Source organism: Roseovarius halotolerans, from assembly GCF_900172255.1.
Taxonomy (GTDB): Bacteria; Pseudomonadota; Alphaproteobacteria; order Rhodobacterales; family Rhodobacteraceae; genus Roseovarius; species Roseovarius halotolerans.
Genome location: NZ_FWFU01000001.1, coordinates 1 through 55134, shown reverse-complemented (window position 1 = coordinate 55134; position 55134 = coordinate 1). Strand labels below are relative to the sequence as shown.

The following is a 55134-nucleotide window of genomic DNA, read 5'->3' as shown; positions in this document are numbered from 1 at the left end:
CAGAAAGATCGCGCGCACGACCGACAAGAAGATCTCGCGCTGGTTCTCCTTCGAAGAACCTGACACGATACCCCAAGCGGTATAAGCAACGCGCCGCTTCTTTCACGACTGGTCCCGAGAACCGCACCTTGTCGCAATAATCCACCATGAGCGTCGCGAGATATGCGTCTGATAGTCTGTGAGGCTGGGCGTTCGTCATAACAACAACCGGCGCAGCATACTCAAATCGAACGTCGAGATATGCCGCGACCAACGCAAGGTTGCGCGATACTGCTGTCTGTATGTCTTTCATCTGACCTTGCTCCCTTTCCTGTTCAGGAGGGAGATTGGCCTTTTCAGTGGATCAGAAGCGAAATCCAAGACGATCCATTACGATCGGGAAAATCGTCATACGCCGGAAGTCCCTGGAAAATCGGCAACTTTTCGCAATCAGCTATGACGATATGACGATCCGGTGTTTTTCCAGAGACCTTCCCATGAAGCATAGCAAGAATTAAGTTTTAGTATGATATGCCTTTATTTCCCCCGCGTACGCGGGAGGAATTACGATAATATCATATACCCCGAAAAGTTAATTACACACACACCTCATGGAGACCTCTCTGGGAAAACCGTCAATCGTCATATCGTCATAGACGCCCTGTTTTTATGTCTGTTTTTCAAATGCTTGTAAGAAAGTTAGTTTTCTCGCTTGGTTCAGATCGTCATAGGAACAATTTCCAATCCAGATGAGAACGGAGCATGAACATGACCAAGACGATGAAGAAGCCAAGCTACCTCGGAACAACGACCCAGATCGCTTACAAGTCCGCCCTGGCTGATGCAGAAGGAACTTATGCCAAGCGCCATTCGATTGCTCGACGCTCAGTCGGTAAGACCCTCGAGGGCCAGCGCATCGCCCTCGTGCGCGTTTCTGGAGTGACACATGTCGTGGCCGGGACCGATATCCCAAGTCTTCCGTCGTTCGTAAAGCCGCATGCATTCTGCATTCTTGAGCACTGCGACGGAAACGGCGCGATTTTCGTCCGATCCGTTTGAACGGGCCCCATCTTCGTCACTACCTGCTTCGAGCAGCAATCAAAAACACTATCACAACAGGTATTCAAAATGCGTAAGCACATCAAAATCCTCCGCACCCGTGTCGCCCGCTATGAAGAAGTGGCGCAGAATATCCGCGAGCAGGCCGTCGGCGGTGGCGCCGAGGCTCCTGCGCCCGACGGCAATGAAGAGCAGTGCGCAGACGATCCAGAAGATGAAGACGACCTGACCGCCCTCAAGGGTATCGGACCAGCCCTCGACGATAAGCTCAAGGCTGCAGGCATTCGCACCTTCCATGACCTGTCCGAGGCAACCGACGATGCGCTGGACGGCGTGAAGAAAGGGCTGTCGAAGCGTGCTAAGACAGGCGGCTGGCGCAAGGCTGCCGTAGATGCGGCTGCGGCTATGGCGCCGGAAGAGGTGGATCCGGGTGAGCCGGAAGAAGATCAGGACAACGACAAGCTGACCGACATCGGCGGCATCACGGGCGCGGTCGAGAAGACCCTGCGCAATGCCGGGATTACCTCTTTTGAGCAAGTGGCGCTTATGTCCGATCGTGAGTTTGAAGAACTGACGGAAGGTCTCGGAGAGAAGTCTGTGAAACATCGGTGGGTGGATCAGGCCGATGTTCTCGCATCGAAGAAGGCGCAGGCAAGCCATGAGGTCGTGAGCGATATCGAGGAAGACCGCGCCGCGCACGATGACCGCGTTTTCGCGGGTCTGGCTTCTGCTGCCGAGGGCATCACCGCCGCCGACATCTGGTGCCTGCTCGACGCAGAGCGCACCGACCTTGGCAATGCTGAGCGGATGCTTGTGAAGTATGGCGACAAGGTTCTCGATGTGGATGGTGTGGGCGTGATGGCATGGACTGGCGTCCGCTGGCTCGCCGACCCGCAGGGCGGATCACTCGATCGCGTCGCACAGGAAACGGCCCGTTCTGTCGCCCGCGACCTCACGACCGCCCGCGTTCTGCATCAGTATGCTCCAGATCTCGTCAAGTATCTGCCCATGAGCAAGAAAGAGGCTCAGGTCATGCGCGAGGGTGACAAGCGCGGCGATGGCCGTGTCGAGGATCCAGAGGCCGTGCGCTTTTCTGTCGAAGAGCTGGCGGGGTGGGCGAAAACGAGCCAGAGCCAGAAGAGTATCGCGGCGATCTCGAAGCTCGCCCGGTCACATATGCAAGCCTCCGCAAATGATCTCGACGCCGATAATGCGATGCTCGGGGTCCGCAACGGCGCCGTCAATCTCCGCACCGGTGAATTGGTAGCACCGTCGCAGGAGCTGATGATATCGAAGACCTGCAAGACGCATTACGACCAGAAAGCCGAATGCCCGGAATGGCTGTCCTTCCTCAACGACATTTTCAACGGCGACGCCGACACGATCCGCTACATCCAGCGATGGATGGGCTACATCCTGACCGGCGAGACAGATGAGCAGAAGTTCCTTTTTCTCGACGGCACCGGGTCGAACGGTAAGGGCGTCCTGACGCTGACATTTGAAGAGATCCTTGGCGACTATGTGACCACGATCTCGAAGGACTATCTCATGAAGCAGCGCGGATCATTCAACAACGGCGGCACCGATGAAGTTCTTGCAAATCTTCGCGGCGCCCGTCTCATTCACGCATCCGAGGGCGACCCGAGCGACGTCCTTGATGAAGCCCGGCTTAAGCATTTCAGCGGCCAGGGCACCGTGACCGCCGCAAAGAAATATCAGAGCATGATTTCCTTCCTCCCCGTCGGTAAGATCGTAATGGACACCAATGACCTGCCGAACATTCATAGCCAAGGCGACGCGATCTGGCGCCGGGTGAAAGTCATCAACTTTCCCAACAGCTACGCCAATCCCGGCGACAAGAACTATGTCGCGGGCGTCTCCAAGCCGAAAGACATCGGCGTCAAGAACAGGCTGCGGTCTGAACGTGCCGGCATCCTTGCGTGGGCCGTTCGCGGCGCCGTAGAGTGGTATGCCGAGCAGAGCCTCGGAGAGGAACCTGCGGCGGTCTCCGATCGCATCAATCGCTACCAGGTCGAGACAGACCCCACCGGCGATTTCTTCGAGCAGTGCTGCGAGATCAACTCAAAGACATTCTGCGCTCACGGCAATCTCTACAAAGCCTACTGCGCGTATCTCGACCACAACGCCGCCGGCAATCCTGTCAGCACAAAAGCATTCGGTGCGATCCTCGATGAGAAAAAGCTCAAGCGCGAGAAACCAGGAGGAACGGTAATCCGCCGCGGGATCGCTCTGAATGCACACGGAAAAGCATATCTGGACGGCAAGCGACCGAACGCTCACGACCTCGACCACCCTATGAACCTGATTTCAGGAGGAAAGTCCTGAACAAATCCCGGCCAGGCGGGTAACCCTGGCGAACCTGTTGAACTTGCCCCGGCCCAGCGCCGGGGTCTTTTTTTTGTGCGAGATCCTGACCCGGGCGCGACCTCCCATGTATGTCAAAGCATCGAGTCATAGAGCGCTGGATCGGGTCGGATGGATACCCGCAACTGAAACTCTCCGACGGCCGGATTGTGGGCGAGCACAGGCATGTCTGGCAGTGCGCGAATGGGCCCATCCCAGACGGCTTCCAGATCCATCACCGCGACGAAAACAGACAGAACAACAAGCTATGGAACCTGGCGGCACTGCTCCCCGGAGACCACAAACGCGAACACTGCGGCCACTGGAAAGACCCGTCCGGCGCATGGTGGAAACGCTGCACGACCTGCGGTGTCGCATCTCCAGAATCGGATTTCCCGACGAAACGGTATCGAGACGGCGTCCGACTGACCCGCGGCAACTGCAAGCAGTGCGAGAGAGACAGACAGCGGCGGAAAAACGGCTACAAGGGCTGCTTCGAGAAAAAACTGGGCCGTCATTTCGGTCCGAATGCAACCGGAACTACCTCCCAAGTGAACAAGAACAATTCATGAACTTGGGGAGGTAGAAGTGTCAAAGACGAATCTAAAAGAGCGACAGCTCGCGCTGTGGAAAAAGTGGCGTGAGACTGGATGTCGGCGGTCTCATGCAGAGCTTGCGGAGTCCCTTGAGGGTCTTGTCGTGAAGATCGCCTCGAAATACAGAAACGGTCCTTTTTCAATGAGTGATTTGAAGTCTGAGGGTCGGGTTGGAATGCTTGAGGGACTCGAGCGTTTCGATCCGGACGTCGAGTGCGGCTCTATACCCGCGATTTGCTCATATCGTATTGTGCGTCGACTCGACGAGTACATGCACAGCGCGAATTCAATTCTGTATGTGCCGAAAAGCCGAAAAGAGAAGCAGATGCGATTTCATCTGTCTTCAAAAAAGCAGAAATATGAGTCCGAGGGATGGAGTCCGTCTATGGCTCTGGATCTTGCGGCGCGCGATATCGGCGTCACTCCCTCCCATGCTGCAGAGGCTCTCTCTATTCGAAATTGCGTTCCTTTCGATGTCCAGGATTCCGAAGATGATGAGAATTTCCGGCAGTTCGAAGACAAGACGGTCGGATCGATCGAGCAAGAAGTCGACAAGCCGCGTGTATTGTCTGCACTGAAGTCTGCAATGAGCGGGCTTGATGCTCGCGAGCGTCATGTAATTTCGACTCGACTTACAGACCCGCCCCGATCTTTCGATGAGCTCGCAGAGGAATTCAATGTTTCTCGGACCCGAGTCACTCAAATTCACAGAGAGGCGATGCGACATATTCGGTTTGAACTTGAGCAGAAGGGCCTTGAGCTCGGAGATCTGATATGACGATTTCAGCACACGAACGAATGAAATGGATCGCAAAATTCAAAGCCGGACCGGATCGCATTCGTCTCCATGCAGGCGGGCGGATTGTCATGATGTTTTACGGCGATGAGATGATAAGTTATGATCGCGTGACGAAAAATTTGGCGTCCGGGTGCGATGTTGTCGAAGAGATTGCGCTGGCGTCTGGGGTTGTCGATCAGGCGGAAGAAGCCGCCAGTCTGTCGTGAGCGCTGGGGTAGACCTGCGAGATCGCATCCTCCGGCGACCGCGCAATGATGTAAATCCCACCGGCCTTTTCAACCGCGACCTGGAATGATTTCTGCGCCTTTCGCTGCTTGCCGGTCGCGGTCTTCACTTCGACGAATACTGATCTCCCGTCGAGAACTCCGACAATATCGGATATGCCGGTCGGCCCCAGGCTGACCCATGCTCCGCGGTCGCTGCGGATTTTCCCGGCGTTCTGTCGCCAAAAGATGCCCCTGGGATGGAACTCGCGGGAAAGTGCAACCAGGATGCGATTGTGGATGTCGGTTTCGGTGTTGCTCATATCTGCACGCCATTCGACTGGAGATCGGACGCAAGAAAGGCGGCGACTTCTGTGTCGCCGGCCTGGATCGCTTCATCCCTTCTCTTCGACACCACCCGGATCGCCTCGGCCCTGGCCTCGGGCCAGCGCCATTTCTTGGAGCCCGCGAGAAACCCGGTGCGCTGCTTGATGCCCATGCCCGCCCTGGAACGGACTGCCTTTGCGCGCTCCCGTTGCTTGCGGATTTCCTCTTCCTCAAGCTCTCTCAGGCGCACCGCCTCGGCCTTCGGGATCCTGGTGTCCTTGCCCAGGACTGCATCGCACATTGGACATTTTGACGGGCCAGACGGAAAGACCGACATGCATTCATCGCACTGTCGGATCGACAGCGCCTGACCATCTTCCGTTTTCTCCTGGGATTTCCGCTCTTCAGGATTTCTCCAGTCCCGCGTCTCGGTCAGCGTGCCCAGGCGTAGCGTGTTTCCGACATGATCGACGACCAGACCGGCGCCGCCGTCAGCCTTAGCCCTGGCGACGCGACCGAGTTGTTGGACCCAGAGCTGCTCGGAGGCGGTTGGGCGCAGCGATAGCAGAACTCGGAGATCGGGAAGGTCGAAACCGGCGCTCACTTTGTCGACTGAAAAAACGAGTCCGCCGTCCGCCAGGATTCCGATTTTGCGCTCGACCTCATCGTCGCTATCCTTACCCGTCAGAACTTCGCAAGGGTGTCCGGTGGCGCGGAACTCGGTCGCGGTATCTTCGGCGTGCTGGACATTTACACAGAACCCGAGTGTCGGCCCCAGGTGCCCGTATTTTTCGTATGACTTGATCGCATCGGAATATATTTTTCGGTCTTGAAGAGCCTGCATGACCTGCGCTTCGTCATATTCGCCGCGCTTCACGCGGACGCCGGACAAGTCAAGCGGGTCTGGGCACACATATCGCAGCGGCGCCAGAAAACCTTTCTCTGTCAGCCAGGCCGCGCCGCGGCCCTGGACATGCGCATTGAAGACCTCGAAAGTCTCCGGCCTGGGTGTGCCCGTGAAGCCGATTGCAACCGCATCGGGGGCGCAATCAAGCACGCGTCGATACTGCGCCGCCGCGCCACCCATATGCACTTCATCGACAAGAATTAGCGCGGCAGGATCGGCCGCCAGACGTTCCCGGCGGCGATCCGCCGCTTGCACTGTCATGACCTCGACGACAGGTAAATCACCCGCCCGATCGCGCAACTGACTCACAACCGCCGACCTGTTCGACAGAACCCAAACTTTCCGCCCAGCCGCAGAATACGCGGCGGCCAGGTGCTCGATGACAACCGACTTTCCATATCCGACAGAGGCTTCGAAAAGCACTTTTTTGGCGCCGCCGCGAAGTGTTTCGCGCAGCGTGTCGACGTCTTCGGACTGATATTTTCTGAGCGACGGCATACCGATTATATCGGTCTTTTGCCGCGTCAACGGTTGAGAGATAGACATACCCAGGAAATGACGCCCGGGCTGTCACCGCGTCCGCTGATGCCCGCCGATCCGTCCGATCATGTCGCGCATTTTCTCGACGGCATCGAGGCCGGACTGCACAAGTGGATGTCCTGTCAGTCCCACTTTTCGCGCGGCCTCCCGGATCTGTTCCGCGAGCGGAATGAACGCTTTCAGCGTCTCGACCAAACCGCGCTCGCGTCGGTCGAGATCCTGGGCGCGGGCGGCCTGGGCGCGCTCTTTTTCGGCCGCCAGGGCTTCTCGTTTTTCGACTGCTGCGACGCGTGCCTGGTGTTTTTTCTCGCGCCTGGCCTCGGCCGCCCGGTTCTGTTCTGAAATGGCCTTCGCCCTGGCCTCCGCCTCCCTCGCTGCCTTCTCTTTTTTCTTCGCTGCGGCCCATGCTTTCGCAGCTTTCTTCCGCTTCTCGTGGAGACGGACAGCCTCTTCTGCCCTCCAGTCGTGGCAAGAAGTATTCTCCGCCGGCAGTTCAGATTTGCCCTCGGCCTCGAATGCTTCCCGGCGCCTTTCGGCTCTCTTCTCACCGCGAACGAGGCCTGCCGGCCCGAAATATTCTGCAAAGATATCGTGCCCGGCTTCGTAGTTCTTTACGACCGGAATTGAAGACGGCTCGATGCGTCGCTGTTTCCCGGCTTGCTTGCTTTTTGACACAACCCACGGCGCCAAAACGCCGTGGATATGATAGCCCTCTTCGTCATGGTCTTCCCACGCTGCAACGCACGCATCTCCGAATTGATCTCTCGCAGCACGCATGAAGCAACGGCGAAAAACATCCTCTCGTTCTACGTCCGAGAAGCCCGGAGTGTCGCCCTCAAAATGCTTCTTGTTGGCGGTGAAAATGAACTCCCGCAACGGCCCTTCTGCACGATCTCTTTTCCACGGATCCTGCGGCCCGTTGCGCCGAATCTCGGCGGCCTCTTTTTTGCGCTTTCGGGTCCAGCGGCGCGCCGAATATGCGTGCCTGAAATTGAGTTCTGATGCGCGCCGGATGTCTTCCTCGAGCTGCTCGCGCCAATCAGGACCACCGATCAAAAATTGATTGAGGTGCGTCCTGCCTGGGCGAATATGTGACAGGTCTCCGCCTGTTCGAGTCTGGTGCATTTCCACGCGCGAGAGCTGGCCTGGCCAAATCGCGCGCATACCGAATACGAGGGGGTGCTTCTGTGTCATCGTTGGGGCTCCTTTTCAGGGAGGTGGGGCCCCAATCCATTCGCCGCTCCCATGCGGTGCGGTGTGGATACTCACTAAGCAACCTGCACTGCGCCCCTTCGGGCTGCGTTCAGGATGCCCCGTTCGCCAGGGTTTCACCCTGGACCCACCGGTGGAGACTTCGATCTCCCCCTGGACCCCCATGACCGGTGAAAGAGCGCGCCGCCCCTTTCCCCTGGACCCCATTCCCAGACCGGGTGTGCGTCGTTCTGCACTCCACCCCCAGACCCCCTGACTGCTCCCGGAGAAGGGCGTCACCTGCCCCTCTCCAAACCTCTCCCTGTGCGCCTGCCGCGGGCTTTCCCAGTGCAGAAAAGAGTCATGCATACTCATGCACTTACGAGAAATCTTCCGAACCCGGCTTCCTGATAAAAAACAAGATAACAACCTCGAAAATGTCAAACAAAACACGAGGTTTCAAAATGAAATACACACGACATTATCGCAGCGAAAAAGACGGTACCAAGAGATCTCGCGCACATGTTTCCGCCTCAATTCGTCGGTCGCGACGAGCATCAGCAGCATCTCAAAGACGCGATCTGAAAAAAATTGCCCGGCCGTTTTGAGCGGCCGGGTGCGGGGCGTATCTGAATATCAGACGCAACAAATGAGACCGACAATGAGACTCCGAGACCTTTTTTTCCTGCACGAAATTATGCCGCTCGATGAATGGCGGGATCTCGGCATTGCGGTTGTCGATTACGAGCTTGCGATACTTGAGCGCGAAGAAGCGGTCGAGAAATTGACGCGGGCGAACACAGAACTTGAGATCGCGGAGAGCGCGGTTTCGATCAAGAAAACACAGTACGGAGTAGGTCCATGAATACAGGCACCCAAGACCACCCGCTCGGCATTTTCGCCGGCAAATCGAACGCAGACTACCACGGCGGGCCGGGCAAATCGAAGTCCACGCTGGACCTCGTTCGCCGGTCTCTGGCTCATTTCAAGCACGCTCAGGATAGCACCGATGAGCGCGAGGAAACCGCGGCCATGTTGCTCGGCAGTGCGACCCACTGCGCGGCGCTCGAACCTGACGAATTTGAAAAGGAATACGCGCTGCCGTTTGACGCCTCGGAATGGCCGGATGCGCTTGCAACGACGGACGAGATAAAAGCGCGCTTGAAAGATCACGGCCTGAAAATTTCAGGGCGGAAAGATGAACTCATCGAACGCCTCCGCGAAGCCGATCCGGGCGTGCAAATCCTCGATGACCTCAAGGCAATGCACGCCGAAGAGGCCGACGGAAAGACCATCCTGACCCCGGCCCAGTGGCGCGATGTCGTCGGGATGCGTGATGCCGTGAGAGAGCATCCGCGGATACGAAAGCTGCTGACCAACCCCCGTGGCAAGGCCGAGCTGTCGGCATACTGGATCGATGAAGAGACGGGCCTTCTGTGCCGATGCCGTCCGGACTGGTGGGTTGGTGATGTGGTCTTCGATCTCAAGACAACAGACGATGCGCGGGAGCATTCCTTCGAGCGTTCAATCGAGAAGTTTCGGTACTATGTCCAGGCGCCATTCTATCTCGACGGCCTGCGGAAGGCGATCGAACAGGGCGATGAACCGCTGCCCGAAGGTCTCGAAGTGCCGCGTCACTTCGTCTTCGGCGCGATCGAAAAAAAGGCCCCGTATCTCACGGCCGTTTACGTTCTTGAGCCCGAAAGCATGGAGATCGGCCGCCGCGAAATCCGCGAGGATCTGAGCGCGCTGGCAGATGCCATCGGTCGCGATGACTGGCCCGGGTATTCGCGGGACATCAAGCCGATCGGGCTACCCGCTTGGCGCCTCCGCCAGGAAGAAATGGAAGACGAACAAGGAGTATTCGTGCAATGACCAAAGCAATCGACATCACACAAGCGATCCGGCCGAAGAGCGACCAGCTCAACGCGGACGATCTTCTCACCGGACCGCGCACGATCCGGATCCGCGACGTGAAGAACACCGGCGGAGAGCAGCCCGTGAGCGTGTATTTTTACGGCGACGACGGCAAGCCCTGGAAGCCCGCCAAGAGCGCACTGCGCGTCCTGGCGGCGGTCTGGGGGCCGAATGCCGCGAAGTGGATTGGCCTGCACTGCACAATCTACAACGATGAGACGGTGACCTGGGCTGGCGTCGCGGTCGGCGGTATCCGCGTGAGTCACATGGAAGGGCTGTCGAAGTCCAGAACGCTCATGCTTACGAAGACGCGCGGGAAGAAAGTCGGCGTCACGATCGAGCCTCTGAACTTGAAAACGGAGACCCGCGCAGACAAGATCCGCGCCCGTCTTTTTGAAGTCGCTGAGGGCCAGGAGATGTCTGTCGCGGACGCCTGGGCGAAGCTGTCGGACGATGACAAGGCAGACCTCGGCGACGATCTTTTGACGCAGCTGCAGCAAGTCGAACAAGCCGCCCAGGAACACCGAGAGAACGACCCGAACGCCGCGGCGGATGACTTGAACGAAGCACTCGGGGGTGACGATTAATGCTTCGCCGCATCAAAATCGCAAGGGCATGGCGCACGGTGCATGATACCGGCGTCAACGCCTATCAAGAGAATGAGATCACGGGCGAGAGGCGGGTTATTGCAAGCGGCTCAGGCTATCAACCAGTCAATATCGGCTGGCTCCGAGGCGACGTGGATGACCCGACCGTTTCAGCAATGCCAGCGTTGCCCAGCGGCGGGTCCGTGATCTCGAAATAATATTGAAACAAACCGTGAACAAAAAAATGGGCGGAGCGTTTTGAATGCGCTTCGCCGGGAGTATTTCCTTTTCAGTAGCAACACACAACCGCCGGACGCTGCCCGGCAAACTGGAGAAAAGACTATGACAAATATTCAAGACATCATCGCCCGCTCGCTCACCGCCGCCGATATCGACTTCATTGCAGGGGTGCTCGCAGAAGAAGACGGCGAGGCTATCACCGCTGTCTATGACGCGGATGAGGATATCGTTGATATCGAAGCGGGTCACGGAGACGGGACATTTCATGATTTCGGTCACGTTCCGACCGCTGAGGAGATCCGCGGAGTTCTCGAAAACTTGATCGAAGCCGAAGCAGAGGCCGAGGCCGCCTGACCACCACGCCGGGCGCCGACCCCGCCCGGCTGCTTCTCCTGCCGCTTCATTGTGAGCGGCGCGACAAGCAGCCATCAAATGAAAAGGAATATCCCATGGCAGGATCAGTGAACAAAGTCATCCTCATCGGCAACCTGGTCCGCGACCCCGAGGTGAAGTCCTTCGATAACGGCGGTGAAGTCGTGAACATGTCGGTCGCGACCTCCGAAACCTGGAAGGACAAGCAGTCCGGCGAGCGCCGCGAGCGCACCGAGTGGCACCGCGTCGCCATCTTCAACCCGAGCCTGGTGACCGTCGCGAAGAATTACCTCAAGAAGGGCTCGAAGGTCTACCTGGAAGGCCAGCTGGAGACCCGCAAGTGGACCGACAAGGACTCCACGGGCCAGGAGCGCTATGTCGCCGAGGTCGTGCTGCGGCCGTTCAACGGCGAGTTGACACTCCTGGGAGGGAAGAGCGAAGGCGGCGGTCAGACGACCAGCCCGGCGCCGGCCGCCGCGACCGCCGGCAAGGACCACGACGACGAAATCCCGTTCTGAACGGGTTGCGCAACGGCTGTGTGTGGGCTGTCCCGGCCTAAGTTTATCGTGAGCCGTGCCGCTTTCCGGCGGCGAGTGTAGCGATTGACAGGGATAGAGCCCCGGCGGAGACGCCGGGGTTTTTCTTTAGAAATACGCTTTGGCGATCTGCGAGGCCAGCGTCGCTGCAAGGACAGGTGGAACCGCATTGCCGACCTGGGTAAACTGTCGGGCATTCGGGCCGATGAATTTGTAGTTGTCTGGGAAAGTCTGAAGTCTCGCACACTCACGAACACTCAGTGTCCGCGGAATCTCCGGGTGCAAATGCGATCTGCCTCCGCCGTTGGTTCCGCCAGCAATCACAGTCTTGGATGGTCTCGTTGGTGTTAGTCGATCGACGCGCCCGAGCTGATCTCGCTTTCCGTAGTCCAGGACCCGATACCGTTTGATAGACTGCACATAGTGATTGCGCGTCTCATGGTTCAAAGCATCCTCGCCTGGGAGGTCATTCAACACACTACCGCAGCCGACGTGTTCACGCTTTGAAGGCATTTCGAACAGGCCTTCCTTTCTGCCCCCAACAACGAACATGCGTTGCCGATACTGCGGGATGCCGTAATCTGCTGCATCCCAAACCTCAGGTTCCTCAACATTGTACCCTTCCGCTTGAAGCGTACGAATAGCCTCTCCGAGCTGCTTTCCACCGTCGAGATCACGAAGACCAGGAACGTTTTCGATGACGAAAACAGCAGGTCTAAAATGCACAACAAGGTCTACGAAGTCGAAGAGTAGATTGCCGTTCTGGGCATGCTGGAATCCAACGCGTTTGAAATTTTCTCCTGACTTCGAAAACCTTTGGTTCGCGGCGATAGAAAAAGGCTGACATGGTGGGCCGCCCACGAAGACGCCATCAAACGGTTTTGAGATAATTGGAGTGAGTTGCTCCACGATTTCTTTCGTCTTCGAAACATCTCCATTATGCGTTGGCGGACCAAAGATGTTCCACTTCGGGCGGTTCACGCGAAGAGTTTTGCAGAAAATTTCATTGAACTCGAAAGCCGCCTTGTTCTCGAACCCGACTGCTTCAAATCCCAAATCCATTCCACCGCATCCAGTAAAAAAAGAAACAAGAGGAACTCCTTTTCCTCTCTTCTTGAAAGACTTCAATGTGGCAGGCTTTGCGCCTTTCCATGTCAGCGCACGGCTTTTCTCATAGACCAAGTCATCTATGGTCCAACCTTCATTTGCCATTACAGACTCGATGACTTCCTTTTCGCCACTGCTTTGTAGAAGTGTCGACTGAATCGAATAAAGATCTTCAGGGGTGATCGAATTCGGATTTTTCTTCAGCATTTTTACATCGCCCTGTGTTTGTGTCTTGCCTCTTCGTAAACAATCTTGGCTTCTTCGGCATCAACGAAGTCTTTTTTACCAGAGTCTTTAAGCCACTTGTCGTAGTATCGATGGACCGCTCTATGGCAAGTCGGACACAGCGCAACAAGGTCATCGAGCAAAGTGCCGTCCTTGGATGTCCTCGCCCCCGAACAAAGCGGCAACAAATGGTGAACGTCAAGAACTCTGTCTACCCAAGGGTATGCATTTGCTGTGTCCATTGCACACATATCACAAACGGCAGAAGGATTAGCTTTGAAGAACTCCTCTCGGATCTTCCCATTTCGTTCTATGACCAGGTGAGTTTTTCGGATCTTTTTGCCCTCTGAGAAGGCCGTATCCCCGGAGAATCCTGCGTCTTCGACATCGCTAAGGACAGTCGTGTCATATTCCAGCTCAAGCTCATCGATCGACGATTGGAAAAGGTCTGTCAGCCTGAAGACCTCATCTGCCCCGTTGCTAAGAGGCTCCCCGCCTATCGGGGATATTTGCTCGAACAGGTTCAATGCGTCTTCTTGCGATAGAGACACGGTCAGAGTCCGTTTATCCAGAGATAGATAGGAAATCTGGGCTATTACTTGGATGCTCTCGGCGGCTTGTCGCGGCACTTGAGCCATGTTCAAGTTCGAGTTGATTAACTCAATGAACTCCGACTGATCCTCATCGCCGGTGAAACCAGAAGCTTCATAGGACGCGACAACCTGGGATATATCGGTTGTTCCCAGGCCAATGGCAGCGCGCGCCAACATGAACCTGAGCGAGAAGAGGAGCGGATATCGCAACTCGACAGTGTTGTCCCACCCTGTAAGAGCTGGAGACGGGTCCGTGGTTGCTTGCGCGAGGAAATGGAAATACTCATCGGTGGTGATCGCGCCGTCGGATGCCAAAAGCTTTGCAATCTGGGTCGGCTCTGACCCTTTGCCCTTCTGCGCACAGATCAGCGATAGCTTGAACACACGGCTGTAGTTTCGCCATGGTGGGTATCGATCATCGTTTGGAAGGAATGGCAGTCCAGTAGCTGCGACTAAGTCGCTTCTGTCAGTCAATCGAAGGTCTTCGTGGAGAGCGAACTTGGCAATCTTTTTCAGATTGTCGAACTGAAAATAGTCGAGCCTGCCCTGGTCCCAATTCCACATATTGTTGCCTGATATGATGTCGCTACTTTTTGTTGCGACCATACTGCAGCATCCCAATCAATTTTTCCATGCCGAATCGAGACAAAATGAAAGTGTAATATGTGATGGCAAACTGAAACAAACAGTGAACACCTGCGCTTGAGTGTCGGGGGTCTGTGTCTATTTCCCTGTCATCGGCACACACAACACGCCGCCGCCGATCGGCACCAGGAGAAAGACTATGAAACAAGCATCATATGAAGACGCATTCGGCGCCGGCGTTTGCCCGATCCTCGAGGATTCCGATCTCGACGCGATGACGGACGAGCAGATGCAGGAAGAACTGTCGAACTGGCAGCGACAGGCAGGCGGACCGCTTGAGTATGTTGTCGAGGACAACATCCGTCTCGTCGAGCGTCACATCGAGTTGCGCGCCGCGTCGGATGACGATCTTTTTAAGGGCATCTCGGACGCAGAAGCCGCCATTGAACACTGGACACCGAAGCTGGACGGAGAAGACGGCTGGCTTGCGCGCCGCATCATCCGCAGTTGCGAAACTGACTTGAAGGATTTCCGTCGAGAGATGGATCGCCGCGCTAAAATCGTGTCCTGAACAGCAACACACCCCTCTCCGCCTCCCCGCCGGGCGGACTTTCACGGAGAGACAGACATGACAGACGAAATTTTGGACGCAGAATTTGAAGATCTCGGCGCGGTCCGTCCAGTACCCGATCGTCCGGCTTCAACTTTCAAATCGACGTACGGACCCTCAATCTATGACAATGCACGCCGCTCTTTGAGTGATAATTCGGCAAGATACGGCTGGACGCGTCGCGAGAAATCGTCGGCCTGGCCGGGCATATTTCTGACAGCCCTTGCGCGCGCGGCGCGAGAGCCAGGTGCGCATGAGTTCAAAGACTCTCCGAACGCGAGTCTTCTTGAGGTCCAGATCCGGAAGGCACGGGACTTCCAGCGCGCATTCGAAGCCGTCAGCGGCCGCGAACTGCGGCACCCAGCGCGGCAGGTAGGACTGAACGATGCAGGCCGCAAGGAAGCGATAGCGGAAATGGGATCAGTTGAGATGTCTGCGCATCGCCGCGCCGCGCATGCTTCTGATGTGTCGACGGCATTGGTGTCTGAAGCGCGGGAACTGCACGAGTCTGGGGTCTGCGCATATGAAAATGCCATGATGCAGTTTTCTGGAGAATTCGCGAACGGCGAGCGCGATCGAGAAAATTCGCAGCGCGTCCGGGTCGTGCGTCGGTCTCGAGATCGGGGGATGTGTCGGTAGAAGAAAGAGGGCGGCCACCAGGGCCGCCCTTTTCATTTCATCCTGCCGCTACCAGGATCAACCTGTTTTTCCAGCTTACCAGGTGGCCCAGGTCAGGGCGCGGCGCGGACCCACCGGGTCAATTCCCGGCTCCATATTTAACGACCCTGGGGCATAATCAGGGTCGATACGGACCGGAGCGAACCCGGTCATGCCATCCGATTCTGGCATCCTCTTTGCCGTCTTTGACCTGGCACGCACGGTATCGGACCAGGTGACGCAAACGCTCGAGGCGGTATTTCTGCCGGTCTTGACTCAGGCGCCGGCGAGCCTGTCCCGCTCGAGGGCGGATATCAAGGATATAGTTCTCCGCGTTCGATTTCGAAACTCATTGAAAAAAATTTGGCGGGCGTTTGGTTGTGTATATCCCGGGGCGTATCTCCCTTTCAGTTGAGAAGAGGAGATCGACAATGAGCGATAAAGACCAGATCGAAGAAGCAAAGAAGATCCTGCGGGCAGCCGGCATCAAGATGTCGATCGACGGTTGTGGGTGCTGTGGTTCTCCTGCGGTTCGAATGCAGCACAACGGGAAAGAGGTGATCTTCGACGACACATCATATCCGGGAAAGTATCAGATGGCCGATGACGTGATCTTCGACATGTTCGAAGAGGAAGGCGGTGCAGAATGACCACATCCAGGCAAATACGCAGGAATAGGGAGTGCGCTGCAATCAAGGCGGAGCGTAAAGCCATCCGTGAGATGAGCAAAGCGCCTTTGAATCGCGTGACATTCGATGCTTCACCGCTCTTTTCAGTCTCGAACTATGAGCTGGAGCCGATCCGGACTTCAATCCGCCCTGTCAACCATCCTACATTGAATACCAAGGGTGAAAACCGCCTCGCGAAAGAATGGTTGCCCTCGGCTTTACTTGAGGATGATTTCCGGAAGCGCGTTTGTCGGCATAGCGATGTGCCGATCTATGAAGTCAGTACGGAAAACAGAAATGGGCAGCGCGATCTTCTCATCGCACCGGTATGTCCAGGAGAAGATCCAGGCACAATTCGAGTCAGGGTCTTCGTGAAGCGACGCGAAACGATTGGCATGGATGCTGGCCGCTTCACAGTCTCGTTGATCCCCAAGAAGGACTTTGATCCAGGAACGATCGACGAGGTGTGGGCCAAGCTTTCAGCGCATCAGCGCATGTCGATGATGGCCGCAGTTGCGGATCGAACCCCGAAGGGCGGTCCGAGAAAGGAGGCACAATGACCCACGAAGAAGACATCAGGCGCGTCCGCGGATTGCGGCGCCTCGAAGACGAGCTGGTCGAAGACCTTTTCACCATGACAGACGCCGAGATCGAGGAGGAGTTGCGAGAAGATGGCGTCGATATCGAAGAGCTCGACCGCAGGATGAGCGAGTTGGTCGACGCGGCAACGGCGAATGTGAAGGGAGGTGCGTGATGAAGATCACTGACTTGATCCGACGCGCAGTGACTGACGCGCCGAATTTTGATTGGATGAATGTTGTCATCGATGTAAGCTCGGAGGTTTTCGCGGCATATCTCGATGAGTCCGAGGTGCCGTTGCTATCCGATGGAAGCGACGGGCTTTCACGAAAAGCCCTTCTTGCTCTCGGACCGGAAGATTTCACATGTGAAGTATGGGAGCGCGCGGACATCGATGTAGAAAATGCGGCGGTTGCATGTCAGGGCATTGATACCTGGGATGGATCTCTATTCCGATCCGCCCACGAGCGCCTCGCATTTCTTGCAAATGTGGAGCAAAGTGCGTAGCGTTTTGTGTAGCAAAACCAGGCACTTTTTCCGAGCAGCAATCCAAACACCTTATTTTCAAGGCTCTGTCTGTTTTTCGAGGAAAAATAATGGTGCCCGGGGGCGGAATCGAACCACCGACACGAGGATTTTCAATCCACTGCTCTACCCCTGAGCTACCCGGGCACGGGGAACGCGATTGCGTTCGGGTGCGGGTGTCTTAGGCGAGCGCGCGCGGGCTGTCCAGAGGGATCGCGCAAATTTTTCAATGGGGTTTGGCGCGTTCCCTGTCCACTTCTTCCAGGGCCTTTTCGATATCCTCGGGATCGTTCGAGGGCAGCGCGTAATCGCCGTCGAGCCATTTGCCGAGGTCCACATCGGCGCAGCGCTTGGAACAGAACGGGCGAAAGCGTTTGTCGGTCGTCTTGCCGCAGATCGGGCAGCTCATCGCAGTCTCTCTTTCAGTGCAATCCGGTCACGTTTGCGTTGCAGTTCGAAATGGCCGAGCGGCGTCCAGCCGACCAGCGCGGTTTCCACGATATCGGACTTGAAGGCGGCGCGCAGGGTCGTCTCGAACTGCCGGCGGTCCTTCTTGCTCATGGGGGCGAGGTCGATCACGATCTGCCCGCCAAGACCGCGCAGGCGCAATTGGCGCGGCAGGTCCCGTGCGGCGGCGATATTGGCCTTCAGTCCCGCCGCGGGCGAGGTATCGCCACCGGTATTCACATCCACCGCCACCAGCGCGCGGGTGGGCTCGATCGCCATCGAGGCACCGCCCGGCAGGGTCGCTTCGGGGCTGCGCAGCGCGTCGACTTCGTCAAGCACCCCATGATCGCCAAAGCAGCCCGGCGCCGTTTCGAGTGCGCCCTCGCCGATCCATTCACGCCAGGCCAGGACATGCGGGCCATCGCCTTCGGTCAGCTTCTCGGCGCTGTCACCCTGTGCGTCGCCCATCACGGTCACGGCCATGTCATGCATGGCGCGGATGTCCTCAGCGATCTCTGCATCATCGGCGTCGGCACAGGAAGAGCGCAGGATGAGTCCCATGTCGCTTTCACCCATCTCTGCATGGGCGATGGCGAGCAGCGCATCGCGGCGGTCGTCGTCGCGAATGCTGCGCGAGACATTGAGCCCGCGCGCGCCGGGGGTGACGATGGCGTAGCGGCTCTTGAACAGGATCTTGGCCGTCACTGGCAGCGCCTTGCCGGGTTCGGGATGGCCTGTCACCTGCACGAGGATCGGGCGGCCGGGGCTGAGCCCTTTCACCTGGCGCAGAAAGGCCGGGCCGTCGGGCGTGCGCAGGAACATGCCGCCCTGCCCCTTGACCGGGCGGTCGGCGATGGCGCGGTAGATGGCGCCGGGACGCGGCGCATCGCTGTCGATGAACAGATCCTCGAGCCGCCCGTCGACCATCAGCGCCGCCGCTTCGGCCGCCTCGAAGTGATCGAGCGCGATCAACCGCCCCTTCATGCGCACCCCCGGTAAACCGGATAACCCGCCGCCTGCAGCAGCCCCGCCGCTTCGGCGAGTGGCAGGCCCACGACGGCGGTGAACGACCCTTGAATCCACGGGATCAAGGCGCCGGCAGGCCCCTGGATGCCGTAACCGCCCGCCTTGCCCTGCCAGTCGCCGGTGGCGAGATAGGCATTCAGCTCTTCATCTGAGAGGCGTTTCATCTTGACTGTCGTGACCACGTCACGCTCCCATATCCGAGTTCCGCGGCGCACGGCGACGGCCGTGACAACCTTGTGGCGGCGTCCCGACATCGCCAGCATGAACTGCGCGGCCTCGCCTGCATCGCGCGGCTTGCCGAGGATGCGGCGGCCCAGCGCAACGGTGGTATCCGCCGACAGAACCATGTCATCCGCCCCGGCCCGCACCGCCAGCGCCTTTTCACGTGCCATACGGACGCAGTAGGGGCGCGGCAATTCGGTCTTGCGGGGTGTTTCGTCTATTTCGGGCGGGCGGATCTCATCTGCCACGATTCCGATCTGCGCCAGAAGTTCGCGCCGGCGCGGGCTGCCGGAGCCGAGTATCAGGCGCGGCCGGCTCATATGCGCCCGTATCCGGCCGGGGAACCGGCCGTTCTGACGACGCATCCGGACATGGCGCTTACTTGAATCGGTAGTTGATCCGACCCTTGGTCAGATCGTAGGGGGTCATTTCGACCTGCACCTTGTCGCCTGCAAGAACGCGAATGCGGTTCTTGCGCATCTTGCCTGCCGTATGCGCGATGATTTCATGGCCGTTTTCAAGCTCGACCCGAAACGTCGCGTTAGGCAGGAGTTCCTTCACGACACCGGGAAATTCGAGCGTATCTTCCTTGGCCATGGTTTCTCCTTCATTGCGCGATCCACCTATATGTGGAACGCGCATTAAATGGGCCTATTCCGCGTGTTTTTCAAGCGGATAATCAACGCAAGCGCTGGTTTGTGGCTTTGGCGATGCGGGCGGGCTGCTCCTCCCAATGGGTGCGGTTGAGCACCACGCCATCGCTGCGCACATTGGCCACGGCCCGCATGTCGGCCTCGCCATAGGTCCAGCCCGGCTGGTCAAGCCGCCCTTCGGCGATGACGCCGCTTGACGGAAAACCGGTGTCAGGGGGGCCGAAAACGCCGCCCATTCCGGTATTTTCATCGACTGGAGGGCACCAGGCGGCTGCCCCCACAGTCGAAGCCATTGCCGTCACACACTGGTTTTCCAGCGCGCGCGCCATCGCGCCGATGCGCACGCGCGAATACCCTGCATGCGCCTCGGTGCAGGAGGGCACGAGGATCAGCTCGGCATCGGACATGGCCCGCGCCAGCAGCGGAAATTCGCAATCATAGCAGATCAGGATGCCGATACGCCCCAATGCGGTGTCAAACAGGGTCAGAGGCCCGCCGGGCACGACATCCCATTCCTCGCGCTCGAATCGGGTCATGATCTGCTTGTCCTGCACGCCGCAACCGCCCAGCGGCGTGAAGAGACGCGCGCGATTGACCGGGCGTTGCCCCAGGCTGTCGTCAAAGACCGGCGCAGAGGCGGCGCAGATATGCACGCCATGCTTGACCGCGAGGTCACTGTGCAGTTCATCCACCTGTGCCAGCCAGCGCGACACCGCATGGGCCGACCCTTCCAGATCGGCGGCAGCCTCGGGCCCGTCCAGCATGGCGAGTTCCATCGCGCCATATTCGGGGAAAAGCAGCAGTTCGGCCCCCTGCCCCGCGGCCTCAGCGACCCAGGCGTTCAGCTTCTTTTGATAGGCGGCCCAGTCCTGAAGCGGGTCCAGCGGATAGGCGGCGGTGGCAATCTTCATCGGTCAATCTCCCCGGTCCAGCGACCTGAAATACCGATCCTCTGCTAACGCCCGCCGCGGCGCCTGTAAACGCCCGCATGAAAAAGACCCCGCCCGATCCGGGCGAGGCCGCTTTGCGCCGTCGACCCTCCGATGGGATCAGGCCATCGTGCCCTCTTGCGGGATGCGAAGCTGCTGGCCGGGATAGATCTTGTCGGGATGGCTCAGCATCGGACGGTTGGCCTCGAAGATCTTTTCATAGGCCGCGCCGTTGCCCAGAGTCTTTTCGGCGATCTTCCAGAGCGTGTCGCCCTTCTGGACCTCATGGAACACCGGATCATCGCCGCCGGCATTGTCTTCGACCCCGGAGATACCGGAAAGGTTGCCCACCGCCATGATGATCTTTTCCTTGGTCTCCTGCGAGGCGGCCGTGCCCGAGACCTTGACCACATCGCCTTCGACGACGATGTCGAGCCCTTCGGCATCGAGACCAAGATCGGCGATTTCCTTTTGCACCTTGTCGGTGCTCGGCTCATCGCTGCCAAACAGCGACTTGCCTGTATCCTTCATGAAGCTCCAAAGACCCATTCTTACTCTCCGATTACAGAAACGATGCCGTATCATTGCGGCATCGCCCGTCAAAGCAAGGGGAAACTGGCTCAGGCCGCTTCACCATCGGTGAATTGCAACCGCGCAAGGCGCGCATAAAGCCCACCTTCGGCGACCAGCGCGTCATGGGTGCCTTGCGCCACGATCCGGCCCTGATCCATGACGACGATCCGGTCGGCCTTTTTTACCGTCGCCAGGCGATGCGCGACAATGATCGTGGTGCGGCTGCGCGCCATCGTTTCGACAGCGGTCTGCACGGCGCGTTCGCTTTCTGCGTCGAGCGCCGATGTCGCCTCGTCCAGCAATAGAACCGGCGCGTCGCGCAGGATAGCGCGGGCAATAGCGATGCGCTGTTTCTGCCCACCCGAGAGCATCACCCCGCGCTCGCCGACATAGGTGTCATAGCCGTCGGGCAGCGCGGTGATGAAATCATGCGCGGCGGCGGCGCGGGCGGCCTCTTCGACCTCGGCGTCGGTTGCATCAAGGCGGCCGAAGCGGATGTTCTCGCGCGCCGAGGCGGCGAAGATCGCCGGGTCCTGCGGCACCAGCGCCAGTTCCTTGCGGAAGTCCTGCCGCGCCATCTGATCGAGCGCGATACCGTCGAGCGTGATCTGCCCTGACCTGGGATCGTAGAAGCGCAGGATCATCTGGATCACGCTGGTCTTGCCCGCGCCCGAAGGACCGACAAGGGCAATGGTCTCACCCGGTGCGACAGTCAGGTCGAACCCGTCCAGCGCCGGGGTGTCCGGGCGCGAGGGATAGGCGAAACTCACCTCGTGAAAGCCGATCTCGCCGCGCACCGGGCGCGCCAGCGCCACGGGGTTCTCCGGGTCGCGGACATGATCATTGGTGCGCAGCAGTTCAACAAGCCTTTCCGTCGCGCCCGCAGCGCGCTGCAACTCGCCATAGATCTCGGACAGCGCCGCGACCGCCCCGGCGACCATCACCGAGTAGATAACGAACTGCACCAGCATCCCGGCGGTCATGTCGCCGCCGCGCACATCATTGGCACCGATCCACAGCACCCCGACAACCCCGGTGAACACGAGAAAGATCACGATCACGGTCATCGCCGCGCGTGTCCTGATGCGGCGGCGGGCGGCCTCGTAGCTTTCCTCGGTCACATCGGCGAACCGCGCGCGGCTGGCGGTTTCATGGGTGAAGGCCTGAACAGTCTGCACCGATTGCAGCGCCTCGGCGGCATTGCCCGAACTGTTGGCGATCCAGTCCTGATTGACGCGGCTCAGCTTGCGCAGCTTGCGCCCCATCGTCAGGATCGGCACGATCACCAGCGGCACGATCAACAGCACAAGCCCCGTCAGCTTGGCCGAGGTGATCAGCATCAGCACGAGACCGCCGATGAAAATCAGGATATTGCGCAGCGCGATCGACACGGACGAGCCGATCACCGACAGGATCAGCGTGGTATCGGTGGTGATCCGGCTCAGGACTTCGCCGGTCATGATCCCCTCGAAAAAGGCGGGACTCATGCCGATGACGCGGTCGAACACGGCCTTGCGGATATCGGCGACGACGCGTTCGCCCAACCGCGTGACCAGCGCGTAGCGCAGCCCAGTGCCGATCGCCAGCAAGCCGGCAATGGCCAGCGCCGCCATGAAATAGCGATTGAGCAACGCGCCATCCTCGGCGCCGAAATTGTCCACCACCCGGCGCACCGCCATCGGCAGCACCAGCGACACGGTCGCAGTCAGCATCAGCGCCAGAACAGCGGCACCGGCCAGCATCTTGTAGGGTTTCATGAAGGGCCACAACTCGGCCAGCGCGCCGACATCCTTAGACTTGTCGCGCTCGATCATGTCTGCGCCATTCTCTGCCTTGCGCACCATATTCCGCTTTCCTTCGTCCCGTTCGGTCACGGTTCTTGGCCATGCAGGGCGGCAGGGTCAAGGGACAGTTGTGCCGCAGCCCGGATTAACAGGGAAAACCGGCAAAGGGAAACGGCAGGAAAATCGATGGAGCGGGCGGCGGGAATCGAACCCGCATCTCTTGCTTGGAAGGCAAGGGTCTTACCATTACACAACGCCCGCTCAGCGACTCCGACGGATATTTCAAGGCGCGTTGAGGGTCAAGCACAACGTCGCGCTGACCGCGAAGCCGGGATTTCGCGGTGGATTTGGGTTGAATCCGTGGCCATTTACCCCTGTGATAGAGGTAGCCAGCCAAGCCCCACGGGATTCGCCACATGCAGTATCATGCCCCCACCAGCGTCGATGACGCCCTGCGCCTTCTGGCCGCAGGCAACGGAAACTGCCAGATTCTTGCCGGGGGCACCGATCTTCTGGTGCGGCTGCGCTCGGAAATGGGGGACGAACCCGAGAGCATTCTCGACATCAAGCGTATAGAAGAGCTGCGCACGATCACGCCCGAAGCGGGCGGCTGGCGCATCGGGGCCGCCGTGTCGGGCGCGGAAATGGGCGAGCATCCGGCGCTGGTGGCCGACTGGCCGGGTGTGGTCGAGGCGATGAACCTGATCGGCTCGACCCAGATTCAGGGCCGTGCCACGCTGGCGGGAAATCTCTGCAACGCCTCGCCCGCTGCCGACAGCGTGCCCGCGATGGTCGCCGCCGGGGCGATGGCGCGGATCGCGGGGCCGGATGGCGCACGCGACATTCCCGTCTCCGAAGTACCGACCGGACCAGGCCGCACATCGCTGGGCAAGGCCGAGTTCATCACCTCGATTTATCTTCCGCCCCGCCCCGAAGGCGGCGGCGACGCCTATCTGCGCTTTACCCCGCGCAGCGAGATGGACATCGCGGTGGTCGGCTGCGGCGTCGCGCTGACGCTGGACGGCGCGGGCATCTGCATCTCGGCGCGGGTCTCGCTGGGGGCGGTGGGACCGGTGGTCATGCTGGTCGAGGCGGGCGCCGGGGCGCTGGTCGGCACGGAGGTGGACGATGCGGCGCTTGATGCGCTGGCAGCGGCCTGCTCGGATGCGGCCAGCCCGATCGACGACAAGCGCGGCACCGTCGCGTTCCGCACCCATGTGGCCGGCGTGCTGGCGCGCCGAGCTGCCAGCATCGCGAAAACCCGCGCGGGAGGCGCGTCATGAGCAAGATTCACGTCACCACAACGATCAACGGCGATCCGGTCGATTTCCTCTGCGATCCGGGCGAGACCCTGCTTGACGTTCTTCGCGACCGGCTCGGGATGACCGGCTCGAAAGAGGGCTGCGGCACCGGGGATTGCGGCGCCTGTTCCGTCACCGTAGAGGGGCGGCTGGTCTGTTCCTGCCTGATGCTGGGGGCCGAGGCCGAGGGACGCGAGATCGCCACTATCGAAGGCATGGCCGATGGCGAGACGCTGCACCCGCTGCAACGCAAGTTCATCGAACATGCCGCTCTGCAATGCGGCATCTGCACGCCGGGAATCCTCGTGGCGGCGAAATCGCTGCTCGAGCGCAACCCCGACCCGACCGAAGAGGAAACCCGCTATTGGCTGGCGGGGAACCTCTGCCGCTGCACCGGCTATGACAAGATCATCCGCGCCGTTATGGACGCGGCCAAGGACATGCGGGAGGCATCCTGATGGCACTGGACCGCAAGACCGGCACCGCGCCGCGCGAATTCAAGATCATCGGCACGCGTCCAGCGCGCCCCGACGGGATCGACAAGGTGACCGGGCGGGCACGCTTTGGCGCCGACATGTCGGCGCCGGGGATGCTGGTGGGGCGGGTGCTGCGCAGCCCCCATGCCCATGCCCGCATCAAGTCGATCGACAGCTCCGCCGCAGAAGCGCTGAGCGGCGTTCACGCCGTGGTCACGCGCGCCGATTTCCCCGCGCCAGGCGAGGATGTGGCCGATATCCTCGACAATTGCATGGCTGGCGAGAAGGCGCTTTATGACGGCCATGCCGTTGCCGCCGTCGCGGCGTCTTCGGCTGCCGTGGCGCGTCAGGCGCTGAAACTGATCAAGGTCGAATACGAGCCCCTGCCCCATGTCACCGACGTTGACGCGGCGATGGCGGTGGATGCGCCCGCGCTGCACGAGGGGCGGGCCAACGAGACCGTGCCGGACGGCCATTCGCCCAATGTCATGGCGCGCCACGCCTTTGGCCACGGCGATATCGAGGCTGGCCTCGCTCAGGCCGACCGGGTGCTCGAGCGCAGCTATCGCACCGAAGCCACGCATCAGGGCTATATCGAACCCCATGCATGCCTCGCCTCGATGGGGGCGGATGGGCAGGCCGACCTGTGGTGCTGCACGCAGGGCCATTACATGGTTCGCAACACCTGCGCGGCGATCCTGGGGATCACGCAGGGCCAGCTGCGCGTCACCGCTTCCGAAATCGGCGGCGGCTTTGGCGGCAAGACCACCGTGTTCCTTGAACCGGTCGCGCTGATGCTGGCGAAAAAGACCGGTCGCCCGGTCAAGATGGTGATGAGCCGCGCCGAGGTTCTGCGCGCCACCGGCCCGACCTCATCGAGCTCTGTCGACATTCGGCTCGGCATGACCAGCGATGGACGCATCACCGCCGGTTTCGCCGAGCTGCGCTATCAGGGCGGCGCCTATCCCGGCGCGCCAGTCGACATGGGCGCCATGTCGGCCTTTGCGCCCTATGATCTAGAGAACGTCCGCACGATCGGCTGGGACGTGGTCACCAACCGGCCCAAGGCGGCTGCCTATCGCGCGCCCGGCGCACCGATGGCCGCCTTTGCCGTCGAAAGCGCGATCGACGAACTGGCGCGCGATCTGGGCCTCGACCCGCTCGAAGTGCGCCTGAAGAATGCCGCGCGCGAGGGCACGCGGGCCTCCTATGGGCCGACCTATCCCGCCATCGGCCTCGAGGCGACGCTGCGCACCGCCCGGGACCACCCGCATTGGTCCGCACCGCTTGGCCCAAATCAGGGGCGCGGGGTCGCATGTGGTTTCTGGTTCAATTTCGGCGGCGATACCTGCGTGAGCCTCAACATCACGCCGGACGGCACGGTGAACCTGTCCGAAGGCAACCCCGATATCGGCGGGTCGCGCGCGTCGATGTCGATGATGGCTGCCGAGGAACTGGGCATCCCCTATGACAAGGTGCGCACGGTGATCGCAGATACAGGGTCACTCGGGCAGAACGAGGTGACCGACGGCAGCCGCGTGACCTTTGCCGTGGGCCTTGCCACCATCGAGGCCGCCCGCGCCGCCAAACGCGAGATGTGCAAACGCGCGGCTCAGGTCTGGGGCATCGACGAGGAGGCCGTCATCTGGGAAGACGGCGCTGCGCGGCCCTCTGGCCCCAATGCGGGTGAACATCCCCCCATGACCCTGGCAGACATCGCGGCCATCGCCTCCAATACCGGCGGGCCGATTGCCGGTCACTACGAGATCAATGCCGAAGGCGCGGGCGTCAGCTTTGCCACCCATATGGTCGATACCGAAGTCGACCCCGACACCGGTGCTGTCACGATCCTGCGCTACACGGTGTTCCAGGACGCGGGCAAGGCGGTGCATCCCTCCTATGTCGAGGGCCAGTTCCAGGGCGGCGCGGTGCAAGGTATCGGCTGGGCGCTGAACGAGGAATATATCTATGACGACAACGGCATTCTTCAGAACGCGGGTTTCCTCGACTATCGCATCCCGGTGGCCTCGGACCTGCCGATGATCGACGCGGTGATCCTCGAAATTCCCAACCCCGGCCACCCCTATGGCGTGCGCGGGGTGGGGGAAACCTCGATCGTGCCGCCGCTGGCCGCAATTGCCAACGCGGTCTCGGCCGCGACCGGTACGCGCATGAGCGACCTTCCCATGTCGCCGCCCAAGGTTCTGGCGGCGATCCAGGCGCGCTGACGGCGGGGGCGCGGGCAATGGTTCAGGTCACGATCTGGGGTTCGCTCGCGACGGCGACCGGCGATCAGACCGAAGTCGAGATCGACGCCTCCACCCTGCGCGAACTCCTCGACGGGCTGGCCGCCCGTTACCCCGCGCTCAAACCCCAGCTTGAACGCGGCGTTTCGGTCGCCATCGACGGGCGCATCTACAACGACAGCTGGTTCACACCGATCCAGGAGGATAGCGAAGTGGTGCTACTGGCGCGGCTGAAAGGCGGATAGGCATGACCCCCAGATTTGGAGACACCCCGCGCCCCGGCATCGCCTACCGCCCCCGGCCAGGCGTCTATGCGATCCTGCCAGGCGACTCGGGCTTGCTGCTGACCCATCAGGAAGAGCCAAGCCCCGAAATACAGCTTCCCGGCGGCGGTATCGACCCCGGCGAGTCGCCCTTGCAGGCCTTGCACCGCGAGGTGCGCGAGGAAACCGGCTGGCGGATCGCGGACGTGCGGCGGCTGGGGGTCTATCGCCGGTTTGCCTATATGCCCGAATACGATCTCTGGGCCGAGAAGATCTGCACGATCTTCGTCGCCACGCCCGTGCGCGCGCTATCGGCCCCGACCGAAGCAGGCCACAGCGTGATCTGGGCCAGCGCGCAGCAGGCCATCGGCCTTCTCGCCAGCCCCGGCGACAGCGCCTTCGTCGCGCGCTACGCCGCCGCCCGGCGCCTGCCCTGACGGGGTATCAGCCTCCGGCGACCCAAGGCAGCGCTGCGCGGTCCCGATGGTAGGGCAGACGCGCCCTTGCGCGGGCGACGGCGGCATGATTCAGCGTCGCGCTCAGGCTTTGCGGCCCGGCGCCCGCGCGTGCCAGATCGGCGCCATCGGGCGCAACGATGCAACTGCCGCCATGATAGGTCAGGCCGTTCTCGGTGCCGGAGTGATTGCAATAGGCCAGGAAAACGCCGTTCTCGAAGGCGCGGACCGGAACCAGCTTGTCGGCGACCAGCGGCCATTGATCCGAAAGCGCCGTGGGCACGACCACAAGATCGGCGCCCGCCACCGCCACATGGCGCACCGTCTCTGGGAATTCGACATCATAGCAGACCAGCAACGCCACCTTGAACGCGCCAATTGCGAACAAGGCCGACCCCTCACCGGGTGCGAAATGATCGCCCTCGAAACCGGGGGGCAAGAGCAGCTTGCGATGATGACCCAGCATCCGCCCGTCACGGCCAAAGGCCAGCGCCGCATTGTAAAGCACGTCGCCATCACGCTCGGCGCAGCCATAGACGATGGCGGTGTCCTGCCCGCGGGCCAGTTCCGCGACCGCCTTCGCAAATGGACCGTCGCGCGGTTCGCCCGCCGCACCCAGCCGCGCCCCGACGTTGTAACCGCATTGGAAAAGCTCGGGCAGGACCACGAGGTCAGGCGACGCCGGTCCCAGTTCCTCAAGCCGGGCCTCCAGCCATTCCAGCCGCGCCGCCGGCCCGTCCAGATCCGCGGGCGACTGCAACAACGCAAGGTTCAAGGGATCGCTCATCGCGTCATCCTTTGCTCAGCAGGATCGTCCGCGGATAATCGGTGATGTATTCCGCGCCCTGCGGCGTCACCACAATGGAATCCCCGATACGCCCTGCCGTCTCTCCATCGACCGAAATGCCGCCATCCACCGCAAAGGTCATGCCGGGTTGCAGAACGGTCTTGTCGCCGGCCTTGAGCTCGGGTGCCTCCAGATAGGCGACCCCGATCGAGCGTCCGGTGCGGTAACCCGTCTTGAACCCGCGTTCGCGATAGACCTCGTTCGCGGCCTCGGCGACATCTTCGGCCAGAACACCGGGACGGATCGCAGCGATGGCGGCCTGCTGGGCGTCGATGGCAGCCTCCTGGACCTCGCGATCACGCGCATCGACCTCGCCAATATGGAACATCCGGTCGAACCCCAGCTTGTATTGCTTGAACTGGGCCATGTTGCAAAAACAGAAATAGACCGGGTCGCGCCGCCGATAGGCCCGCACACTGGCGCGACGATGCACCATCGCGGTGTCGCGCCCGCTTTGCACGATTTGGAGGTTGTGGATCATGGGCGAAACGAACCTGTCCCAGCCCTTGTCGGTCAGGAAACCGGCCGCCTTGCGCGACCCCGCCTCGATCACCGCCAGCGCGGATTCATACTCCGTCGCACCTTCGCCAAGCGAGTCATGCGCCGCCTGCATCATGGCCCCGGCGATCTGACCGGCCTGTTTCATCACACCGATCTCGAAGGGGCTCTTGATCACTCGCATCTCGCCCAGGACCGGCGAGATATCCCTGAGCGCGACGCCCGGATAGGTATCGTCGAGAAAGTTGCGCACCAGCGCCGGGACAGTATTGCGCTCGATCCAGATCGCTCCGGGCGACTCGCCCAGCACCTCCGACAGCACCCGCCCCCAACCGCGCGGGCCGAAATCCTCCCAGACACGCAGGTCCTCGACCCATGTCATCGCGCCGACCATTTCGGATTCCATCAGCGGCGTGACGATCACCGGGGCATCCTGCGCACCGACGATCAGCATGGTGGGGCGGCCGAACTCGATCCCGAGATAGCCCCAGAACCCGGCCAGATAGGCGATCGAGCTTTCATCGGTGAAGACCGCCCGGTCGATCCCGCGCGCGGCCATCATGGCCTGTAACGCGACGCAGCGCGCTTTTGCCTCGTTCAGCATATCAACACCCTTCATGCCAGCCAGAGGAGCAATTCACACTGGCGATTCCCGACTTGACCAGCTAAGCTGCATACAGATTGACCGTCAAGCGGCATAAACATCGTAAATTTTCGGGAATGATCGCATATGTGTATGCACCTAAGTCAGAATGTCGACCTCACCGAGGCTTTTGGCCGCGGCCGACATTATCGCGCCAAGATCGGTTTCGTGCTGCTTGCCACCGAGCAGACAATCGAGGACGACATGATGCGCCTCTGTCCCGAGGGTGTGGGCATGCATTTCACCCGCGCCTTCATTCCCGATACGATCACCCTTGCCGCGTTTGACGCCCATGCCGGAGATCTTGCGCGCGCCGCCGCCACGCTGCTGCCCGATGGCAGCCTTGATGTGATCTGCTATGCCTGCACGTCCGGCAGCCTGGTGATCGGAGAGTCCCGCGTGATGCGCGAACTGGCCATCGGCGCACCCGATGCGAAGGCCACCAGCCTCATCACCGCGGTGATGCGCGCACTACGTGCCCTCGGGGCGCAAAAGATCGTCGTGGCCACCCCCTATCTGGACGAGATCAATCAGGCGGAGGTTCGTTACATGCAGGCGGCGGGGTTCGAAGTTCTCGACATCCAGGGGCTGAACCTTGAACGTGACAGCGACATGATCCGCCTGCGGCCCGGTTTCATCGCCGAATTCGCCGCCCGCGTGGATCAACCCGACGCCGATGCGCTGTTCATCAGTTGCGGTGCGCTGCGCAGCCTCGAGATCGTCGATGCGCTTGAACAGCGACTCGGCAAACCGGTGATCTGCTCGAACCAGGCGATGATCTGGGACGTCCTGCGCCTTGCGGGTATCGACGACCGGATCGCCGGTCATGGACGCCTGCTGCGCGAACACTGAACCGGCTGGAAAAACGATCATGCAAGACGACAAGAGCATCGTTGAAATCATCCAGGACGAAATCCTGCGCCGCATCTGCTTTCTGGAAACGCCGCCCGGCACGCAACTCAAGGAGGCCGAGCTTGCCGGGGAGTTCAACGTCAGCCGAACGCCGGTGCGCGATGCGATCAGCCGGATCAGCCATCTTGGGCTGGTCGAAACCCGCAATGGTGTGGGCAGCGTGGTCATGGCACTGAGCCCGGAAGCGATCAGGCAGGTCTATGCCATGCGGCTGGAACTGGCGCCGCTGATCGGGACGATGTCGCCTCGCACCATCACCGACGAGCACCGTCGCCTTTGCGACGAACTTCTCGAAGCGGCGCTGGTGCTGCACGGGGCGTTCGATCCGGGCCGTTACATCGAGATCAATCATCGCCTGCACGGGCTCATCGCCGATCTGATCGGCAACCAGTCCCTGCGGGCCTTCTGGTGGCAGACCTATTACCAGGCTGCCAGCACCTGGCACCGTCTCGGGCATGCCTTGGGTGCAGAGGTGGCCGAGGCACTGGTCAGCGAACTGCGCGAGGTGGGCCGCGCGCTCGATTCCGGTGACGTGGCCGCCATCGGCCATATACAGCGGGTCCATATCGGCTATGGCTTTGCGCGTATCGAGCGCCATATCCTGACCGGGCCGTGACGGCCCGGTCAATTCAGGGTCAGGCCAGGCTGGGCAGCCAGAGCACAATGGCCGGGAAGGCGACCAGCAGCGCAATGGTGATCCCGTCAGCGATGAAAAACGGCATCACGCCCTTGAACACGTCCTGCACGCTCAGGTCCGGGCGCACCCCGGCGACAACGAAACAGTTCAGCCCGATAGGCGGCGTGATCAGGCAGAACTCGGCCATCTTGACCACCAGGATCCCGAACCAGATCGCGCACATCGGTCCCGACATGCCAAAGGCTGCATCCTCGGCGCTGACCATCGGCCCGCCATTCAGGGCCATGACCGCCGGATAGACAACGGGCAACGTCAGCAACAGCATACCGATTGCGTCCATGAACATGCCCAGCACGGCATAGGCCAGCAGGATGCAAACCAGGATCACCATCGGCGACATGGTCAACGAAGTGATCCAGTCCGCAAAGGCCCCCGGCAGATCGGCAAAGCCGAGGAAGCGCACATAGATCAGCACGCCCCAGATGATCGTGAAGATCATCACGCTCAGCTTGGCGGTCTCCAGCAGCGCATCCTTCAGTTCGGTCAGGCGCATCCCGCGCCATACCGCCATAAGGAAGACGATGAAGGCGCCGATCGCACCACCCTCGGTCGGGGTGCCCCAGGCATCGCCGCCAAAGGGGTTGTAGACGAAGAAGATGATCGTCACCACGACCAGCAGGATCGGCAGCGCGGGCGGCAGTGCCACCAGCCTTTCGCGCCATGTGAAGCCACTGACCGGCGGGCCGAAACCCTTGATCGTCAGCGCCATGAAGATGATCAGTGCCGCATAGACCAGCGCCGAGAATGCACCCGGGATGAACCCGGCCAGCAGAAGCATCCCGACATCCTGCTCGACGATGATCGCGTAGATCACGAGGATCGTCGAGGGCGGGATCAGGCTGGCCAGCGTGCCGCCCGCCGCCACGACGCCGGCGGCGAATTTCTTGTTATAGCCGATGGCCAGCATCTCGGGGATGGCGATGCGCGCAAAGACCGCCGAGGTCGCCACACTCGCGCCCGAGACCGCCGCGAAACCCGCGGTGGCAAAGACAGTCGACACCGCCAGGCCGCCAGGCACCCAGGCGATCCATCGCTTGGCCGCCTCGAACAGGGCGCGCGTCAGCCCGGCGTAATAGGCGAGATACCCGATCAGGATGAAGGTCGGGATAAGGCTCAGCGCCTGCGAACTGACCTTTGAATGTGGCACCTGCCCGGCGGTCTTGGCGGCCACGGTCAGCGCCCAGCCGAATTCCTCGGGCGCGTAGCCCTTCTTGGACCAGAATATCCAGATCAGCCCGACCAGCCCGGCCAGACCCGCGGCAAAGGCCACGCGCATCCCCAGCACGACAAAGACAAGCAAGCCCGCAGTCACCGCAAGGCCGATATCGATGGGTTCCATCACGCGCCCCTCTCGTCGCTGTCGTTGGTGTCACCAAAGCCGCCGACATGCTCGGCCTCATGGGCCGCCACCGCCGCCGCATCCAGCACCAGCGGCACGCCGATCGGCTGCGACAACCCATAGATAAACGCGCGCGCATAACCCCAGAGCTGCAGCACAAGACGCAGGCACATCACCGCGAAGGCCACCGGCACCAATAGTTTCGCAGGCCAGAGCGGCAGCGCGATATCCATCGAGCTGTCCCGGCTCCAGAGCGGCGCACCCCAGTCGAAACTGCGGCCGAAATGCGCCCAGCTTCCCCAGACCAGCAGCGCCATCAGCACCAATACCGCCAGCGTAGTCAGGAACTCGACCACATAAAGCGTGCGCCCCTTGAGCACACCCACGACGATATCCATGCGGATATGCCCACCATCACGCTGCACATACGAGATCCCCATCACCGCGATCAGCGGCATGGCCTGTTCGATCCAGTCGACATACCCGGGCAGCGGTTGATTGAAGAAATTGCGTCCGCCAACCGAGAAGACTGCCAGGAACATCAGGCCAAAAACGGCCAGCCCACTCAGCAGCGCCAGGATGCGCTCGATACGGTAAAGGCTTCGGTCGATCCGGCTGAGACGGCTGGAATCGGACAGAACAGATGCGGCGCCTGCCATGTCTGCCCCCTTGATTGCTATCGGAATTGATGGGTCCGCCGCACCGCGAGCATGTGCCGGGTGCGGCGGGTCTTTTCGTCAGCTTGCGGGGCTCACTTGCCCTTGAGCTCGGCCAGCTTGCCGGTGGCGAAGTCATAAAGCTCCTGTGCGGGCAAACCGCGCGCGCTCATGTCCTCGACCCAAGCCTCGGCTGCGGGTCCGGCAACTGCATCTTCAAAAGCGGCCAGCGCATCCGCGTCATAGCTGATCCGCTCGATGCCGCGCTCGTCCAACGCCGGACCCCAGGCTTCCATCGTGTTGTTGGTGTAGAAATCCACGTAGTAATCCAGCGCCTCGTCGATCGAGCTCATCAGCGCCTCGCGATGCGCATCGGGCAATGCCTCAAGCGCGTCGGTATTGGCGACCACCGGGCAATTCACCGTGCCGGGATTGAGGTTGGTCGTCCACCACTTGGCATTCTCGATGGTGCCGAAGGCCATGTGCGCATGCGGCGCAAAGGCGGCGGCGGAAATCACGCCGCTATCCAAGGCCTGGCGCACTTCGGTCGCCGACATCGAGGTCGGCACCGCGTCGACGGCCTCCATCGCCTCGCCGATACCGCCGGTCGCGCGCACGCTCAGACCTGCGAAATCATCAAGCGTGCGGGGCGCGTCGCCAAGACCCACGAGGTTGTATTGCGGCATCGGCGAAGGCATCAGCAGCGTGGCATTCCAGCGCGCCAGATCTTCCTTGACGGCAGGATGCTCATAAAGCGCCATCGACAGCTCGCGTTCCTGCTCCAGCGTTTCGACACCCAGGAACGGCAGTTCCAATACGGTGATCGAGGGGTTCTTGTCGCGGTGATATCCGGCACAGAACTGCGCCATCTCGAAAGCGCCGATGCTGATCCCGTCCAGGTTCTCGCGGTTGTTGGACAGGCCGCCATAGCTGATGTTGAGGGTGAATTCACCGTTGGTCTTTTCGGCCACAAGCTCGGCCAGCTTTTCGGTGTTTTCGGTGAACGCGCGGCGCTTGCCCCAAAGCGAAACGTTCCATTCCGTCGCCATCGCCTCGGTGGCGAAAGCAAGGCTGATCGCGGCCACGGCCACACGGCCAAGAATCTTCTGCATGGTCTCTCCTCCCAAAATACATGCGGATATGATGCGGGAAGTATCGGGAAAACCGCTCCATTCGCCAAGGAAGAAAACCGCGTGCCCAACTGTGCTCAGCCTGCGGATTTCCGCAGGCTAAAGCAGCGCCTCCTTGTCGAGCGCCAGTTTCACGATCTTTTCGTTGAGCGTGCGCCGCCCGATACCCAGCGCTTCGGCCACCGCGTCCATGCGCCCCTCATGGGCCTTGATCGCCTTGCCGATCAGTTCGCGCTCAAAGGCTGCGACCGCTTCGCGCAGGGTGTCGGGCACATCATCCTGCAAGGGGTCGGTGCGCAGCGCCTGCGCGACCGAGCCACCGCCACGGCGCGCCGCCAGCACCCGGCGTTCGGCGACATTGCGCAGCTCACGCACATTGCCCGGCCAGTCATGCGCCATCAGCGCGGCAATGTCGTCCTGGCCAAGCGGCGGCGGGGCGGCCTCGTGGACGCGGCCAAGCTCCTCGGTGAAATGGGTCAGCAGCAGGACCAGATCGTCGCGGCGCTGGCGCAGGGTGGGCAAGTTCAGCATCATGGTGTTGATGCGAAACAGCAGATCCTGACGCAGCCGCCCTTCGGCGACAGCCTGTTCCGGGTCCTCGTTGGTGGCCGATACCACCCGGAAAGCCACCGGAACCGGCGCGCTGCCATCGCCGGGCAGAATCTGCTTGTCCTCGATGACGCGCAGCAGCTTGGCCTGCACCTCCAGCGGGCATGAACAGACCTCGTCAAGAAACAGCGTGCCGCCATCCACCGACAAGAGCCGCCCGCCCTGTCCGTCCATGCCGCCAAACATCTCGGCGGCGAAACTCTCGGGCGAAAGCGCCGCGCAATTGAGCGCCAGGAACGGCCCGTCGCTATGCTCGGACAGATCGTGAAGCGCGCGCGCGACCAACTCCTTGCCGGTGCCGGTTTCCCCCGCGATCAGGACCGGGGCGTCGCTCTCGGCAAGGTCCAGGATATCCTCGCGCAGCGCGCGGATCTCGGCGGCCTCGCCCAGGAGCACACGGTCAAGCCCCGACAACCGCAGCAGCCGCGCCTTGAGGCGCTCGTTGCTTTGCCTCATGTGGTGCTGGTCGGCTGCGTGGCGCAGAATCGTCAGCAAGCGGCGCGGCTCATAGGGCTTTTCGACGAAACTGTAGGCGCCATCCTGCATCGCCTTCACCGCCATCGGAATATCGCCATGCGCCGAAATCAGCACCAGGGGCGGCGATATGCCCGGCACAAGGCCCGCCAGCAGATCGAGCCCCGACATCCCGGGCATCCGCACATCCGACAAGATCACGTCAGGCTGGAACGCGCCCAGGCGGTCAGCCACCCGTTCGGCGCGCGCCACCGCCTCGACCCGCCAGCCATCGGCCTCCATCAGCTCGACAAGGGACTCGCGCATGGACCTGTCGTCATCGACCAGAAGAATACTGCGTGTCTGAGCCCGGTTCATTCAGCGGCTTCCTCTTCCTCGGCATGGGCCAGCGGGATCTCCACCCGGAACACGGCGCCGCCCGCCTGCGCATTGCGCGCCGTGATCCGGCCGTGATGTTCCTTGACGATATTACCCGAAATCGCAAGGCCCAGCCCCATCCCGCGCCCGCTTTCGCGCGTTGTAAAGAACGGCTCCTGCAAATCCGACAGCGTCGCATCGCCAAGCCCGTGACCGCTGTCCCGCAGCTCGAACCACCCGGTTCGCGCGGCCATGCCGATCCTGACCAGAAGGCGGCGTTCGTTGCTGTCGTCCAGCGCGTCCATCGCGTTGCGCAACAGGTTCGTCATCACCTGTTCCAGCCGCAGCTGATCGCCGCGCACCACAACAGGTTCGTCCGGCGCCTCCAGCGTCACCTCGGCCTCGACCTGCTGGATATTCGGCTCGATCAGTTCCAGCGCGGCCTGCATCGCCTGACGCAGATCGACTTCCCGGAACCCCTCGTTATCGGTGCGGGCGAAGAACTTGAGCTGCCGCGTAATGCCCTCCATCCGGTCGACCAGCGCCGATATCCGCGGCGCGACCTTTTGCGAGATGCCGTTGCTCATCTCTGCGGCCGCCAAGTGGTTGCGGATCGCCGCCAACGGCTGCCCCAGTTCATGCGTCACCGAGGCCGCCAGCTGGCCCAGCGCCGCCAGGCGGCTGGCGCGCTCCAGCTCGCCCTGAGTGCGCTTGAGCTGGCGTTCTGCCAGCTTGCGCTCTTCGATCTCGACGGCAAGCCGTTCGTTGGCCTGCCGCAGCTGCGCCTCTTCCGCGACCGAGCGTTGCAGCGCCGCGCCGATCCGGTTCGTGCGGCGCAATTGCGAGAAGATCAGCACCAGCGCCGCCAGGATTGGCACCACCGCCGCAACCAGCAGGCTGCGCGCCACGGCCCGGTCATCGCTGGCGAAGTAATGCAGCTCCCAGCCATGCGGCAAATCGTTCGCGGTCAGGTGAATCCGCGGCACACCGCCAATCTGCGCCCGCGCCCCTTCAAGCGGGGTCCAGTCCAGCGGTTCCAGTGGCTGGCCGGGGAACTGTCGCGACCGGCGGATCGCCTGCTGCTGGTCCGGCGACAGCGCGCGCAATGCGCGATATCGCCACTCGGGCGTCGATGACAGCAACACCACCCCGGCCCGGTTGGCCAGGAACACCTGTTCGCCCGCCTCGCTCCAGCTGGCTTCCAGCTTGGACAGATCGAGCTTGATCGCCACCACCCCGATCACCGCGCCCGCGCCATCGCGCACCGCGTCGGCGATGAAATAGCCCGGCAGCCCGGTGGTCGCGCCGATCCCGTAGAAACGGCCCTGCTGCCCGGCAATGGCATCGAGGTAATAGGGCCGGAACGAATAGTCCTGCCCGACGAAACTGCCCGGCTGGCCGCTGTTGGAAGCCGCAATCGTCAGCCCGTCGCGCCGCATCAGATAGATCGCATCCAGCCCCGATTGGCGTGCGAAGGCGGCGAAACGGCGGTTCAGCCCCTCGGTGCCCGCGCCTTGGGCGGTCTCGATCACGAAAGGATCGCGCGCCAGCACATAGGTCAGGTGCGAGAACCGCTCCAGTTCGGCCAGAACGGTGCTGCGAAACAGCGACAGGCGGCCTTGGGCCTTGGTCCGCTCTTCGGATTGGAAATAGCTGAGCGACACCCAGAAAATGGATGTCGTCACCACGGCCACGGCCAGAAGGGCAAGAAGGGCATGCAAGCGGCGCATATCCATCGATTGTCGCTCTTGCCCATGATTGCAAGGGTTTTTGTGTGCTCCGCCCGCCAGCCCCCTCAAAAGCGAAAGGCCCCGCTGTTACGACAGCGGGGCCTTTCCATCAGTTGCGCTAAGCGCCTGGTTCAGTCGTCGCGGCTCTCGGGCGTGTCGACAAAGGTGTCGAACGCGTCGCCCCCGATCACATCGTCCTCGACCGGCGCTGCCAGCGCGGCGGCGGCTTCGGCCTCCTCGCGGCGGGCTTCGATCACGACATTGTCGCGGCTCTGGGCAATGTGGCGCACCTTCTGGGTCGCACCACCGGTGCCCGCCGGAATGAGGCGGCCCACGATGACGTTCTCCTTGAGGCCCACCAGCTTGTCGACCTTGCCCTGAACCGACGCTTCGGTCAGCACGCGAGTCGTTTCCTGGAAGGAGGCCGCCGAGATGAACGAGCGCGTCTGCAGCGAGGCCTTGGTGATGCCCAGAAGGATCGGCTCGCCGCTGGCGGCGCGGCCGCCCTTGGCGATCGCCTTCTCGTTGGCCGCGGCCAGTTCCGCCTTGTCCACATGCTCGCCCTTGAGCAGGGTGGTATCCCCGCTTTCAAGGATCTCCCATTTCTGGAGCATCTGGCGCACCACGACTTCGATGTGCTTGTCGTTGATCTTCACGCCCTGAAGACGATAGACCTCCTGCACCTCGTTGATCATGTAATCGGCCAGCGCCTCGACACCCATGATCGAAAGGATGTCATGCGGCGCGGGGTTGCCGTCCATGATGTAGTCGCCCTTCTGGACATAGTCGCCTTCCTGGACGGGAATATGCTTGCCCTTGGGCACCATGTATTCCACCGGCTCCATCGACTCGTCGGCAGGCTCGATCGTGATGCGGCGCTTGTTCTTGTAGTCGCGCCCGTAACGGACATAGCCGTCGATTTCGGCGATGATCGCGTGATCCTTGGGACGGCGAGCCTCGAACAGTTCGGCCACCCGCGGCAGACCGCCGGTGATGTCCTTGGTCTTGGCGCCCTCGCGCGGAATCCGCGCGACAACGTCGCCGGCCTGGATCGGCTCGCCTTCCTCGATCGACAGGATCGCATCGACCGACATCGGATAGGTCACCGGGTTGCCCGCATCATTGCGGACCGGCTCGCCATCCTCGCCCACGATCAGGATCTCGGGCTTGAGCTCGTTGCCCCGCGGGGCAGCGCGCCAGTCCGAAACGATCTTCTGGGTCATGCCCGTCGCGTCGTCGGTCACGTCACGCAGCGACACGCCGGTCGTCAGGTCGACGAATTTCGTCGTGCCCGCCTTCTCGGCCAGGATCGGCAGCGTATACGGATCCCACTCGAACAGCTTGTCGCCACGGCTGATCTTGTCGCCGTCCTTGACGAACAGCTTGGTGCCGTAGCCGATCTTGTGGCTTGCCAGTTCGACATCGTTGTCGCCCATGATCCGCAGCTTCATGTTGCGGCCCATGACCAGCGTCTCGCCCGAAGAATTCTCCAGGGTCTGCGCATTGTCGAACACGATCGTGCCCGACTGGCTGGCTTCGAGGAAGGACTGCTGACCACCCTGCGCAACGCCACCGATGTGGAAGGTCCGCATCGTCAGCTGCGTGCCGGGTTCACCGATCGACTGCGCCGCGATGATGCCCACGGCCTCGCCGGTGTTGACCATCGTGCCGCGTGCCAGGTCGCGGCCATAGCACATGGCGCAGACGCCATCCTCGGCCTCGCAGGTCAGCGGGCTGCGGATTCGCGCGGTCTGCACGGCCGCCACCTCGATCGCGTCCGCGGTGCGTTCGTCGATCAGCTGACCTTCCTTGACGATCACCTCTTCGGTCGCCGGGTTCAGGATGTCCTCGGCCGCGACACGGCCCAGCACACGCTCACCCAGCGATGCCACCACCTCGCCGTCATTGACGGCGGCTTCGGCGGTAATCGCGCGGTCGGTGCCGCAATCATGCTCGCGCACGATGCAGTCCTGCGCCACGTCCACCAGGCGGCGGGTCAGGTAACCCGAGTTGGCGGTCTTCAGGGCGGTGTCCGAAAGACCCTTACGGGCGCCGTGGGTGGAGTTGAAGTACTCCAGCACGGTCAGACCTTCCTTGAAGTTCGAGATGATCGGCGTTTCGATGATGTCGCCGTTCGGCTTGGCCATCAGGCCGCGCATCCCGCCGAGCTGTTTCATCTGCGTGACCGAGCCCCGCGCGCCCGAATGGGCCATCATGTACACGCTGTTGGGCTCCATCACCGCGCCGTTCTCGTCGCGGATCTCGGCCGAGATGGTGTTCATCATCGCCTCGGTCACCTGGTCGTTGCATTTCGACCAGGCATCGACCACCTTGTTGTATTTCTCGCCCTGGGTGATCAGGCCGTCCATGTATTGCTGTTCGAACCCTTTCACCTGGTCGCGGGTCTCTTCGACGATGGTCCACTTGTCTTGCGGGATCACCATGTCGTCCTTGCCAAAGCTGATGCCGGCGCGGAACGCCTCCTTGAAGCCCATCGACATGATCTGGTCGCAGAAGATGACCGATTCCTTCTGGCCGCAATAGCGGTAGACGGTGTCGATCGTCTGCTGCACTTCCTTCTTGCGCAGGAGCTTGTTGACCAGGCTGAACGGCGCCTTAGCGTTGAGCGGCAGCAGCGCCCCGATCCGCACCCGGCCGGGCGTGGTCTCGACGCGTTGCATCACCTCGTTGCCTTCCTCGTCGATCTGCAGGACGCGCGCTGTAATCTTGGCGTGCATGTGCACTTCGCCTGCATCCAGCGCGTGCTGCACCTCGTCGATCGAGGAAAAGGACATGCCTTCGCCCTTCATGCCTTCACGCATGATCGAGGTGTAATAGAGACCCAGAACCATGTCCTGCGAAGGCACGATGATCGGCGCGCCGTTGGCGGGCGACAGAACGTTGTTCGTGGACATCATCAGGACCCGCGCTTCCAGCTGTGCCTCAAGGCTCAGCGGGACGTGCACGGCCATCTGGTCGCCGTCGAAGTCGGCGTTGAACGCCGAACAGACCAGCGGGTGAAGCTGAATGGCCTTGCCTTCGATCAGCATCGGCTCGAACGCCTGGATACCCAGACGGTGCAGGGTCGGCGCGCGGTTCAGCAGCACGGGGTGTTCGCGGATCACCTCGTCCAGGATGTCCCAGACTTCGGGGCGTTCCTTTTCCACCAGCTTCTTGGCCTGCTTCACGGTCGAGGACATGCCCTTGGCTTCAAGGCGCGAATAGATGAACGGCTTGAACAGCTCCAGCGCCATCTTCTTGGGCAGGCCGCATTGATGCAGCTTCAGTTCCGGGCCGGTCACGATGACCGAACGGCCCGAGAAATCGACCCGCTTGCCCAGAAGGTTCTGGCGGAAGCGGCCCTGCTTGCCTTTCAGCATGTCCGAAAGCGATTTCAGCGGGCGCTTGTTGGCACCGGTGATGACGCGGCCGCGGCGGCCGTTGTCGAACAGCGCATCGACCGATTCCTGCAACATCCGCTTCTCGTTACGCACGATGATATCGGGCGCGCGCAGCTCGATCAGGCGCTTCAAGCGGTTGTTCCGGTTGATCACGCGGCGGTAGAGGTCGTTCAGGTCCGACGTGGCGAAGCGGCCACCATCCAGCGGCACCAGCGGGCGCAGCTCGGGCGGGATGACCGGGATCACCGTCATCACCATCCATTCCGGACGGTTGCCGGATTCGACGAAGCTCTCGACGACCTTCAGGCGCTTGATGATCTTCTTGGGCTTCAGTTCGCCAGTGGCCTCGGCCAGGTCAGCGCGCAGCTGCTCGGCCTCGGCTTCAAGGTCGATGTTCTGCAGCATCTCGCGGATCGCCTCGGCGCCGATATTGGCGGTGAAGGCATCCATGCCATAGGCGTCCTGCGCGTCCATGAACTCTTCTTCGGTCAGCATCTGACCATAGCTCAGGTCCGTGAGACCCGGCTCGATCACCACGTAGTTCTCGAAATAGAGAACCCGCTCGAGGTCGCGCAGGGTCATGTCCAGCATCAGGCCGATGCGCGAGGGCAGCGACTTGAGGAACCAGATATGCGCACAGGGCGCGGCCAGTTCGATATGGCCCATGCGCTCGCGGCGCACCTTCTGGAGCGTGACCTCGACGCCGCATTTCTCGCACACGACGCCGCGGTATTTCATCCGCTTGTATTTGCCGCACAGGCATTCGTAATCCTTGATCGGACCGAAGATGCGCGCGCAGAACAAGCCGTCACGTTCGGGCTTGAACGTGCGGTAGTTGATCGTCTCGGGCTTCTTGATCTCGCCATAGGACCAGCTCAGGATACGCTCCGGGCTGGCCAGGCTGACCTTGATTTCGTCGAACACCTTTGCGGGGGCGTTCGGGTTGAACGGGTTGTTCATAAGTTCCTGGTTCATGTTCAAATCCTTGAAGGCTGGCAGAGGGGATGGGGACGGCGGGGGGACCCGCCGTTATTCCTCGTCCTCCTCTGCATCCAGGAGTTCCATGTTGAGGCCGAGGCCGCGGACTTCCTTCACCAGAACGTTGAAGCTTTCGGGCACGCCGGCCTCGAAATTGTCCTCGCCCTTGACGATCGACTCATAGACCTTGGTCCGGCCCGCCACATCGTCCGACTTGACGGTCAGCATTTCCTGAAGCGTATAGGCCGCGCCATAGGCTTCGAGCGCCCAGACTTCCATCTCGCCGAAACGCTGGCCGCCGAACTGCGCCTTGCCGCCCAGAGGCTGCTGCGTCACCAGGCTGTAAGGCCCGGTCGAACGCGCGTGGATCTTGTCGTCCACCAGGTGGTGCAGCTTCATCAGGTACTTGACGCCCACGGTGACCGGGCGGCTGAACTGCTCGCCCGTGCGTCCGTCGAAAAGGACCGACTGGCCCGACTCGTCGAACCCGGCGCGGCGGAGCGCGTCGTTGACATCCGCCTCCTTGGCGCCGTCAAAGACCGGCGTCGCGATCGGCACACCGCCGGTCACGTTGCCTGCGGCTTCGACCAGTTGGCCTTCGTCCATGTCGACGATGCCCTCTTCATAGACATCGTCGCCATAGGCCAGTTTCATCGCCTCGCGCACCGGCGTCAGGTCGCCCGAGCGGCGGTATTCCTGAAGCGCCTCGTCGATCTGGATACCAAGGCCGCGCGCGGCCCAGCCCATATGGGTCTCGAGGATCTGACCGACGTTCATACGCGAAGGCACACCCAGCGGGTTGAGACAGAAATCGACCGGCGTGCCGTCCTGAAGGAACGGCATGTCCTCGATCGGGACCACCTTGGAGATCACGCCCTTGTTGCCGTGACGCCCGGCCATCTTGTCGCCCGGCTGAAGCTTGCGCTTCACCGCGATGAAGACCTTGACCATCTTCATCACGCCCGGCGGCAGGTCGTCGCCGCGGCGAACCTTCTCGACCTTGTCCTCGAAACGGGCTTCCAGGGTGCGTTTCTGCGCTTCGTATTGCTCGTTCAGCGCTTCGACGATCTGGGCATCCTTTTCGTCCTTGAGCGCAAGCTGCCACCACTGGCCCTTGGTCAGCGTGTCCAGCAGCTCTTCGGTGATATCCGAATTGGCCTTGACGCCCTTGGGGCCTTTCACGGCGACCTTGCCCAGGATCAGGGACTTGAGGCGCGCATAGATGTTGCGGTCGAGAATTCCCAGCTCGTCATCACGGTCACGGGCCAGACGCTCGACTTCCTCGCGTTCGATCTGCAAGGCGCGCTCGTCCTTTTCCACACCGTGACGGTTGAAGACGCGAACCTCCACGACGGTGCCGTAATCGCCCGGCTTGACGCGCAGCGAGGTGTCGCGCACGTCGCTGGCCTTTTCGCCGAAGATGGCGCGCAGCAGCTTTTCTTCCGGGGTCATCGGGCTTTCGCCCTTGGGGGTGATCTTGCCCACCAGAATATCGCCCGGCTCCACATCGGCGCCGATATAGACGATGCCCGCCTCGTCGAGGTTGCGCAACGCTTCCTCGCCGACATTGGGGATGTCGCGGGTGATCTCTTCCGGCCCCAGCTTGGTGTCGCGCGCGGCCACTTCGAATTCCTCGATATGGACGCTGGTGAACACGTCATCCTGCGCGATCCGCTCCGAGATAAGGATCGAGTCTTCGAAGTTGTAGCCGTTCCAGGGCATGAAGGCCGTGATGACGTTCTTGCCCAGCGCCAGTTCGCCCATATCCGTGGACGGACCGTCGGCGATCACCTCGCCCTTCTGGACGGTGTCGCCCACCTTCACCAGCGGACGCTGGTTGATGCAGGTGTTCTGGTTCGAGCGCTGGAACTTGCGCATCCGGTAGATATCCACGCCCGGATCGCCGATCTCGAGATCCTCGGTGGCGCGCACGACGATACGTGCGGCGTCGACCTGGTCGATCACACCGGCGCGGCGCGCCATGATCGACGCGCCCGAATCGCGGGCAACGACGCCCTCGATCCCGGTGCCGACCAGCGGCGCCTCCGAACGCAGCGTCGGCACGGCCTGACGTTGCATGTTGGAACCCATCAACGCGCGGTTGGCGTCGTCATTTTCCAGGAACGGAATGAGCGAGGCCGCAACCGAGACCAGCTGCTTGGGGCTCACGTCGATCAGGTCGACGCTTTCGTTGGGCGCCAGCATGTATTCGCCCGACTGCCGGGTCGACACGAGGTCATTCACGAAGCGGGCATCATCGTCCAGCTTGGCGTTGGCCTGCGCCACGGTGTGACGCATTTCCTCGGTGGCGGACATATAGACCACCTCGTCGGTGACCTTGCCGTTATCCACCTTGCGGTAGGGCGTTTCGATGAAGCCGTATTTGTTGACCCGCGCAAAGGTGGCGAGGCTGTTGATCAGACCGATGTTCGGGCCTTCCGGCGTTTCGATCGGGCACATCCGGCCATAGTGGGTCGGATGCACGTCGCGCACCTCGAAGCCCGCGCGTTCACGCGTCAGACCACCCGGCCCGAGCGCCGACAGGCGCCGCTTGTGGGTGACTTCCGACAGCGGGTTCGTCTGGTCCATGAACTGGCTGAGCTGCGACGAGCCGAAGAACTCGCGCACCGCGGCCGCTGCGGGCTTGGCGTTGATCAGGTCCTGCGGCATCACCGTGTCGATCTCGACACTGCTCATGCGCTCCTTGATGGCACGCTCCATGCGCAGCAGACCGACGCGATACTGGTTTTCCATCAGTTCGCCGACCGAGCGCACCCGGCGGTTGCCGAGATGGTCGATATCGTCGATATCGCCCTTGCCGTCACGCAGCTCGACCAGCGCCTTGATGCAGGCGACGATGTCCTCTCGGTCCAGCGTGCGTTGGGTGTCGGGCTTCTCGAGCGCGAGGCGCATGTTCATCTTGACCCGGCCCACGGCGCTCAGGTCGTAGCGCTCGGAGTCGAAGAACAGCGTCTGGAACAGCGCCGAGGCGGCCTCTTCCGTGGGCGGTTCGCCCGGACGCATGACGCGATAGATGTCCATCAGCGCGGTTTCGCGGTTGCGGTTCTTGTCCATCGCCATGGTGTTGCGGATGTAGGGACCGACATTGATGTTGTCGATGTCCAGAACCGGAATGTCGGTGATACCCGCGTCGATCAGTTCCTTAACGGTGCCGCCGATGATATCGCCGTCCTTGTCACGCTCCAGCGTCAGCTCGTCACCGGCCTCGACATAGATCGCACCGGTTTCCTCGTTGATGATGTCGCGGGCGACGAACTTGCCGACGATCTGCTCAAACGGCAGCAGCAATTCGCTGACCTTGCCCTCGTCGATCAGTTGCTTGACGGCGCGCGGCGTGACCTTCTTGCCCGCTTCGCCGATCACTTCGCCGGTCTTGGCGTCGACCAGGTCATAGGTCGGGCGCGTGCCGCGCACACGCTCGGGGAAGAACTTGGTGACCCAGCCCTTGTTCTTCTTCAGCTTGTAGTCGACCGTATCGTAATAGGCATCCATGATGCCTTCCTGATCCAGGCCCAGCGCATAAAGCAGCGTGGTCACCGGCAGCTTGCGGCGACGGTCGATACGGGCGAACACGATGTCCTTGGCGTCGAACTCGAAATCCAGCCACGACCCGCGATAGGGAATGATACGGCAAGCAAACAGCAGCTTGCCCGAGCTGTGGGTCTTGCCCTTGTCATGGTCGAAGAACACGCCGGGGCTGCGGTGCATCTGGCTGACGATCACGCGCTCGGTGCCGTTCACGACGAAGGTGCCGTTCGGGGTCATGAGCGGCATGTCCCCCATGAACACGTCCTGCTCCTTGATGTCCTTCACCGATTTGGCGCCGGTATCCTCGTCCACATCGAACACGATCAGGCGCAGCGTGACCTTCAGCGGGGCGCTGTAGGTCATGTCGCGCTGCATGCACTCCTCGACATCGTATTTCGGGCGTTCCAGATCGTAATTGACGAATTCCAGCACGCTGGTTTCGTTGAAATCCTTGATCGGAAAAACCGACTGGAAGACACCCTTGATGCCTTCACCGTCCAGCGGATCGGGCTGATCGCCCGATTTCAGGAACAGGTCATACGAGGATTTCTGAACCTCGATGAGGTTCGGCATGTCAAGAACTTCGCGGATTTTGCCGAAGTATTTGCGCAAACGTTTCTGGCCAAGGAAGGTCTGAGCCATGTGTCTGGTCACCTTTCGTTTCTCACCGGCCGCACCTGCTGTCGGGCTCCAGCAGCACGGCCTTTCGAGATGGCGGGTGCGATCCATTCCCGGCCTCTGTCCCACCAGAGGCCTCCCGATCGCTAGAACCTCGCCTTAGAAAAACCCTGCATCCTCAGGGCCTTGCTAAGATAGGTTCGGCTGGGCCCGGAATTCCGGACCCAGCCACATGTTTTCAACCGGGCTCAGCCCGGAACGCCGATTACTTGAGTTCGATCTCGGCGCCAGCTTCTTCGAGCTTCGTCTTCAGCTCTTCGGCTTCGTCCTTCGAAACGCCTTCCTTGACGGCCTTGCCACCGGCTTCGACCAGGTCTTTGGCTTCTTTCAGGCCCAGACCGGTGATCGCGCGGACTTCCTTGATCACGTTGATCTTGGAGGCGCCTGCCGATTTCAGGATGACGTCGAATTCGGTCTGCTCTTCGGCTTCTGCACCGCCAGCGTCGCCAGCCGGGCCAGCCATCATCACAGCGCCGCCAGCGGCGGGCTCGATGCCGTATTCGTCTTTCAGGATGGTTTTCAGTTCTTGTGCTTCGAGAAGCGTCAGTCCAACGATCTCTTCAGCAAGTTTTTTCAGATCAGCCATTGTTCAGCTCTTTCCATTTAAGATGTGTTCCAACGTCGGGCCTGGACCCATACGCGGATATTCCAGTTGCCTTGCTTACGCGGCTTCGGCCTTCTCTTCGATGGTCGAAAGGATGCTCGCGATGTTCGAAGCAGGTGCGCCAATTGCACCGGCGATGTTCGAAGCGGGTGCGCCCAGCATACCGGCGATCTGAGCAAGAAGCTCTTCGCGCGAAGGCATGTCGGACACGGCTTTGACACCGGCACGGTCCAGAGCGTCCGTTCCCATTGCGCCGCCCAGGATCTCGAATTTCGAGTGGTCCTTGGCGAAACCCTCTGCCACCTTGGCGGCGGACACAGGGTCTTCGGAATAGGTCAGAACGGTCATACCCGAAAGGAAGCCAGCAATGCTTTCGCACGGCTTGCCCTCAAGGGCGATCTTGGCGAGCCTGTTCTTGGCGACGCGAACGGATGCCTCGGCCGCGCGGGCGCGCGCTCGAAGATCCTGCATCTCGGCAACTGTCAGACCCGCGTAGTGGGCTACCACTACGACGCCAGAGCTTTCGAAGATCTGGCCGAGTTCCTCGACCACTTTCTCTTTCTGGGCTCTATCCACAGTTTCACTCCAGTTTGGGGGGTTTCCCCCCGGCTCAGTTTTGGCGGGTTACCCCGCCGTTCGGGTCCAAAGTCAGGGTCCCGAGCCAAAGATCACCCGAAGGCAACGGCCTTCGCTGAATCTCATCTCGTTCCCCATCTCAGGAAGGAATTATAGGGCGTTCGCCCAACCCTCCATCTCGGACAGGACGGTGCCGGAAAACGGCCCCGCCATTCGCCCCGGCCCCGAAGGGCCGGTGCAAATTCTCATCTCATTCCGCCGCGGCGTTGTTCACGTCGACGCTCACGCCCGGCCCCATTGTCGAGGTCAGCGAGATCTTCTTCATGTAGGTGCCCTTTGCACCGGCCGGCTTGGCCTTGGACACGGCGGCCACGAAGGCGCGCACGTTCTCGACCAGCTTGCCTTCATCAAAGGACGCCTTGCCGACACCGGCGTGAACCACACCGGCTTTCTCGGCCTTGAACTGCACTTCGCCGCCCTTGGCGTTCTTGACCGCCTCGGCCACGTCCATGGTGACCGTGCCGACCTTGGGGTTCGGCATCAGGTTGCGCGGGCCAAGAACCTTGCCCAGGCGACCGACGATCGGCATCATGTCCGGCGTGGCGATGCAGCGATCGAAATCGATCTTGCCGCTCTGCACGGTTTCCATCAGATCCTCGGCACCGACGATGTCGGCCCCTGCGGCCTCGGCTTCTTCGGCCTTGGCGCCACGGGCGAACACGGCGACGCGCACGTCCTTGCCGGTGCCGTTGGGCAGGCCGACGACGCCGCGGACCATCTGGTCGGCGTGGCGCGGATCGACACCCAGGTTCATCGAGATCTCGATGGTCTCGTCGAACTTGGCCTTGGCGTTGGCCTTGATCAGGGCCACGGCCTCTTCGACGCTCAATTCTTCCTTGCCGGCGAATGCTTCACGGGCGGCGCGGATACGTTTTCCAAGCTTTGCCATCTTACTTCACCTCGATGCCCATTGAGCGCGCGCTGCCGAGGATGATCTTCATCGCGGCTTCGATATCGTTCGCGTTCAGGTCTTTCCACTTCGCTTCCGCGATCTCGCGCACCTGCTTGGTGCTGACGCTGCCCGCGGTGTCGCGGCCCGGCGTCTTGCCGCCGGATTTCAGCTTGGCGGCCTTTTTCAGGTAATAGGACGCCGGCGGCGTCTTGATGTCCATTTCAAAGGACTTGTCCTGATAATAGGTGATCAGCGTCGGGCACGGGGCACCGGGCTCCATGTCCTGCGTCTTGGCGTTGAACGCCTTGCAGAATTCCATGATGTTGATGCCGCGCTGACCCAGCGCCGGACCCACAGGGGGGGACGGGTTCGCCTGACCTGCGGGCACTTGCAGCTTCATCTTGCCTGCGAGTTTCTTGGCCATCTGGCCTCTCCTTCTTTCCAACTCCCCTCCGGGCGCGCCCTTCGGGGTCTCAGTCGTGTGGTCCGGTCCGGATGCCGCGGCACCCTCGCCTCCCACGGTTCACACGTCAGGCCTGCTTGGTGACCTGCGTGAATTCCAGTTCCACCGGGGTTTCCCGGCCAAAGATCGACACCGTCACCTTGAGGCGCTGGTTGTCTTCGTCCACTTCCTCGACCATGCCGTCGAAATCCTCGAACGGGCCGTCGTTGACCTTGACCTTCTCGCCCACCTCGAAATGGATGAGGGTGCGCGGCGAATCCTCGCCCTCCTGGACGCGGTTCAGGATCGTGTTCACCTCGGCATCGCGCATCGGCATCGGGCGGCCCTGCGGGCCAAGAAAGCCAGTCACGCGGTTGATCGAGTTGATCAGGTGATAGCCCTTGTCCGACATCTCCATATGCACCAGCACATAACCCGGCATGAAGCGGCGCTCTGCCGTCACCTTCTTGCCGCGACGCACCTCGATCACCTCTTCGGTGGGCACCAGAACCTCGTCGATATCCTCTTCGAGATTCTGCTCGGCTACGGATTGTCTGATCTGCTCGGCGATTTTCTTCTCGAAATTCGAGAGAACACTGACCGAGTACCACCGCTTCGCCATATTAGAGATGCCCTTGTCGTTTGCCGGCCGCGACAGGCCGAAAGTCTTTCATTTCCGGGGCTTTCGCCCAAAGTCCCCGAAACAAAAATCGGCGCGCAACCTGATTCGCCGCGCGCCATGTCTCGGAGTGTGCAGCCAATTACCCGCGATCGCCCTTGGATTCAAGGGCCAGTGCGGGATTTTCTTGGTTTCAGCCGAACATCGACAGGATACCCTGCAAGCCACTGCGAATGCCCAGATCGACCAGCGCAAAGAATACGGCCGTCAGCGCCGCCATGATCAGGACCATCACCGTGGTCAGCAGCACCTCGCGGCGCGTCGGCCAGACCACCTTGGCCACCTCTGCGCGGACCTGCTGAATGAATTGGAGCGGATTGGTGCGTGCCATGGGCGCTGTTCTTCTCTCGTTTGATCGCTTGAACGGCGACATACGCGGCCATGCGCGCGAATTCAAGGCCCCTGACGCCCCCCGGCCCTGCGCCTCAACATTCGCGGTTGCGCGCGGCAAGCCTCTCGAACGGGTCGGGCGCATCATCGGGCAGGCCCGGTGCGTCACCTGAAAGGTCCGGCATTGCCAGACGCGCCGCCCATCTTTCGGGCAGCCGGTCCAGCACACGATCCCACCAGAGCGCAAACCCGTCGGCCCTGCGGCGCGCCCGCGCGGCCCGCGCAGGCCAGCGCCTCTCATAGCCCGACCAGATCCGCGCCGCGCCCGCCGCGGACCGCTCATGGCCCAGCGTCAGGTAACAGATCAGCCCGATCCAGAACGTCACCAGCACGATGAGCGGCAACAGGAGCGGCTTCCAGACCATCACCAGCGCAAGCGCCAGAAGCCAGACATGCTTCCTGCGCGGCATAAGGCGCCGACGCTGCGCGGCATTGTGCATCGGCGCGGCGGCCCCGGCCGGACTCGGCGCAGGTGCGGGCTCAGCCGGCGCCAGTGTCGGCAGCCGCTTGTGGCGCACCGGGCGCTCCCCTTCCTGCATGACCTTGCGGACCATGTCGCGCGCAGTATCGGGCGCATCGACGCCCGCAGCACGCGCGCCGGGCACGCCTTGCGCAGTCCGCGGCCGTTCATCGCCGCGATATGTCGGGTTTTCGCTCATGACAGCTCGCATTCAATTCCACGCCCCCACGCAGAAAAACGCCCCCGGCATCCCGACCGGCGGCATTCACGTCATCTCTAAGGCCGAACCGTGGCAGCAATGCGGCACGACTGCGGCGAATACGTGGCGCGCGCCCGAAGCGCTCACAGCAAGAAGGCCCATCCTTGCGGCGGACCGGTTGCGGCGGTTCTTCATGTCATGGAAGGTGGTTGGCAGGGGCAGCAGGGCTCGAACCCGCGACCTACGGTTTTGGAGACCGTCGCTCTACCAGCTGAGCTATACCCCTACGCCAAGCGCGGGATTACGCCATCGCTTGACGGGAATCAAGCCGCCTTGGCGCGTTTTTCCATCGCATCGGCCAATCTTCTTGCCCTGCTCCGGTTCAGGCCGCCGACCGGGCCGCATGGCGCGGGCTCTGCACGACGCCCTTGTCGAAAAGCTGCGCGATCTCGGTATCGCTCAGCCGCGCCACATCGCCCAGGATTTCCTCGGTATGCTGGCCCAGCGCCGGGGCCGGCTCGGGCCTGATGCGCGGTCGCGCAGAAAACGCCCCCGGATGCCCCGGCACCGGAAAACGCCCAAGCCCCGGCTGATCCAGCATCGAGAACATCGGGTTCGCCTCGCTCAGATCGGGATCTTCCCGCAGCGCCTGTTTCACGCTTCGGAAAACCGACCATGTCAGGCCGCGCGTCTCGAACTCCTCGGCGAAATCCTCGACCCGTCGCGCCGCGAACCAGGGGCGCAGGATCGCGGTGATCTCGTGGCGCAAATCCCAGCGCACGCCCTCGTCACGCAGATCGCGCCCGCTTTGCCGCGCCAGCGCCTCCATCGCCTCGCCGCTTCCGGTGGCCTTCACCAGCCCCGCCCATTGCCGACCTGTCAGCCCGATCACCATCACCCGGCGTCCGCAGGCACAGATGAAATCCTGGCCATATGCGCCATAAAGCGCATTGCCCGCCTTGGTGCGCTCGGGCCCGTTCACCACTGCATCGCCGATCATCCCCAGATGGCCGATCGTCGCCGCCGCCACGTCCTTCAGGGCAATCTCCACCTCCTGCCCCTCGCCGTGGCGCAGCCGGTGTCGCTCGGCAGCCAGGAGAGACGAGACCACCATGTTGCCCGCTATCAGATCCCAGGCCGGCAGCGCCGCGGCCACCGGTGCATCATGGCCCTCGGGGCCGGTCATGTCGGGAATGCCCAGCGCCGGGTTGACCGTGTAATCCACCTGCGGGCGGCCCTGCCTGTCACCCATCAGCGTGACCATGATCAGGTCGCGCCGGTGCTGGCTCAGCGTCTCGTGATCCATCCAGCCGCGCACCCGCAGATTGGTCAGAAACATTCCCGCATCCTTGCCCGAGGCGGTGATGATCCGCGTCACCAGCGCCTGCCCCTCGGGGCTGCGCATATCGACGGCGATGGATTTCTTGCCCTTGTTGAGCCCCGCCCAGAACAGGCTTTGCCCCGATGGCGCCAATGGCCAGCGCCCCGCATCGAGCCCGCCTTCGATCCGATCGAAGCGGATGACCTCGGCACCCATCTGCGCCAGCGTCATCCCCGCCAGCGGCACCGCCACAAAGGCCGATCCCTCGACCACGCGCATTCCGTTCAACATCCTGTTCATACCGTTTCCTCCCAGATGGCGGTGGCCTGCATGCCCTGGTGCCCCTGTTGCCCGCTGCAAAGGTTCAGCGCGCCGCTCTCATCCTCGTCGCCCATGATCTCGAGGGAGCGGCTTTCGCCGGGGCTCAGGAAAACCGGATGCACGGCGCGAAAATCGAAATGGCGCGGCGGGCGGCCCTTGTGGGCGCTCGCCGCCCGGATCAGCCAGCTTGCCTGGAGCGGGGCATGGACGACAAGGCCGGGGTAATGTTCGACACCCTGCGCATAGGGCAGGTCGTAATGAATGCGATGCGCATTGAAGGTCAGCGCCGAGTAGCGAAACAGCAGCGCCTCGCTCAAGGCGATCCGCTCATGCAGCGCCGGGGTTCGGGGCAGCGGACGGGTGGCAGGCGGGCGGAATCTGTCCGGAATGTCCAGATAGACGATATGCTGGCGCTCCTCGATCGCCAGCCCGCGCTCGCCGTGAATGCGGTGATCGACCGACACCATCACCATCGGCCCGGTCTTGCCCTCCTTCTCGGCGACCCGGCTGATAAAGGAATGCCGCGTCAGCCGCTCGCCCACCCGCAACGGCGCACCGAAGGTCAGACTGCCGCTGGCCCACATCCGCCGCTGAAGGCGCAACGGCGGCAGAAAGCCACCCGGCGCGGGATGCCCGTCGCGTGCCAGTTCCTCCTGCGGCACTGTCGGGTTGAACGCGCACCAGTGCCAGAGCGGCGCCATCGCCTCGCCCTCGCGCGGTGCCGCCGTGCCCGGCACACCAAGCGTGGCGTGGACCTGCGCCGCCTGGGCCTCGCTCAGAACACCATGATGACATTCCGCGCGCCCTTCCCATGCGCCAACATTGAGCTTGTCCATAAATGCCTCTCCCTTGAACCATCCAAGGGTGCGGGATTTCGGAAAAAAGTCAATATATCAATAACTTAGCTGAATACCATCGTATGCAGAGTACGATTTCGCAAGCGCAGAAACATACCGCTTGCCATTGTTTTGCATCGGGAATCCCGATGTTTTCCCGCGCGGTTCGGGGCGGCTCACCTGCCGGTTTCTGCATGTGAAAACCGGCCAGCGGGCGCCTTCCCCCTTGCGACCGATTGACCCGGTCGCACAGGAACCAGCCTCACAGGCCGGAAAGGAATGTCCTCCGAAAGCCAACGCGTTGCCGTCCGCCTGCAGCTGGCGACGTTGGCCCTCTTCGGCATCGAGCCATCACACAAGCACGCCCTCATGGCGCAACAAGAACGCCTTCACGGCAAGACCGCCCCCGAATCCGGTCAGTGATCCGCCCGCTCCGATCACGCGATGACAGGGCAGAATGATCGGAAGCGGATTGCTCCCGTTCGCCGCCCCGACAGCACGGCTCGCTTTCGGACGACCGACGCTGCGTGCGATCTCGCCATAGCTCCGCGTTTGCCCGAAGGGAATATCGGCCAGAGAGCGCCAGACACTGTTCTGGAACTCCGTGCCCGACAGGTGCAGAGCAAGCTCGAACCTGCGAAGGTCGCCCGCGAAATATGCGTCAAGCTGCCGCCGGACCTCTTGAAACGGCGCATCGTCGCGCCGCCATTCCGGGCGCGGACGGAACGCCTTGTGCCCGGTCGGAAAACTCAGAAAGTGCAGCGCCTCTTCCGTGCCTGCCACCAGAAGATCCCCGACCGGGCTTTCGACATGGGTGTAGCGCAATCCATTCATTGCCTTGGCCTTCGGATCGTCGAGGGTGACCGCCCGTAGAGTTTCAGGAAGGCGGAATTGAACCGCCGGACGCTGCCAAAGCCGGCCTTGAACGCGATCTCCGTGATCGACAGCGTGGTGTCGTCCAGAAGACGCTTTGCCCGTCCGATCCGCATGGTCTGGGCGGTCTGAAGCGGCGATGCGCCGACATGATCGGAAAAGAGGCGTGACAGGTGTCTCGCACCGACACCCAGACGATCGGCCAGCTCAGCCACCGAACCTGTATCCAGCGCACCATTCTCGATCAGCTTCAATGCCCGCTCTACTGTGGTCCGGGTGCCGTTCCACGCCGCGCAGAACGGTGCCGTTTCTGGCCGGCATCGAAGGCAAGGGCGATAGCCCGCCCGCTCGGCCGCGGCGGCGGTCGGGTAATAGCCGACATTCTCGGTATGCGGATGCTTCACCGGGCAGACCGGGCGGCAATAGATACCCGTCGTGCGGACAGCCGTGAAGAACTTTCCGTCGAATGCAGGATCGCGCCTCAACCGCGCCGCGTTGCATGTGTCAAAGTCGAGCATGAAGACAGTCTAGCCGCGCGCGAGACACGATACGAGGCCGCACGGATGATGAGGTCCGAAAGTGACCAGTCTCGGCGCGCACAAGCAAGCAGATACCGGCCATGCGCATGACGCTGCAGGACCGGGTGCAGCCCTTTCTCGTCCGTCACAGGCCGGGTTCAGAGATCGGACAATCCGCCGAAGATGTCCCCGAACGTGTCGCGGAGCGAGTAGATCAAAGTCGAAATCACGATCGCGCCGACAATGAGCATCACGACCCAGGCAAAAAGCTGGAAGCCCACCGCAAGCCCACCCAGCGTGACCCCGGAAAGCGCCACGCGCCTGCGTTCGTGACGGATGAACGCGGCGACGCCGAGGACGATGGCGAGCCCCGCCAGAAGGCCGACCCCGATCGAGAGATAGTCGTCGATATTGCGGGTGGCGGCCACCGGTTCGGGCTGTGGCTGACCTGCGACCGACCGGGCAGCGGATTTGGCGATCTCGGCTGCAAGTTCGCCCAGACCGACGCCCGCGCTTTGCTGCGGGGCGAAAGGGCCGGACCAGAAAATCACGATTGTCAGGATGAGCGCGGCCGCACCCGTGGCGAAACCGACCCAGCCGAGCGTGGCGCCGGGATCATCTGCGACTCGTACCATGGGCATACCTCCATCTGGATCGCGGCGGTATCTACAAGATCATTTGGCCACAATTATGGCGTGCCCGCGGCGCCTCACGCCCAGGCGGGCGCGGGGAATTGCGCGGCGCGCAAAGAAAAAGGGCGCCCCCGAAAGGGCGCCCCTGCAATCAGATATGCGCGTCGATCACTCGATGATCTTGGAGACGACGCCGGCGCCGACGGTGCGGCCGCCTTCGCGGATGGCGAAGCGCAGGCCGTCTTCCATGGCGATCGGCGCGATCAGCTCGACCTCGAAGGACACGTTGTCG

59 protein-coding genes and 3 tRNA genes (1 of these 62 only partly in view) are annotated in these 55134 nt (G+C 61.7%); 24 read left to right on the top strand and 38 right to left on the bottom strand.

The window, feature by feature from the left end:
• Nucleotides 1-292, bottom strand: the 5' portion of a protein-coding gene (locus ROH8110_RS18385) for a hypothetical protein (protein ID WP_139837361.1). 50 nt of this gene lie to the left of the window's left edge; the window shows 292 of its 342 coding nt (coding positions 1-292); the start codon lies at nt 290-292; its stop codon lies beyond the left edge, outside the window.
• Between the two features lie 455 nt (nt 293-747).
• Here ROH8110_RS18385 and ROH8110_RS00300 point away from each other — a divergent pair, with 455 nt between their 5' ends.
• The 5 genes from ROH8110_RS00300 to ROH8110_RS00280 all read left to right on the top strand — a co-directional run bounded on the left by ROH8110_RS00300 (nt 748) and on the right by ROH8110_RS00280 (nt 5003).
• A complete protein-coding gene (locus ROH8110_RS00300; RefSeq protein ID WP_139837360.1) occupies nt 748-1038 on the top strand; it encodes a hypothetical protein in 291 nt (96 codons plus the stop codon).
• Between the two features lie 69 nt (nt 1039-1107).
• The gene (locus tag ROH8110_RS00295) at nt 1108-3384 is read left to right on the top strand and encodes a phage/plasmid primase, P4 family (RefSeq protein ID WP_085815809.1); all 2277 of its coding nucleotides are present in this window, start codon (nt 1108-1110) and stop codon (nt 3382-3384) included.
• Nucleotides 3385-3494: 110 nt separating this feature from the next.
• Nucleotides 3495-3974: an HNH endonuclease gene (locus ROH8110_RS00290; protein WP_085815808.1), complete on the top strand. Its 480-nt coding sequence runs from the start codon at nt 3495-3497 to the stop codon at nt 3972-3974.
• Nucleotides 3975-3990: 16 nt separating this feature from the next.
• On the top strand, nt 3991-4776 hold the full coding sequence (locus ROH8110_RS00285) for a sigma-70 family RNA polymerase sigma factor (RefSeq protein WP_254903664.1): 786 nt from the start codon (nt 3991-3993) through the stop codon (nt 4774-4776).
• Nucleotides 4773-5003, top strand: coding sequence for a hypothetical protein (locus tag ROH8110_RS00280; RefSeq protein WP_139837359.1), 231 nt, complete (start codon nt 4773-4775; stop codon nt 5001-5003). Before ROH8110_RS00285 ends, ROH8110_RS00280 begins: the two co-directional genes overlap by 4 nt.
• Here ROH8110_RS00280 and ROH8110_RS00275 read toward each other — a convergent pair.
• Genes ROH8110_RS00275 through ROH8110_RS18380 form a run of 3 tightly spaced genes read right to left on the bottom strand, consistent with a single transcriptional unit; the run spans nt 4973 to nt 7968 of the window.
• Entirely contained in the window at nt 4973-5323 is a 351-nt protein-coding gene (locus ROH8110_RS00275; RefSeq protein WP_085815805.1) for a VRR-NUC domain-containing protein, read from the bottom strand. The two genes, ROH8110_RS00280 and ROH8110_RS00275, sit on opposite strands and share 31 nt — an antisense overlap.
• Nucleotides 5320-6780, bottom strand: a complete 1461-nt coding sequence (locus ROH8110_RS00270) for a DEAD/DEAH box helicase (RefSeq protein ID WP_085815804.1) — start codon at nt 6778-6780, stop codon at nt 5320-5322. Before ROH8110_RS00270 ends, ROH8110_RS00275 begins: the two co-directional genes overlap by 4 nt.
• Before the next feature lie 24 nt (nt 6781-6804).
• Nucleotides 6805-7968, bottom strand: coding sequence for a plasmid recombination protein (locus ROH8110_RS18380; protein WP_139837358.1), 1164 nt, complete (start codon nt 7966-7968; stop codon nt 6805-6807).
• 658 nt (nt 7969-8626) lie between these two features.
• Between ROH8110_RS18380 and ROH8110_RS00255 the strand changes: the two genes are divergently transcribed.
• The 6 genes from ROH8110_RS00255 to ssb all read left to right on the top strand — a co-directional run bounded on the left by ROH8110_RS00255 (nt 8627) and on the right by ssb (nt 11599).
• On the top strand, nt 8627-8830 hold the full coding sequence (locus ROH8110_RS00255; RefSeq protein WP_085815801.1) for a hypothetical protein: 204 nt from the start codon (nt 8627-8629) through the stop codon (nt 8828-8830).
• Nucleotides 8827-9840 carry a PD-(D/E)XK nuclease-like domain-containing protein gene (locus tag ROH8110_RS00250; RefSeq protein ID WP_085815800.1) on the top strand — a complete coding sequence of 338 codons (1014 nt, stop codon included), beginning with the start codon at nt 8827-8829 and terminating at the stop codon, nt 9838-9840. Before ROH8110_RS00255 ends, ROH8110_RS00250 begins: the two co-directional genes overlap by 4 nt.
• Nucleotides 9837-10469 (top strand): hypothetical protein, encoded by a 633-nt coding sequence (locus ROH8110_RS00245; RefSeq protein ID WP_085815799.1) that lies wholly within the window; start codon nt 9837-9839, stop codon nt 10467-10469. Before ROH8110_RS00250 ends, ROH8110_RS00245 begins: the two co-directional genes overlap by 4 nt.
• A complete protein-coding gene (locus ROH8110_RS00240; RefSeq protein ID WP_085815798.1) occupies nt 10469-10687 on the top strand; it encodes a hypothetical protein in 219 nt (72 codons plus the stop codon). The genes ROH8110_RS00245 and ROH8110_RS00240 overlap by 1 nt, the downstream gene beginning before the upstream one ends.
• 40 nt (nt 10688-10727) lie before the next feature.
• Nucleotides 10728-11063 (top strand): hypothetical protein, encoded by a 336-nt coding sequence (locus ROH8110_RS00235; protein ID WP_147430605.1) that lies wholly within the window; start codon nt 10728-10730, stop codon nt 11061-11063.
• Between the two features lie 95 nt (nt 11064-11158).
• The gene (gene ssb, locus ROH8110_RS00230; protein WP_085815796.1) at nt 11159-11599 is read left to right on the top strand and encodes a single-stranded DNA-binding protein; all 441 of its coding nucleotides are present in this window, start codon (nt 11159-11161) and stop codon (nt 11597-11599) included.
• 126 nt (nt 11600-11725) lie between these two features.
• Here ssb and ROH8110_RS00225 read toward each other — a convergent pair whose 3' ends face one another.
• Both ROH8110_RS00225 and ROH8110_RS00220 read right to left on the bottom strand, forming a co-directional pair.
• Complete coding sequence (locus ROH8110_RS00225) at nt 11726-12931, bottom strand: DNA cytosine methyltransferase (protein ID WP_085815795.1); 1206 nt, start codon at nt 12929-12931, stop codon at nt 11726-11728.
• 2 nt (nt 12932-12933) lie between these two features.
• On the bottom strand, nt 12934-14148 hold the full coding sequence (locus ROH8110_RS00220) for an HNH endonuclease (RefSeq protein ID WP_245962787.1): 1215 nt from the start codon (nt 14146-14148) through the stop codon (nt 12934-12936).
• A gap of 178 nt (nt 14149-14326) precedes the next feature.
• On the opposite strand from ROH8110_RS00220, the gene ROH8110_RS00215 reads away from it, so the two are divergent.
• The 6 genes from ROH8110_RS00215 (at nt 14327) to ROH8110_RS00200 (ending at nt 17148) form a co-directional block, all read left to right on the top strand.
• Nucleotides 14327-14698, top strand: a complete 372-nt coding sequence (locus tag ROH8110_RS00215; RefSeq protein ID WP_085815794.1) for a hypothetical protein — start codon at nt 14327-14329, stop codon at nt 14696-14698.
• A gap of 57 nt (nt 14699-14755) precedes the next feature.
• Nucleotides 14756-15376, top strand: a complete 621-nt coding sequence (locus tag ROH8110_RS18375) for a hypothetical protein (protein WP_139837357.1) — start codon at nt 14756-14758, stop codon at nt 15374-15376.
• 449 nt (nt 15377-15825) lie between these two features.
• Nucleotides 15826-16044, top strand: a complete 219-nt coding sequence (locus tag ROH8110_RS00210) for a hypothetical protein (protein WP_085815793.1) — start codon at nt 15826-15828, stop codon at nt 16042-16044.
• Complete coding sequence (locus ROH8110_RS18370; RefSeq protein WP_139837356.1) at nt 16041-16622, top strand: hypothetical protein; 582 nt, start codon at nt 16041-16043, stop codon at nt 16620-16622. The genes ROH8110_RS00210 and ROH8110_RS18370 overlap by 4 nt, the downstream gene beginning before the upstream one ends.
• The gene (locus ROH8110_RS00205) at nt 16619-16816 is read left to right on the top strand and encodes a hypothetical protein (protein WP_085815792.1); all 198 of its coding nucleotides are present in this window, start codon (nt 16619-16621) and stop codon (nt 16814-16816) included. Before ROH8110_RS18370 ends, ROH8110_RS00205 begins: the two co-directional genes overlap by 4 nt.
• The gene (locus tag ROH8110_RS00200) at nt 16816-17148 is read left to right on the top strand and encodes a hypothetical protein (RefSeq protein WP_085815791.1); all 333 of its coding nucleotides are present in this window, start codon (nt 16816-16818) and stop codon (nt 17146-17148) included. Before ROH8110_RS00205 ends, ROH8110_RS00200 begins: the two co-directional genes overlap by 1 nt.
• Nucleotides 17149-17238: 90 nt before the next feature.
• Here ROH8110_RS00200 and ROH8110_RS00195 read toward each other — a convergent pair.
• The 9 genes from ROH8110_RS00195 to ROH8110_RS00155 all read right to left on the bottom strand — a co-directional run bounded on the left by ROH8110_RS00195 (nt 17239) and on the right by ROH8110_RS00155 (nt 23061).
• Nucleotides 17239-17313 (bottom strand) — tRNA-Phe (locus tag ROH8110_RS00195).
• Nucleotides 17314-17392: 79 nt separating this feature from the next.
• Nucleotides 17393-17575: a DNA gyrase inhibitor YacG gene (locus ROH8110_RS00190; RefSeq protein ID WP_085815790.1), complete on the bottom strand. Its 183-nt coding sequence runs from the start codon at nt 17573-17575 to the stop codon at nt 17393-17395.
• A complete protein-coding gene (locus tag ROH8110_RS00185; RefSeq protein ID WP_085815789.1) occupies nt 17572-18597 on the bottom strand; it encodes a ribonuclease E/G in 1026 nt (341 codons plus the stop codon). The genes ROH8110_RS00190 and ROH8110_RS00185 overlap by 4 nt, the downstream gene beginning before the upstream one ends.
• Nucleotides 18594-19181: a Maf family protein gene (locus ROH8110_RS00180; RefSeq protein ID WP_085815788.1), complete on the bottom strand. Its 588-nt coding sequence runs from the start codon at nt 19179-19181 to the stop codon at nt 18594-18596. The genes ROH8110_RS00185 and ROH8110_RS00180 overlap by 4 nt, the downstream gene beginning before the upstream one ends.
• Before the next feature lie 58 nt (nt 19182-19239).
• Nucleotides 19240-19458 (bottom strand): translation initiation factor IF-1, encoded by a 219-nt coding sequence (gene infA / locus ROH8110_RS00175; RefSeq protein ID WP_005978431.1) that lies wholly within the window; start codon nt 19456-19458, stop codon nt 19240-19242.
• An 82-nt stretch (nt 19459-19540) separates the two neighbouring features.
• Nucleotides 19541-20425 carry a carbon-nitrogen hydrolase family protein gene (locus ROH8110_RS00170; RefSeq protein ID WP_085815787.1) on the bottom strand — a complete coding sequence of 295 codons (885 nt, stop codon included), beginning with the start codon at nt 20423-20425 and terminating at the stop codon, nt 19541-19543.
• Nucleotides 20426-20563: 138 nt separating this feature from the next.
• Entirely contained in the window at nt 20564-20992 is a 429-nt protein-coding gene (gene lysM, locus ROH8110_RS00165; RefSeq protein ID WP_085815786.1) for a peptidoglycan-binding protein LysM, read from the bottom strand.
• Nucleotides 20993-21063: 71 nt separating this feature from the next.
• Complete coding sequence (locus ROH8110_RS00160; RefSeq protein WP_085816900.1) at nt 21064-22860, bottom strand: ABC transporter transmembrane domain-containing protein; 1797 nt, start codon at nt 22858-22860, stop codon at nt 21064-21066.
• Nucleotides 22861-22987: 127 nt separating this feature from the next.
• Nucleotides 22988-23061 (bottom strand) — tRNA-Gly (locus ROH8110_RS00155).
• A 155-nt stretch (nt 23062-23216) separates the two neighbouring features.
• On the opposite strand from ROH8110_RS00155, the gene ROH8110_RS00150 reads away from it, so the two are divergent.
• The 5 genes from ROH8110_RS00150 to ROH8110_RS00130 are packed head-to-tail and all read left to right on the top strand — an operon-like array spanning nt 23217 to nt 27523.
• Nucleotides 23217-24083, top strand: coding sequence for an FAD binding domain-containing protein (locus tag ROH8110_RS00150; protein WP_085815785.1), 867 nt, complete (start codon nt 23217-23219; stop codon nt 24081-24083).
• Complete coding sequence (locus ROH8110_RS00145) at nt 24080-24559, top strand: (2Fe-2S)-binding protein (protein WP_085815784.1); 480 nt, start codon at nt 24080-24082, stop codon at nt 24557-24559. Before ROH8110_RS00150 ends, ROH8110_RS00145 begins: the two co-directional genes overlap by 4 nt.
• On the top strand, nt 24559-26805 hold the full coding sequence (locus ROH8110_RS00140; RefSeq protein ID WP_085815783.1) for a xanthine dehydrogenase family protein molybdopterin-binding subunit: 2247 nt from the start codon (nt 24559-24561) through the stop codon (nt 26803-26805). Before ROH8110_RS00145 ends, ROH8110_RS00140 begins: the two co-directional genes overlap by 1 nt.
• Nucleotides 26806-26822: 17 nt before the next feature.
• Entirely contained in the window at nt 26823-27068 is a 246-nt protein-coding gene (locus tag ROH8110_RS00135) for a MoaD/ThiS family protein (RefSeq protein ID WP_085815782.1), read from the top strand.
• Between the two features lie 2 nt (nt 27069-27070).
• Nucleotides 27071-27523 carry an NUDIX domain-containing protein gene (locus ROH8110_RS00130; RefSeq protein ID WP_085815781.1) on the top strand — a complete coding sequence of 151 codons (453 nt, stop codon included), beginning with the start codon at nt 27071-27073 and terminating at the stop codon, nt 27521-27523.
• 7 nt (nt 27524-27530) lie between these two features.
• Here the strand turns inward: ROH8110_RS00130 and ROH8110_RS00125 are convergent, their stop codons facing one another.
• The gene (locus tag ROH8110_RS00125; protein WP_085815780.1) at nt 27531-28328 is read right to left on the bottom strand and encodes a carbon-nitrogen hydrolase family protein; all 798 of its coding nucleotides are present in this window, start codon (nt 28326-28328) and stop codon (nt 27531-27533) included.
• 4 nt (nt 28329-28332) lie between these two features.
• Nucleotides 28333-29490 (bottom strand): M24 family metallopeptidase, encoded by a 1158-nt coding sequence (locus tag ROH8110_RS00120; protein WP_085816899.1) that lies wholly within the window; start codon nt 29488-29490, stop codon nt 28333-28335.
• Between the two features lie 126 nt (nt 29491-29616).
• Here ROH8110_RS00120 and ROH8110_RS00115 point away from each other — a divergent pair, with 126 nt between their 5' ends.
• Both ROH8110_RS00115 and ROH8110_RS00110 read left to right on the top strand, forming a co-directional pair.
• Complete coding sequence (locus ROH8110_RS00115) at nt 29617-30381, top strand: maleate cis-trans isomerase family protein (RefSeq protein ID WP_085815779.1); 765 nt, start codon at nt 29617-29619, stop codon at nt 30379-30381.
• 19 nt (nt 30382-30400) lie between these two features.
• Entirely contained in the window at nt 30401-31057 is a 657-nt protein-coding gene (locus ROH8110_RS00110; protein WP_085816898.1) for a GntR family transcriptional regulator, read from the top strand.
• 19 nt (nt 31058-31076) lie between these two features.
• On the opposite strand, the gene ROH8110_RS00105 is transcribed toward ROH8110_RS00110, so the two are convergent.
• From ROH8110_RS00105 to ROH8110_RS00005, 21 genes are all read right to left on the bottom strand, one after another.
• Nucleotides 31077-32477 carry a TRAP transporter large permease gene (locus tag ROH8110_RS00105; RefSeq protein ID WP_085815778.1) on the bottom strand — a complete coding sequence of 467 codons (1401 nt, stop codon included), beginning with the start codon at nt 32475-32477 and terminating at the stop codon, nt 31077-31079.
• Entirely contained in the window at nt 32477-33136 is a 660-nt protein-coding gene (locus ROH8110_RS00100; protein WP_085815777.1) for a TRAP transporter small permease subunit, read from the bottom strand. The genes ROH8110_RS00105 and ROH8110_RS00100 overlap by 1 nt, the downstream gene beginning before the upstream one ends.
• A 92-nt stretch (nt 33137-33228) precedes the next feature.
• The gene (locus ROH8110_RS00095; protein ID WP_085815776.1) at nt 33229-34245 is read right to left on the bottom strand and encodes a C4-dicarboxylate TRAP transporter substrate-binding protein; all 1017 of its coding nucleotides are present in this window, start codon (nt 34243-34245) and stop codon (nt 33229-33231) included.
• Nucleotides 34246-34362: 117 nt separating this feature from the next.
• On the bottom strand, nt 34363-35703 hold the full coding sequence (locus ROH8110_RS00090) for a sigma-54-dependent transcriptional regulator (RefSeq protein WP_085815775.1): 1341 nt from the start codon (nt 35701-35703) through the stop codon (nt 34363-34365).
• Nucleotides 35700-37439: a sensor histidine kinase gene (locus ROH8110_RS00085; RefSeq protein WP_306372200.1), complete on the bottom strand. Its 1740-nt coding sequence runs from the start codon at nt 37437-37439 to the stop codon at nt 35700-35702. Before ROH8110_RS00085 ends, ROH8110_RS00090 begins: the two co-directional genes overlap by 4 nt.
• Nucleotides 37440-37564: 125 nt before the next feature.
• Nucleotides 37565-41809, bottom strand: coding sequence for a DNA-directed RNA polymerase subunit beta' (gene rpoC / locus ROH8110_RS00080; protein ID WP_085815774.1), 4245 nt, complete (start codon nt 41807-41809; stop codon nt 37565-37567).
• A 54-nt stretch (nt 41810-41863) separates the two neighbouring features.
• Nucleotides 41864-46003: a DNA-directed RNA polymerase subunit beta gene (gene rpoB, locus ROH8110_RS00075; protein ID WP_085815773.1), complete on the bottom strand. Its 4140-nt coding sequence runs from the start codon at nt 46001-46003 to the stop codon at nt 41864-41866.
• 241 nt (nt 46004-46244) lie between these two features.
• Complete coding sequence (gene rplL, locus ROH8110_RS00070) at nt 46245-46625, bottom strand: 50S ribosomal protein L7/L12 (protein ID WP_085815772.1); 381 nt, start codon at nt 46623-46625, stop codon at nt 46245-46247.
• Between the two features lie 75 nt (nt 46626-46700).
• A complete protein-coding gene (rplJ, locus tag ROH8110_RS00065; RefSeq protein WP_085815771.1) occupies nt 46701-47219 on the bottom strand; it encodes a 50S ribosomal protein L10 in 519 nt (172 codons plus the stop codon).
• Between the two features lie 250 nt (nt 47220-47469).
• Nucleotides 47470-48168 carry a 50S ribosomal protein L1 gene (gene rplA / locus ROH8110_RS00060; RefSeq protein WP_085815770.1) on the bottom strand — a complete coding sequence of 233 codons (699 nt, stop codon included), beginning with the start codon at nt 48166-48168 and terminating at the stop codon, nt 47470-47472.
• A gap of 1 nt (nt 48169) precedes the next feature.
• Nucleotides 48170-48595, bottom strand: a complete 426-nt coding sequence (gene rplK / locus ROH8110_RS00055; RefSeq protein WP_085815769.1) for a 50S ribosomal protein L11 — start codon at nt 48593-48595, stop codon at nt 48170-48172.
• A 106-nt stretch (nt 48596-48701) separates the two neighbouring features.
• Nucleotides 48702-49235, bottom strand: a complete 534-nt coding sequence (gene nusG / locus ROH8110_RS00050) for a transcription termination/antitermination protein NusG (RefSeq protein WP_085815768.1) — start codon at nt 49233-49235, stop codon at nt 48702-48704.
• 190 nt (nt 49236-49425) lie between these two features.
• A complete protein-coding gene (secE, locus tag ROH8110_RS00045) occupies nt 49426-49623 on the bottom strand; it encodes a preprotein translocase subunit SecE (RefSeq protein ID WP_085815767.1) in 198 nt (65 codons plus the stop codon).
• A 94-nt stretch (nt 49624-49717) separates the two neighbouring features.
• On the bottom strand, nt 49718-50341 hold the full coding sequence (locus ROH8110_RS00040; RefSeq protein WP_085815766.1) for a hypothetical protein: 624 nt from the start codon (nt 50339-50341) through the stop codon (nt 49718-49720).
• Nucleotides 50342-50551: 210 nt separating this feature from the next.
• Nucleotides 50552-50627, bottom strand: a tRNA-Trp gene (locus tag ROH8110_RS00035).
• Between the two features lie 96 nt (nt 50628-50723).
• Entirely contained in the window at nt 50724-51962 is a 1239-nt protein-coding gene (locus ROH8110_RS00030; RefSeq protein ID WP_085815765.1) for a CoA transferase, read from the bottom strand.
• Complete coding sequence (locus ROH8110_RS00025) at nt 51959-52819, bottom strand: HTD2 family dehydratase (RefSeq protein WP_085815764.1); 861 nt, start codon at nt 52817-52819, stop codon at nt 51959-51961. The genes ROH8110_RS00030 and ROH8110_RS00025 overlap by 4 nt, the downstream gene beginning before the upstream one ends.
• A 351-nt stretch (nt 52820-53170) precedes the next feature.
• Entirely contained in the window at nt 53171-53653 is a 483-nt protein-coding gene (locus ROH8110_RS00020; RefSeq protein ID WP_085815763.1) for a methylated-DNA--[protein]-cysteine S-methyltransferase, read from the bottom strand.
• Complete coding sequence (locus ROH8110_RS00015; RefSeq protein ID WP_085815762.1) at nt 53650-54210, bottom strand: bifunctional transcriptional activator/DNA repair enzyme AdaA; 561 nt, start codon at nt 54208-54210, stop codon at nt 53650-53652. Before ROH8110_RS00015 ends, ROH8110_RS00020 begins: the two co-directional genes overlap by 4 nt.
• 158 nt (nt 54211-54368) lie before the next feature.
• Nucleotides 54369-54845: a hypothetical protein gene (locus ROH8110_RS00010; RefSeq protein ID WP_139837355.1), complete on the bottom strand. Its 477-nt coding sequence runs from the start codon at nt 54843-54845 to the stop codon at nt 54369-54371.
• Between the two features lie 165 nt (nt 54846-55010).
• Nucleotides 55011-55134: EF-Tu C-terminal domain-related protein (locus tag ROH8110_RS00005; RefSeq protein ID WP_503167789.1), on the bottom strand; the 124-nt coding region annotated here is incomplete at its 5' end.

Coding starts and splice junctions, on each gene's coding strand:
- ROH8110_RS00240 (WP_085815798.1), top strand. CDS start 10,469: ATGCTTCGCCGCATCAAAATCGCAAGGGCATGGCGCACGGTGCATGAT.
- ROH8110_RS00015 (WP_085815762.1), bottom strand. CDS start 54,210: ATGCTCGACTTTGACACATGCAACGCGGCGCGGTTGAGGCGCGATCCT.
- ROH8110_RS00135 (WP_085815782.1), top strand. CDS start 26,823: ATGGTTCAGGTCACGATCTGGGGTTCGCTCGCGACGGCGACCGGCGAT.
- rplK (WP_085815769.1), bottom strand. CDS start 48,595: ATGGCCAAGAAACTCGCAGGCAAGATGAAGCTGCAAGTGCCCGCAGGT.
- secE (WP_085815767.1), bottom strand. CDS start 49,623: ATGGCACGCACCAATCCGCTCCAATTCATTCAGCAGGTCCGCGCAGAG.
- ROH8110_RS00115 (WP_085815779.1), top strand. CDS start 29,617: ATGTGTATGCACCTAAGTCAGAATGTCGACCTCACCGAGGCTTTTGGC.
- ROH8110_RS00215 (WP_085815794.1), top strand. CDS start 14,327: ATGAAACAAGCATCATATGAAGACGCATTCGGCGCCGGCGTTTGCCCG.
- ROH8110_RS00170 (WP_085815787.1), bottom strand. CDS start 20,425: ATGAAGATTGCCACCGCCGCCTATCCGCTGGACCCGCTTCAGGACTGG.
- ROH8110_RS00300 (WP_139837360.1), top strand. CDS start 748: ATGACCAAGACGATGAAGAAGCCAAGCTACCTCGGAACAACGACCCAG.
- nusG (WP_085815768.1), bottom strand. CDS start 49,235: ATGGCGAAGCGGTGGTACTCGGTCAGTGTTCTCTCGAATTTCGAGAAG.
- ROH8110_RS00100 (WP_085815777.1), bottom strand. CDS start 33,136: ATGGCAGGCGCCGCATCTGTTCTGTCCGATTCCAGCCGTCTCAGCCGG.
- ROH8110_RS18375 (WP_139837357.1), top strand. CDS start 14,756: ATGACAGACGAAATTTTGGACGCAGAATTTGAAGATCTCGGCGCGGTC.
- ROH8110_RS00180 (WP_085815788.1), bottom strand. CDS start 19,181: ATGAGCCGGCCGCGCCTGATACTCGGCTCCGGCAGCCCGCGCCGGCGC.
- ROH8110_RS00120 (WP_085816899.1), bottom strand. CDS start 29,490: ATGCTGAACGAGGCAAAAGCGCGCTGCGTCGCGTTACAGGCCATGATG.
- ROH8110_RS00110 (WP_085816898.1), top strand. CDS start 30,401: ATGCAAGACGACAAGAGCATCGTTGAAATCATCCAGGACGAAATCCTG.
- ROH8110_RS00130 (WP_085815781.1), top strand. CDS start 27,071: ATGACCCCCAGATTTGGAGACACCCCGCGCCCCGGCATCGCCTACCGC.
- ROH8110_RS00025 (WP_085815764.1), bottom strand. CDS start 52,819: ATGGACAAGCTCAATGTTGGCGCATGGGAAGGGCGCGCGGAATGTCAT.
- ROH8110_RS00160 (WP_085816900.1), bottom strand. CDS start 22,860: ATGGTGCGCAAGGCAGAGAATGGCGCAGACATGATCGAGCGCGACAAG.
- ROH8110_RS00205 (WP_085815792.1), top strand. CDS start 16,619: ATGACCCACGAAGAAGACATCAGGCGCGTCCGCGGATTGCGGCGCCTC.
- ROH8110_RS18370 (WP_139837356.1), top strand. CDS start 16,041: ATGACCACATCCAGGCAAATACGCAGGAATAGGGAGTGCGCTGCAATC.
- ROH8110_RS00225 (WP_085815795.1), bottom strand. CDS start 12,931: ATGCTGAAGAAAAATCCGAATTCGATCACCCCTGAAGATCTTTATTCG.
- rpoB (WP_085815773.1), bottom strand. CDS start 46,003: ATGGCTCAGACCTTCCTTGGCCAGAAACGTTTGCGCAAATACTTCGGC.
- ROH8110_RS00040 (WP_085815766.1), bottom strand. CDS start 50,341: ATGAGCGAAAACCCGACATATCGCGGCGATGAACGGCCGCGGACTGCG.
- ROH8110_RS00020 (WP_085815763.1), bottom strand. CDS start 53,653: ATGAATGGATTGCGCTACACCCATGTCGAAAGCCCGGTCGGGGATCTT.
- ROH8110_RS00220 (WP_245962787.1), bottom strand. CDS start 14,148: ATGGTCGCAACAAAAAGTAGCGACATCATATCAGGCAACAATATGTGG.
- ROH8110_RS00295 (WP_085815809.1), top strand. CDS start 1,108: ATGCGTAAGCACATCAAAATCCTCCGCACCCGTGTCGCCCGCTATGAA.
- ROH8110_RS00255 (WP_085815801.1), top strand. CDS start 8,627: ATGAGACTCCGAGACCTTTTTTTCCTGCACGAAATTATGCCGCTCGAT.
- ROH8110_RS00090 (WP_085815775.1), bottom strand. CDS start 35,703: ATGAACCGGGCTCAGACACGCAGTATTCTTCTGGTCGATGACGACAGG.
- ROH8110_RS00250 (WP_085815800.1), top strand. CDS start 8,827: ATGAATACAGGCACCCAAGACCACCCGCTCGGCATTTTCGCCGGCAAA.
- ROH8110_RS18380 (WP_139837358.1), bottom strand. CDS start 7,968: ATGACACAGAAGCACCCCCTCGTATTCGGTATGCGCGCGATTTGGCCA.
- infA (WP_005978431.1), bottom strand. CDS start 19,458: ATGGCCAAGGAAGATACGCTCGAATTTCCCGGTGTCGTGAAGGAACTC.
- lysM (WP_085815786.1), bottom strand. CDS start 20,992: ATGGGTCTTTGGAGCTTCATGAAGGATACAGGCAAGTCGCTGTTTGGC.
- ROH8110_RS00270 (WP_085815804.1), bottom strand. CDS start 6,780: ATGTCTATCTCTCAACCGTTGACGCGGCAAAAGACCGATATAATCGGT.
- ROH8110_RS00085 (WP_306372200.1), bottom strand. CDS start 37,439: ATGGATATGCGCCGCTTGCATGCCCTTCTTGCCCTTCTGGCCGTGGCC.
- ROH8110_RS00290 (WP_085815808.1), top strand. CDS start 3,495: ATGTCAAAGCATCGAGTCATAGAGCGCTGGATCGGGTCGGATGGATAC.
- ROH8110_RS00210 (WP_085815793.1), top strand. CDS start 15,826: ATGAGCGATAAAGACCAGATCGAAGAAGCAAAGAAGATCCTGCGGGCA.
- ROH8110_RS00145 (WP_085815784.1), top strand. CDS start 24,080: ATGAGCAAGATTCACGTCACCACAACGATCAACGGCGATCCGGTCGAT.
- ROH8110_RS00150 (WP_085815785.1), top strand. CDS start 23,217: ATGCAGTATCATGCCCCCACCAGCGTCGATGACGCCCTGCGCCTTCTG.
- ROH8110_RS00280 (WP_139837359.1), top strand. CDS start 4,773: ATGACGATTTCAGCACACGAACGAATGAAATGGATCGCAAAATTCAAA.
- rplL (WP_085815772.1), bottom strand. CDS start 46,625: ATGGCTGATCTGAAAAAACTTGCTGAAGAGATCGTTGGACTGACGCTT.
- ROH8110_RS00010 (WP_139837355.1), bottom strand. CDS start 54,845: ATGGTACGAGTCGCAGATGATCCCGGCGCCACGCTCGGCTGGGTCGGT.
- rplA (WP_085815770.1), bottom strand. CDS start 48,168: ATGGCAAAGCTTGGAAAACGTATCCGCGCCGCCCGTGAAGCATTCGCC.
- ROH8110_RS00095 (WP_085815776.1), bottom strand. CDS start 34,245: ATGCAGAAGATTCTTGGCCGTGTGGCCGTGGCCGCGATCAGCCTTGCT.
- ROH8110_RS00140 (WP_085815783.1), top strand. CDS start 24,559: ATGGCACTGGACCGCAAGACCGGCACCGCGCCGCGCGAATTCAAGATC.
- ROH8110_RS00105 (WP_085815778.1), bottom strand. CDS start 32,477: ATGGAACCCATCGATATCGGCCTTGCGGTGACTGCGGGCTTGCTTGTC.
- rpoC (WP_085815774.1), bottom strand. CDS start 41,809: ATGAACCAGGAACTTATGAACAACCCGTTCAACCCGAACGCCCCCGCA.
- ROH8110_RS00245 (WP_085815799.1), top strand. CDS start 9,837: ATGACCAAAGCAATCGACATCACACAAGCGATCCGGCCGAAGAGCGAC.
- ssb (WP_085815796.1), top strand. CDS start 11,159: ATGGCAGGATCAGTGAACAAAGTCATCCTCATCGGCAACCTGGTCCGC.
- ROH8110_RS00185 (WP_085815789.1), bottom strand. CDS start 18,597: ATGAAGGGGCGGTTGATCGCGCTCGATCACTTCGAGGCGGCCGAAGCG.
- ROH8110_RS00190 (WP_085815790.1), bottom strand. CDS start 17,575: ATGAGCTGCCCGATCTGCGGCAAGACGACCGACAAACGCTTTCGCCCG.
- ROH8110_RS00200 (WP_085815791.1), top strand. CDS start 16,816: ATGAAGATCACTGACTTGATCCGACGCGCAGTGACTGACGCGCCGAAT.
- ROH8110_RS00030 (WP_085815765.1), bottom strand. CDS start 51,962: ATGAACAGGATGTTGAACGGAATGCGCGTGGTCGAGGGATCGGCCTTT.
- ROH8110_RS00125 (WP_085815780.1), bottom strand. CDS start 28,328: ATGAGCGATCCCTTGAACCTTGCGTTGTTGCAGTCGCCCGCGGATCTG.
- ROH8110_RS00275 (WP_085815805.1), bottom strand. CDS start 5,323: ATGAGCAACACCGAAACCGACATCCACAATCGCATCCTGGTTGCACTT.